Source organism: Peribacillus sp. FSL P2-0133, assembly GCF_037975445.1.
In the GTDB taxonomy this organism is placed as follows: domain Bacteria; phylum Bacillota; class Bacilli; order Bacillales; family DSM-1321; genus Peribacillus; species Peribacillus simplex_E.
The window spans coordinates 3,108,744-3,166,414 of sequence record NZ_CP150254.1 but is presented as its reverse complement, the minus strand read 5'-3'; the positions used below and the strand labels follow the sequence as shown (position 1 = coordinate 3,166,414).

Below are 57,671 nucleotides of genomic sequence, written 5' to 3'. Positions count from 1 at the left end.
TATTTATCTACTTTGTTGAGGCAAGCATTAACCCGATATCATTTCTGAAATGAGATACGCATGAACGCCGGTTGACAGGGTAATGCATTCACTCCGGCGCTCCATGTCTGGATCCATTTTACATCGCTTATATCATTTTTTCTGGAATTATTCGTAAGTTTCGATATTATTTCAAAGGGGAAAGCGATTGCTTAACATCTTGCTATAATACTAGTAATAAATGGAATGGGGTGTAATCATGAACGTGAAAGACATATATGGACAGCTGCCTACTATGGAATCAAAACGCTTGGTTATGAGGAAAGTCACCATGAATGATGCCGAAGACATGTTCGCTTATGCATCCAACAGTGAAGTTTCCCGTTACGTCACATGGGAAGCTCATCGTTCCCTATGTGATACAAAAGATTTCATCCGATTTATCCTACAAAATTATGAGGATAAGAAAATTGCTCCATGGGGCATAGAACACAAGGAAAGTGGTAAGTTGATTGGTACGATTGATTTTGTTACATGGCAGGTTGATCATCATGGTGCAGAAATCGGGTATGTGCTTGCACCCGAATATTGGGGGAGTGGCTTGATGACGGAGGCAGCTCAAAAGATAATCGCCTTTGGCTTCGAAAATATGAACCTAGTTCGAATACAAGCACGGTGCTTCGTTGAAAATTTGGGTTCAGAGCGAGTCATGCAAAAGGCTGGCATGTCTTTTGAGGGAATCATAAGAAAAGGAATGTTTGTTAAGGGAAAGCATCAAGACCTAAAGCTATATTCCATTATAAAATGATGGCTGTGAAGCCTGCTGATCAAAGAGAAAATAAAAGGAAATATACATCGGCTTTGAAAGCCTGAATTTCTGTTCATGATTATTATGAATATGGGAAAATCAAAAACAAACAATATGTGCAAATATTGAATCAAAAACTATACAAAACGTCTAATGTAAAAAGTCGATTTGAAAAATATAATGAAACTATGAAATCGTGTTGAAATGGAGGGTATATTAATGGCAGTAATCAATGATGTAGAAACGTTGAAAAATTATATCGGTGGAAAATGGGTGGATTCCACAACTTCGAAACATGAACAAGTGCCTAATCCGGCAACAGGAGAAGCATTGGCAATCGTTCCCCTTTCAACAAAGGAAGATGTAAACCAAGCGGTGCAGGTTGCTAAAAAGGCTTATAAAGAATGGAAAAAGGTGGCCGTTCCAAAAAGAGCTCGCTTCCTATTCCGTTACCAACAATTATTGATAGAACATTGGGATGAGCTTGCAAAGCTGGTCACTATCGAAAACGGAAAAAGCTATACAGAAGCATATGGTGAGGTTCAGCGTGGGATTGAATGCGTGGAGTTCGCAGCAGGTGCGCCTACCTTGATGATGGGAAGTCAGCTACCTGATATTTCCCCAGGCATTGAATCTGGCATGTACCGGTATCCAATGGGTGTCGTTGCCGGAATTACGCCGTTTAATTTCCCGATGATGGTGCCATGTTGGATGTTCCCGCTGGCAATTGCTTGTGGAAATACGTTTATCTTAAAACCTTCAGAACGGACACCGCTCTTAGCCAACCGTCTTGTGGAATTATTGACAGAAGCCGGAGTTCCGGATGGCGTTGTCAATATTGTCCATGGTGCCCACGATGTCGTGAATGGGATTTTGGAACATGAAGACATTAAAGCGGTATCATTTGTTGGATCCCAGCCTGTCGCAGAGTATGTATATAAAACGGCAGCTGCCAATAAAAAACGTGTCCAGGCTTTATCAGGAGCGAAAAATCATTCAATCGTCATGCCTGATGCGGATTTGGATAATGCGGTAACGAACATAACGAATGCCGCTTTCGGATCTGCAGGCGAGCGCTGCATGGCTGCATCAGTGGTTGTTGCGGTGGGGGAAGTTGGAGATTCGCTTGTTGAGAGATTAAAGGCTGCAGCGGATAATATCAAGATTGGAAATGGAATGGATAAGGACGTTTTCCTGGGACCTGTGATCCGTGATACTCATAAAAAGAGAACAGAACAATATATTGAAATCGGGGAAAAAGAAGGAGCTGTCCTCCTTCGTGATGGCAGGAATGAAGGCGATCAGGAAAATGGCTATTTCGTTGGACCGACATTATTTGATCATGTGAAAACAAATATGAAAATATGGAAGGATGAAATTTTTGCCCCTGTCTTATCCATAGTTCGGGTTAATACCCTGGAAGAGGCAATTGAATTGACCAATCAATCTGAATTTGCCAATGGTGCCTGCCTCTATACGGATAGTGCAAAAGCCATCCGGGAATTTCGCGAAGAAATTGATGCAGGGATGCTTGGTATTAACCTCGGGGTACCCGCACCAATGGCATTCTTTCCATTTTCCGGATATAAAAGTTCATTTTATGGAGACCTTCATGCCAATGGGAAAGACGGCGTTGAATTTTACACTAGAAAGAAAATGTTGACGGCAAGATACTGATAGGAAAGTGGGGGTCGACACAAAGTGTGGTCGGCCTTCATTTATACATTATTTTAGGAGGAGTGCAGCTTATGCAGGTTGAAAAACAGGGTCAGGATCTTAAAGCGATGGATGGTAAATATGTATGGCATCATATGAAAGGGGCTGAATCCAGCCCTGAAGCAATGGTGATTAAAAACGGGCAAGGAGCATGGATAACGGATGTTGATGGGAATCGTTACCTGGATGGGATGTCAGGTTTATGGTGTGTCAACGTTGGTTATGGCCGCACGGAACTGGCTGAAGCAGCTTACGAGCAGCTGAAGGAACTTCCTTATGCCCCTTTAACGAATAGCCACATACCGGCCATTAAGCTAGCAGAGAAATTAAATGAATGGCTTGGTGGGGATTATGTGATTTTCTTCTCTAACAGCGGTTCAGAAGCGAATGAGACTGCTTTTAAAATTGCGCGGCAGTATCATCAGCAAAAAGGTGAACATGGACGTTATAAATTCATTTCCCGTTATCGCGGCTATCATGGGAATTCAATGGGCGCCCTGTCAGCTACCGGGCAGGCGCAGCGAAAATATAAATATGAACCACTCGCCCCAGGATTTCTTCATGTATCACCGCCAGATTCTTACCGGAATCCAGAGGATGAAAGCGGTGAAAAAAGTGCAGCGGAAATTGAACGTACCATTACATGGGAGTTGAGCGAAACGGTGGCTGCGGTCATCATGGAACCAATCATCACTGGGGGCGGAATTTTGATGCCGCCTGATGGTTATATGAAACGTGTCAAGGAAATTTGTGAGAAAAATGGTGTCCTTCTCATTTCGGATGAGGTCATTTGCGGGTTTGGTCGTACTGGTAAGAAATTCGGATTTATGAACTATGATGTAAAACCAGACATCGTAACAATGGCTAAAGGAATCACGAGCGCTTATCTGCCATTATCCGCTACAGCAGTCAAACGTGAAATTTATGAAGCGTATATTGGCTCAGACGTTTATGACCGCTTTCGACATGTAAATACATTTGGAGGCAATCCGGCTGCCTGTGCCCTTGCTTTAAAGAATATTGAAATATATGAAAATGAAAAACTTATAGAACGGTCTAAGGAGTTAGGTCTACGCTTTCTGCAAGAGTTTGAAGAAATCAAATCTCATCCCTATGTTGGGGATGTACGTGGGAAAGGTTTATTGGTAGGCATTGAACTAGTGGAAGATAAACTTACAAAACAACCAATCGAACTTTCCAAAATCAATAAAGTGATTGCATCATGCAAAGAAAAGGGGCTGATCATAGGTAAAAATGGTGATACAGTAGCAGGTTTCAATAATGTCCTGACTCTTGCTCCCCCACTTAGTATAACTGAAGAGGATTTTTCATTCATCATAACGACGGTAAAGCGAACGTTAGCTGAACTATGAAAATAAGGTGATGGTAAAAAACTGAAAATTCAGCATTTAATCAAGTTTCTGTATATACCTGCTGATACTCACTATTTATTTAAGAAAGATCGCATCCATACTTTGCTTTTTAAACGAGACTGCTGCGTTTAATTTTAGCACCGTTCAGAAATTTGAACGGTGCTTTTGGCAATGATCTAGGAAGAATAAGCGGAAAAGGATTCTATTGCGAACTTAGGGGACATTTTGGAATCGTTTTCCTTGCTTAGTTATAGCGGATGTTCGAAAATGGAATGATAAGGAGTAGCAGAAAATCAATACTATCAGGCAGAAGAGGTGAGGGACATGAATAATGAGGATATAACAAAAAAACTGACATTACATATCCCTGAAATTTTAGGGAGTGGAAATTTTTCTAAGTATGCTGTATTGGTACCGCTTATTGAGAAAGAAGATGGAGTTCATGTTCTTTTCGAAGAGCGTTCACACAAACTGAGAAGGCAGCCGGGGGATATATGTTTTCCGGGCGGGAAAATAGACAAATTGGACCATGATGAACAGGCGGCTGCGCTAAGGGAAACATATGAGGAACTTAATTTGAGAAAAGAAGATATCGATAATGTCTTTCCAATCGATTATTTGGTATCTCCATTTGGGATGATTGTCTATCCATATGCAGGATTTGTTCGTAACCATCAACGGATAATACCTAATCCAGCTGAGGTAGAAACCGTTTTTACGGTCCCGCTATCCTTTTTCATGGAAAAACCGCCAGAGATTTATCATGTCAAATATAAGGTGGAACCGCATGACAACTTCCCCCATGATTTAGTCGTTGGCGGGGAGAATTATAAATGGCAGCCAAAACAGATGGAAGAATATTTTTACTTATTTAATGAACGGGTAATCTGGGGAATGACGGCGAAAATCCTTACCCATTTTATTGAAATTCTTCGTTAGACCCTTCTAAAGGACCTTTTTTTCTCGATGGATTTCTATTAAACTAAAATTATGGTAAAAGTTAGGTTTTAATAGAAGCGGGGGGATGAGTGGATGAAGTATAGTTTTGAAGTACTTGAAAAAGAACGGGAAATGGCAATGGCTGCACTTGTGAACTTCAATGAAAACCGCGAATACTATGATGAAAACAAAGATCAGGAACTTAAGCTAGCATACTATAAAGATGGTTCCTTGGACCGGGAAGGATTGAAGGACCTACTTGTGGCAACCCATAAAAACCAGCTGAACTACTCACCACATCGTCATGTTTACCCTTGGGTGGACTTACAGGAAAATGGCCAGTTGAAAAGTCTGTATTCCGGTAAAGGTATGGATCCTGTACGAGTAATAGAGGAAGATATCCGTATACTAGAATTGGTGTCAAGAGGCATAGAGTCAACAAATACGGAGAACATTCTCGTTAATTGTGAACATGTCGTACCTCAATCATGGTTCGCTAAAAAAGAACCGATGAGGGGGGATTTGCATCATCTATTCGCCTGTGAACCAACTTGTAACAGTAGCCGGAGTAACTATCCATACCATGATTTTAAGGATTATATCCCTGAGAAATCGGCTGCCGGTATAAAAGCGGGTTGCGGGAAATCAGAGGAGGGTAAATTCGAGCCTGAATACGGAAAAGGCATCGTGGCGAGGGCTACTTTATACTTTTTACTCAGATATGAGGGCATCATCGATAGCGGTAGTATTGACCTGGCGCTGCTTATGGAATGGCATCGGCTTTTTCCGGTCAGCACTTATGAAAAACATAGAAACCAGGCTATACATGAAATGCAGGGTAATCGTAACCCATATATAGATTTTCCCGAAATGGCGGAGAAATGGAATTAAAGAAGGATAATAAAAAAGGATTGAAGCTGTGGTACAAGCTTCAATCCTTTTTTATTATCGATTATAAGAATTTTACGCAAACAGGGAAGGGAACTTGAACATCTTTTTGCAATAAAGTTAACTTACCGTCATGTTCATTCCGGGAATATAGTGTCAGGTTTCCTGATTGTTCATTTGAAGCGATTAGGAATTTTCCGCTAGGATCCAATGAAAAATCACGTGGCCAATGTCCTTCGGTAGAAACCAGTTCAACGAATGCCAGTTTGCCAGTTTCTTGATTGATTTGGTAAACGGCAATACTATCATGTCCGCGATTTGCGGCATATATGAATTGCCCGTCATCAGAAATATGGATGGCGCTTCCTTGGTTATTTTCCTTGAAATCTTCCGGAACGGACCGAACTGTTTGTACTTCAGAAAAGCTTCCGGTTTGACTATCGAAGCTCAAAACAATGACTTCAGGTACAAGCTCTGCCATAACATACGCAAATTTTCCGTTTGGGTGGAAGGTCAAATGCCGTGGTCCGCTGCCGGGAGCAACAGATAAGCTGTTTACTTCTTCCAAAACCCCATTATCTATTTTATAGGTTTTTACTTTATCTATTCCTAGGTCGACTACAGCAATGAACCTTTCATCCGGTGTGAACCCGGCGAAGTGAGTGTGCGCTTTTTCCTGACGTTCTTCATTCGGTCCTTGACCCTTATGCTGAACAGTGGATGACACGGGCAAAGGGGTCGCATCGTCAAGAAGCGGATATGATTCAATCACGCCTTCTCCATAACTGGAAGTGACCAAGACCTGTTTCTTGCTGTCGACACTTATATGGCAGGAAGAGCCATTTGGTGTCAGTTGTTTGCCCAAGAAGGTAAGCTCACCTGATTCTTCATTGATCGAATAGGCTGAAACTCCACCGCTGCCCGCTTCTTTTAAAATGGCGTAGAGATTCTTCTTGTCCTGGCTGATGGCGATATAAGTTGGATCGGTTAATTCTGCTGCAAGAACCGGTGTACTGAGTTTTCCTTCTGCTGTATCTAAAGTGAAGCGGTAAATACCTTTGCTGTTTCCTTTTGTGTAAGTGCCTATGTATCCAATTATGGTTTGTTGATCATGTTTTGCCATATTTATCTCCTCCAAGAAAGATTTGTGTTTAATTTTATTTTAACATAGATGATACCCATAATATCCTTTTCCCGGTTTAAGTCGAGTTGGAACCTGATTCATTTAGAAATTACTGGGGTGAGAAGAAAAAAACCCCGACTAGGGGGTTAAATTTTATCGACTGGCTTTGATGCTTCGATAGGAATATGCCTAAACTCAGAAACTGAAAATAAACCCTGATCCGTCAGTTTAATTTCAGGGATGACAGGCAACGCCAAGAATGCAAGTGTAAGGAAAGGGTTGAAATGCCTGTTGGCACCCAGTTTCAATAGGGCTCCATCGATTTTTTTCAATGAACGGACTACATCCATATAATTCCATTCACTCATCAATCCAGCTATCGGAAGGGGAAGTGAAGCGAGTATTTCCCCATTTTGGATTACGGTCAATCCGCCCTGCATTTTTTTGATTTCATTTGCTGCCATAAGCATATCTTGATCATTCGTCCCGGCAATGATCAAATTATGTGAATCATGGGCTACTGTCGTGGCAATTGCACCTGAATTCAAACCGAGCCCTTTGACGATTCCTAGACCTACTTGTTTGGTCATATGATGCCGTTCAATTACAGCAAGTTTTATATGATCAACATGTTTGGAGAACCGGAATAGCCCATCCTGATTAAGTGTAACCGGTTCAATCGAATGCTTTGTAATCAAGCTGTTTGGAGTTATCTCAATAATATTAGCGAACTTATTTTTAAAAGGTATCGCCAAATCACCTTCCGTTATTTCATGAAATTGAACGGAGTGCTTCAACCCGTCGTCAATGACCTGTTCCTTTTCAGGTGGAAAGTTAAGTAAACGATTATTTTGAACGATAAGCTTTCCCTCTTTAAAGACCGAGTGGATGATGACTGAATCAAGATCATCCAATATAAGAAAGTCTGCCTTGTATCCAGGTGCTATGGCACCAGTTTCCTTTAAGCCAAAACATTCAGCTGCATTAATGGTCGCCATTTGAATGGCGGTTATTGGCGGGACACCTGTTTTTATGGAAAGTCGAACGTTGTGATCGATACTACCCTCAGATACAATATCGTCAAGGTGCCGGTCATCGGTGACGAATAAACAACGGCGGGAGTTCTTCTCATTAATAACTGGAATCAGGTTTTTTAAGTCTTTGGCAACGGTGCCTTCCCTGATCATAAGATACATTCCTTTACGCAGTCTTTCTTTTGCCTCTTCCGCTGTAGTGCATTCATGATCCGTTTTAATGCCTGCACACATATAAACATCGAGCTGTTGTTCGGATAATCCTGCCGCATGGCCATCGATGCTTTTGCCTAGTCTATTAGCATCGTATATTTTTTGCAGCATATCCTCCTCCGTATGTGAAACGGCCGGGAAATTCATGACTTCGGCTAAACCGAGCACTCTCGGGTTCTGATAAAACGGCATTAAATCTTCACTTCTTAAGACAGCACCAGAATGTTCAAACTCAGTAGCAGGTACACAAGAAGGCATCATGAAGTAAAAGTCAAAAGGAAGTTGATCGGATTGATCAATCATATATTCCATGCCCATTTTGCCAGAAACATTGGCAATTTCATGAGGGTCTGCAATAATGCTGGTCACACCATGTAAAAGGAGGATTTTTGCGAGTTCCGATGGCCTTACCATCGAAGATTCAATATGGACATGGCCATCAATGAATGTAGGGCATACGAATTTTCCTGTTGCATCTATTTCTGAAATACCCTCATAACGCCCAATTCCAGCAAAAAAACCATCGACGATAGCAATGTCGCCTGTATAGATATCACCATTGAAAACATCTATGATTTGTCCGTTCTTAATGACGCAATCCGCAGGCGTTCTCCCTGCAGCAACGTCTATTCTCCTTTTAAGCAAGTTTTTATTCATATGCGTAACCCCTTTGGCAAAAATATAACCGGTTAATATTTCACTTTTTCAGTATTGGTTTCCCATGTTCGGAATGGTAATTCGTGGTCATTAAAAGTCAGTTGTTCCATTTTTATCGTGCGCTTTTCCATTGGCAGGGCAAGTTCTTGGTATATAAAGTGATCATCAAAGCCAATAAGTGCAGCGTCTTCTTTAGTACATGCGTAATAAATGGCTTTTGGACGTGCCCAATAAATAGCACCGATGCACATGGGGCAAGGTTCGCAGCTAGTGTAAATTTCACAATCTGTAAGCTGGAAGCTGTCGAGATTCCTGCATGCATCACGGATCGCCTGCACTTCGGCGTGAGCTGTAGGATCGTTGGCCGTTGTCACATTATTACATCCTCTGCCTACGACTTTGCCATCTTTAACGATTATAGCACCAAAAGGTCCCCCGTTCTTTGCCACAACATTTTCATATGCAAGCCGAACAGCCATCTCCATGAATTTTACATCCACTAAAAAACACCCCTTCATATATTAATAACCAAAAAGTGTTGATGTTACGTTTATTAACGTAAATATAATAAACAATATACCATATGCATTGGGAAATGGAGCATTGTTTTCTGAAAATAAAGAAAATTCATTTTACGTTAGAATATGACGTGCAATCAAAAGTGGGTTAAAAGAATTTTTACAAATAATTATAAAACTGATATTGTTAGAAGAAAATCATTAGAATTATGAAGGTGATATGCATGGGGTTTTTGGGAGTTCTTTTACCGATATTCGGTATATTTGTTTTAGGTTTCATCGGTCAGAAAAAGTTTAAACTTGATACAAAATCGATTTCCACGATGGCATTATATTTAATGTCACCTTTTCTTGTATTCCGAACTTTTTATTCCGCAGAATTTACGATTAATTATTTTTATCTATTCTTATTCACGATAGTACTTTGTCTTTCTCTCATTCTGGTAGTCTACATCATATCTTTTTTCCGCAATTATACAGTCACTGAAACAAGCGGCATGATATTGGCATCGGCATTCATGAATAACGGGAATTACGGAACACCCGTAATTTTCCTGTTATTTGGAGCCGCAGGACTCGATTATGCAATCATCCTTATGGTGGGACAGCAGTTAGTGATGTGCACGATAGGCATTTATTTCGCAGCAAAGGGCAGCCCGGAAGGTAACGGAGTTCAAACAGCGATTAAAGCAGTATGCCGGATGCCAATTGTTTATGGAGCCATTGCGGGTACAGTATTTCAGTTCGTGAACATACCTTTAAGCAATTCGGTTATGGAAGCTATTAACCTTGTTGCAAATGCAGCGATCCCAACAATCATGATTACACTGGGAATGCAGCTGGCCAACATTTCCCTGAAAAAGATTGCCTATCGAAAGCTATCAGTTTCTCTGCTTCTTAAACTTGCCGTTTCACCAGCCATTGCCTTCCTGTTATCACTTGCCTTACCAGTGGGTGACATGGTCAGGCATATTATGGTCATCGTAGCTGCCATGCCAACGGCGGCCAACACTACGATGTATGCGCTCCAATTCAATACGGAGCCTGAATTCGTATCAAGTGCTACTTTCATAAGTACATCATTAAGCCTGATTACGCTTCCGATCATCTTTTTCATTGTATTATAGAAGATTATGATTCTAATTATATGGGCAAACTTATTATATGCACGAAGCAGAGGATTCCTAGCTGATTAAAAAACGGGATTCGGACAGATTGCATGTATTGCCCTTGATGACCAAAACTTGGGCTAGGTTTCCATAGTTGTTAGTAAACGAACTTAGGGACTTGGATTTATATGTTGATTGGGAAAAGATCTTCAACAATTCATTTATATTAAAGGGTGAGCTTGTTTAACTGGCGTTTACTTTTTTAAATGCTGTATTTGATTGGAGGGATTTTGTGTTCCAGACTAAAATTAAACTGATTAATACTGGAAAGATTGATGCCATTTTAAAGGAAATCGTTCTGAAAACCTATGAAGAAGCCCTAGAAGAAAAACTCTTGCTATGCATGGAGTGCGGGGATGTCGATTTTTATATCGCGTATTCAAATAACGAGGAACTTCAAGATGCGATCAATGAAAACTTTGAAATTGATGAATGTGGGGAAATCATGAAAATAGATGAACATCAGGAGCTTATGGATGATTTATTCGATTATTTCTTGATCATACATAAGGCAAGTGAAATGTTTGATTATTTTCCAGCAGGTCCATATACTCTCGGTGGGGAAATCCGTGAATCGGATACGGATATGCTGGCGCCAAGAGGTTTATATTCAGCGCCATTTGAAGATGCGTTAAAGGAATGATGAAAAAGACAGCAAATGCTGTCTTTTTTTTCGTGCTGATTTACAAAAGCTTGTTGTGCTTACGGGAAATAAATGATTTTTTACAAAAAGAGGGAATGGGTTGGGGGTAAACAGTTTTTACTTATCAGTTTTATGAAATATAGCAATAATATCATGGAATATGATATCATTTTTAACAAATTAAAGTTTATATGGTAATTTTAAGAAAAATTTTATATAATAAAAAGTGTGAATATTGAATATATTATTTAAATTACTAGTTTAAAATAACAATAAAAATGGTCGTTTTACTATAACTCTCGAAATATTGGGAAATAATATTGGAAGAAAGGATTATACATAAAATTTGATTGAGTTAGGAGAATGCTATATTACGCTTTTATAATTCTGATTATTATAAATTTTCAGCTTTGGAAGATTGATTATGGGCGGGGGGCTAATTATGATAGTTTTTGACCGAGTGAATAAGTTTTATGGCGATTTCCATGTATTGAAAGAGATTAATCTTACAATTAAGAAGGGGGAAGTGGTAGTGGTCATCGGACCGTCCGGATCAGGGAAAAGTACATTGCTTCGATGCATTAATCGTCTAGAGACCATTTCGGAAGGTTCCCTTTCCATAAATGGTTCAAATGTAGCGGATAAAAAAACGGACATAAACAAACTCCGTCGGAATATCGGTATGGTTTTCCAGCATTTTCACTTGTATCCTCATAAAACCGTGATCGAGAATATCATGCTTGCACCCAGGAAGGTTTTAGGACAATCCGAAGAGGAAGCGAAAAAGATTGCACTAAAGTATTTGGACAAAGTGGGGATTGGAGATAAAGCGAATTCATTTCCTTCCCAGCTTTCAGGTGGACAGCAACAACGGGTAGCGATTGCCAGAGGTTTGGCAATGGGGCCCGAAATCATGCTATTTGATGAACCTACCTCAGCCTTGGATCCAGAAATGATCGGCGAGGTACTGGATGTGATGAAAGCCCTTGCCCATGAAGGAATGACGATGGTGGTGGTTACGCACGAAATGGGATTTGCCCGTGAAGTAGCGGATCGAATCGTATTCATGGACGAAGGCAGGGTATTGGAAGAGGCATCACCGGCTGAGTTTTACGCCAATCCTCGTGAAGAGAGGGCTCGTTTATTCCTTAGCCGTATATTAAATCATTAAATAAAAAACAGGGGTGAATTGAATGTTGAAGAAAAAGAAATGGTTAAAATTATCTTTGCTATCATTACTGGCTGTCATCTTATTAGCTGGATGCGGCGGGGGGAATGATTCAGACAAGGCTGAAGAGGGTGGAGGAAAAGACAAAGAAAAAGATGTTCTCGCACAAGTGAAGGAAAAGGATAAGATCGTTTTTGGGGTGAAAAATGATACAAGGCTATTCGGACTGAAAAATCCTAAAACTGGAGATGTAGAAGGCTTTGATATTGATATCGCCAAAGCTCTTGCAGCAGAAATCCTTGGTGATGAGAATAAAGTTGAATTTAAAGAAGTGACTTCTAAGACAAGGATGGCCTTATTGAATAATGGTGATATCGATGCGATTGTAGCGACCATGACGATCACGGAAGATCGTAAAAAAGAAGTTGACTTCACTGATGTTTACTTCGACGCCGGACAATCTTTGTTAGTCAAAAAAGGCAGCGATATTAAGGGGATTGATAGCTTAAAAGGGAAAAAGGTATTGGCCGTCAAGGGCTCTACTTCTTCCATAAATATCCGTGAAAAAGCTCCTGAAGCACAAGTTCTTGAATTTGAAAACTATTCCGAAGCGTTCGCTGCACTTAAATCCGGACAAGGGGATGCCTTGACCACAGATGATTCCATCCTTTATGGAATGGCGGATGAAGATCCAAGTTATGAACTTGTTGGCGGTACATTTACGGAAGAGCCTTATGGGATTGCCGTGAAAAAAGGAAATGCTGACTTTGTTGACGAGTTGAATAAAGCCCTTAAGTCACTTAAAGATTCAGGCAAGTACGATGAAATCCATGATAAATGGATTAAACATTAAACAATTTAGCAAATGTATAAGGGAAGCTGACCTTAAATAACATTTGAACATTTGTCTATGAGGATGAGCGTTTTGCTCATCCTTACTAGTTAAAGGAGTGTACGCCGTGCTTGATTTCTCCATTTTAACAGAGAACCTAGATATGTATTTATTAGGCTTTAGAAATACGATCATGTCGAGTTTGATCGCGTTGGTAGCGAGTTTGATTCTTGGTGTGCTAATTGCTATCATGCGGATTGCGCCGATAAAGCCACTAAACTGGCTGGGTACCGCCTATGTCGAGTTCATTCGGAATATACCGTTATTGATCATTACCTTTTTCTTCTTTCTCGGTCTTAAACTAAGCGGTCTATACGCAGGGACATTGGCCTTGACCATTTACACTTCATCTTTCATAGCTGAGGCAATTCGAGCGGGCATACTTTCCGTGCCAAAGGGTCAAATGGAAGCTGCCCGTTCATCAGGTCTGACATATGGGCAGGCAATGAGGCTCGTCATATTGCCACAGGCCGTTAAAATAGTCATACCTCCTTTAGGGAACCAATTTATCAATCTAGTTAAAAATTCTTCCATTTTAGCCGTCGTTGCAGGACTTGATCTTATGTACCACGGGGATTTGATTTCTTCAAGGACATTTGTCGTGTTTGATGTGTACATTTTCGTTGCAGCGTTTTACTTAATACTTACCATTCCTTTAAGTTTTGGCGTTGGTTATTTGGAAAAACGTCTGGCTAGGAGTAATTGAGGGAGGTATATGATATGGATTTTGCAGGTGCCTATACACCAGATAATCTAAAGTTTTTATTAGAAGGATTTTGGGTAACGCTCCAGGTAGCTTTTATATCCATTATTCTAAGTTTCATTATTGGCGGGCTTGTAGGTATAATCCGTTACGCAAAGGTGCCGGTGTTATCACAAATATTAGCTCTGATTGTAGAAACGGTACGTAATTTACCGCTGTTATTAATTATATTTTTTACGTATTTTGCTTTGCCGGAGGTGCGAATTAAACTGGAAATCATTCCGGCAGCCATTGTTGCCTTGACAATTTTCGAGTCTGCCATGCTTTCTGAAGTCATTCGAAGTGGGCTTAAATCGATTGATAAAGGCCAAATGGAAGCTGCCCGTTCATCAGGCTTGAGCTATACACAGGCATTGATACATATTATTCTGCCCCAAGCGCTGCGCCGCATGGTTCCTCCTATTGTCAGCCAATTCATTTCATTATTAAAGGATACCTCTTTAGCTGTTGTTATCTCTTTACCGGAACTGACTCATCATGGCCAAATCATATATGGACAAAGTCAAAAGTACTTAATACCTATTTTGATCCTGGTGGCTCTCATGTATTTCATTGTTAACTATTGTCTTTCTTTGGTAGCCCAGAGACTTGAATTGAAACGAACCTAAGAAAACGACTCAGAAATGAGTCGTTTTCTACTTGTCTACAAAAGGTGGTTGATTGATCTCACCTCGGACCATGGTTATAAAATAAGGCTTGGATATCCTCATGTATTTTTACAATGGTTTGTATAATTTGAACGTAGGGAACTCGCTTTCCGCCCTTGACGCACTTTGCGGGTCTCCCTTGGGCGCGCTTTGCCTTCAGGAGTCTCGTAGCTGCCGTTCCAATCAACTGGAATGTTTTAATAAAAAACTGTAGGATGGTCTCATCCTGATTTCCTGTCACGATTTTCCATAGGAATGATTACCATGATTTTTTCTCATTTATATGGGATGAAACCTCAAAAGATTGAAGAAGTTTGCGACACTCCTGCCGAATTGCTGGCTAGCCAAGACCCTGCTAGAGGCTTGGCAGACAGTCGGCGGAAAGGGAGCGGATATTTGAAATCAACTGGAACGTTTTTTAGAAAAACTAAAGGCAAACAGGCATTCTTCGAATTTGTCTATAGTCTCAAACGATTCAGATAGAGGGTTTTTTACATGTATGAATCCGACCAGGTGCATGATGAATTAACCGGCAGGATAGCTTGGAATATTAGAGATGAATGAGTACACAAAAAAATGAATCTTTTGCTTTTATTAACCGTATATATAAAGGAAGAAAGAAGGTGGAATATATGTCGGAAATCAAACAAAGCAATAGCAAAGCGATTGTAGCATTGATCATGGGGGTATTATCGCTGTTAATTCCATTCATAGGAATCATATTAGGTATTCTAGGTTTAATATTTGCATCGAAGAGTAAACAAGAAATTAAGCTTACTGGTGAATCTGGAAATGGATTAGTGACAGCTGGAAAAGTGTGCAGCATTATTGGAATAATCTTGAATGTTGTCGTGATCCTGATCTTCCTGGTGTTTTTTTATTTCGCAGTTAGTACGGACATAACAACCTATTGAATGTAACTTGACAAACAAAGAAAAGTAAATTAAACCTATAAAAAATGGAAATTCATGTTATAATTAATTTAAAAACCTGAATATTGTATGAAGGGATGATATTTTGACCATTCAAATCTTTGAGTATCCAGCCGTATTCTATTATGAAAAGCACCCGTTGATTATCGATTCTTTTTCCGTTCAAGTTTGTTTCCCGGATTTTAGGCGAGAAGGTATTATTTCTTCCGTTAGCGGTAGGAATCGGGTAGATGCCTTAGCTTGTGCTCAAGAACTGTTGGAAGCCATGGTCGAACATTTTATTCACGATAAAAAAACAATCCCGGATGCAAGTGAAATGGAAAAGGTGAATCTGGATAGGGGAATTAATATTTGTGAGGCTGCACCCTTCAGGATTGAAATAGAAAATATCACATATGAAAAATAAAAAAACCTTGCCGATTAGGGGACAAGGTTTTTATTTTGTATTTTTTTACATTCAATGAACATTTTATAACCCGGAATGTCAAACCAAAATGAGTATATGGTTTACTATTTTTTGAGTTAGCTGAAGTCGAAGGTGAAAATGATTCCACTGCATACTTGAAAAACCATCATTACCTGTAAAAGGAATGATGGTTTTTTGTTTCGCTTGAATCCTTTTAATTATTTTTTATTTTTGGGTAAAGGATATTGCGTTCTTTATAACGAATATGTATAGTATAGGTAACATAGGTAAAAAGTATCAATAGTTATATATTTTGGAGGTGTATGTGTGAAATATTATATAGCATCAGACGAAAAAAATATGAAGCAAGTAAGGTCATTGATCAAGAAATTGACTTCAAAAGGGTTTACTTGTGTGAATGACTTGAATTTAATTACGAATGATGAGAAAAACCAAATAACGGACGACATTGGAGAATATGAAAAAAAGGGGATTGAGGAAGCCGACTTCATGCTGATCTTCCTAACAGCAGGAAAAGGCAATCTATATGAGCTTGGATATGCTTTATCTTTAAATAAGAAAATTATTGTGTATTCACCAGAGAAAGACAATTATCATATTAATAAAAAATCAATATTTCATAATCTGCCCGAGGTTACAATCTGTAGCGGGACCTTTTATAAGCTGGTTAAATTGATACATACGCTTTCTCCGGAAGGATCTGAAAAAGACTCACTGCATCTAAAATGAATGTCAAATGTAAAATTTAAAGGAAACCCTCAAATAAAATTTCTTTTGAACGAAGTGTTTAATGTATTAAAAATGAGGGTAAAGACCATTAAAAAAGGGAGAGGACTGTTTTGGCCATTATTGATATCGACCAATTATTGTCAGCCACTGAAGCGATTGCAGAAGAGTCAGTTCCATTCCATCTTGATACATTTGACATCGATCAACTTTTAGATAAAACGGATTATTGGAATTGGTAAGGAAAAGCATGCCCAGAGAGGATATGCTTTTTTTCTGAGTGAAAAATAACCTGATTACCGGTATGAAAATAATACATGTAATCAGGCAAGTGAGAATATTTTAGATAAAGTTAAAAACGGCGTCCTTTTACGAATCCTAAAATCACAAACATCGCGATGGTACCAATTACAAAAATTGCTTTAATGGATGTTAAGAGAATTTCATCGTACATTTGTATTACCTCCTTGTATGTAATGACAATGCGATTATGATTAGCTGTTGATGTATAAATTATAACATAAAGTCAATAACGGATGGTGGGAAATTAAAGACGATATGGTTAATAATGTATAGTTTGTACATATAAAACATAAAAAAAGATATCCTCTAAACAGTGGATATCGGTAATGAAAATTATTTAAGTCCAAGCGCTTTTTTCGTTTTGGGTCCGACGACCCCATCGGAAGTGAGTTTTTTGGCTTTTTGAAATTTCTTTACAGCAGCTTCAGTATTTTTTCCAAATGACCCATCTACTCCTTTAGTGCTGTATCCAAGTTTAGTTAATCTTTTTTGCAGTTCAATTACTTGGGGGCCACTGCTTCCTTTCTTCAGAGAAACGTTGGTATTTACGGGTAGGCTCACAGATCCGCTCACTTTATATCCATTCGTGGCAGCTATGGTGGCAAATGATTTATTCGAACTGGCAATCAACACTACAGTGTTCATTTTTACCCTATCGTACAGCCATTGAACATCATTGTTATACATACGAATACAACCGGCACTTATATATTTCCCAATGGTGTTAGGATCATTATTGCCGTGTATTGCGTACGTATTTCCTGGTGTATTCCTTGCATTGATCCCCAGCCATCTTTTACCTAGAGGGTTTTTTGGGTCTCCGCCTCTAATGTTGCCTTTATAATAAGGCCGATTCACAATTTTTGTCACTACCTTGAACTTTCCTTCAGGAGTGTAGGATGCTTTCTTTCCTGTCGCCACGCTGAATACCCTCACCAAATTATCATTTTCGTAATAGGCAAGCTGATTATTGGCTTTATTGATGATAATCAGTTGTCTTGATGCCGCATCTGAAGTATTACTGAACCCAACAAAACTAAAAGCGAATATTAATATAAATACAATTAATTTTTTCATTTTTTTCCCCGTCCCTCATTTAAGCAACCTACATTTACACATATACTATCCTATGCATGAAGTGAAGCTAGAGTGACAATTTTTTAAAGTGGGGGTAGACTAAAAATGTGTAATATTAAACCCAGAGCACTTTCTGCTTTTTTGCATACCCAGAAAATGATGGGCACTATTTTTGGCCATATTACATACATTATTGAAGTGAAAGCGGAGGTGGGTAAGAATTGTCACGCCTAAAGGTGGAGGACTATCTAGAACAAGGCATCCATGGTCCAAAAGAAATCAAGCCTGGTGAACGTAGGGAATTTCTGGGCACATTACGTGAGCGCGTCGTCATCGCCCTAAAAAAAAGGCAAGTCTTTGAAACGAATGTATATCCGGAGATAGAGCAAATGATGAAGAAGCATCCCCGTTCAAATTTGTTTTTAAATGGTCAGATGGACTATCAATATTTAGGGAAATATATAAAATTGGCAATGAGTCATAATATTCCTTACAAAATTGTCCTAAACAAAGATCATAACTCCGATTTGGGTTTGGTATTAGCAGAAATTAATGCCATAAACAAAGAAGAAATTTATATCGAGAAGCAATATGATGTCCAGCAAGTTATTAAAAAGAAAAGCTTCAAAGCATTTTTCAAACGCTGTGTTAAAAAATTATTAAACAAACGTTGATAGAATTATCAACGTTTTTAGCTTGTCTACAAAAGGAGGCACGGAATGGTCTCACTCCGAACCATGATTTTAAAACAAAAATAGGTTATCCTTCTTGTTACGGTTTTAAGAAATCAACTGGAACTTTTTTGAGGGTTTGTAAAATTTGAACTTTCATTTCCACTCCAGGCCCTCGCTTTCCGCGGGCGGTCCGGAAGCCTCCTCGGCCGCTCCTTGAACCTGCGGGGTCTCCCTTAGACGCGTTTTTCCCGCAGGAGTCTCGCACCTTCCGTTCCAATCAACTGAATTAGACAATTCTTGATGGTTTTTAACTTTTTAAACCCTCACTAGATTGAAGAAATATGCGGCACTCCTCCCGATTAACTGGCTAGCCAAGACTTCAAAGACGCTTGGCAGACAGTCGGCGAAAAGGGAGCGGATTTCGGAAATCAATTGGAACTTTTTTGAAATAAAAACTGCAGGAAAACCCGCTTCTCATAGAGGTTGACTACAATCTAAAACGTTGAGGGGAGGTCCTTTTTTAAAAAAATACTTCTAATAGGATTACTAAGATATAGCTCCATAATTAAGGTGCGTAGACAACCATACTTGTTTATGTAACCCTTTTCCGTAATCTATAAAACCTCCTGAAATTCCCTATAATTGTTTTTACTACGGAATAAGCGGGGATAGCGATTAAAATGCCAACGAAACCGTATATTGATCCTGCAGCAAGAAGCAATAAGATAATGGTAAGTGGGTGAATGTTAAGCCGTTTTCCCATAATATTCGGTGTAACCAAATGCCCTTCGACCTGTTGAACAACGGTAAGGACAATGAGTACTTTCACTGCCAACCCAATGTCTTGCTGTAAGGCAATGAAAAGGGCAGGGATGATGCTTATTAATGGACCAAGGAATGGTACAACGGTAAAAATCATGGCGAATATGGCTAATACTAGTGCATAATCGAGACCGATAATCAGGTAGCCAATATACATCAAAGTCCCAATGACGATTGATATGATAAATTGACCGATAATATAAGTTGAAAGGGCTTTATCGACGTCTTTTAAAATCGTGTTCCCCTCTGATTCAACATCGTTCGGTATATATTTTAATAGAAATGGTCTTAATTTATCTCCATCCTTCAAGAAATAGAATAAAATGAATGGTGTAATGACCAATACTGTTAATACACTAGTGATCGTGGAAAAAATGGTATTGACATTCACTAATAGTTTTTCCGAGTAATCTTTTAAATGCGTGACCGCTTTTTCTTTTAGAACTTCCATATTAACCATGCCAAAATCATTTTTTTCAATCATAACTTCAGATTCTTTAGAGAATTCCTTGACTTTGCTAGGGAGGTTTTCAGATAATTTTTGAAATTGGTCCACGATTACTGGACTTCCAAAGTAACTTACCATCCCAATTATGCTAAATATAATCAAAAACACGGTGAAGATGCTAGCTGACCTCGGGATAAATTCAGTTAATAAGTTAACGACCGGCCGTAATATATAGTATAAAAGCCCAGCCACAATAATTGGGAAAAACATGGCAGCAATGATTTTTTGTAGCGGCAGTAGAACGTAATCAATCTTACCTAGTAAAAAAATAATTAAAATGATCAAAATGGTCGCGCATGCATATTTGAAAAATGGTTTATTGATCCACAAGACTATCCCCCCTAATTCCATCTCTTACTTGATTCCCTGATTTAGCTTAATGTTAAACTAAATAACTTGTTCAAATGTTTGGTGCAAAACATGTTATAATGATGAATGTTTATCATTCAACTTTAATTCGATTGTAATGTTTCAATTTAGAAATGGTCACAACTGCACGAGCAAAGGTTCCGGAGGGGATGACATAATCCATAAAATCTCCAGATGTGCTTCAGTTCCAAAAGATACACCGTTATGGCCATAAACAAACTAAAAAAAGGCATCATCAAAGGTAAATTCCGTTTAGGGAAGTTTACTAGATAATGCCTTTTGCAAGGTTTTAAATTAGGATATTTTACTAAATGTGTTCGTTACTCCTTGTTTCTGTTTACTTTGCATTTTTTTAATGTCGAGACGCAGCCAGATGGAGATGGCGAATGCTATCGCAATTAATACTGCGAACACGTAGAATACCGGGATGTAGCTGTTCGTACTTTCCCTGATTGCAGTAACCAACATTGGTCCGCAAACCCCGCCTAGAGACCACGTAGTTAAAAGATAACCGTGGATGGCCCCAATTTCCTTAGTTCCAAATAAATCCCCGGCAAACGCAGGGAGATTTGAAAATCCTCCTCCATAACAACTAACGACCAGCAAGATGAGTCCTTGGAACAATAGTGTATTTGTAGTCGTTGGAAGTAAAAGGAACGCTCCGATTTGAATGATGAAGAAAATGACGAAAACATTTGGACGGCCAATATAATCAGATGCTGCTGCCCAGCCAAGTCTTCCTCCTCCATTAAAGATTCCCATAATGCCGACTAATGTTGCTGCACCTGCTACAGACAGACCAACAACGTCTTGAGCCATAGGTGAAGCTACAGAAATCATCATGATCCCTGCACTTGTATTTATCAATTTCATGGACCATAACATCCAGAAGTGTTTAGTTTTAACCGCTTCTTTTGCAGTTAATTGCCTTAGGTCTTTCTTTAGTTCTTTCTTACCGGACTCAATATCTTTCTTCATTCCTTCAGGTAGCCAGTTGGCCTTTGGAGGTGCAATATAGGATGCACCTAAGAACATCAGTATGAAATAGCCTGCTCCTAAAATATAATATGTAGTATAAATGCCAACGGATTCCATAAGGCTTGCAGCTACTGGGGCTGTAATGAGAGCTCCGGCACCGAATCCTAATACTGCCATTCCTGTTGCCAATCCCCGGCGATCTGGGAACCATTTGACTAAAGTGGATACTGGTGAAATGTACCCGATCCCCATGCCAAGTCCACTTAAAACCCCATATGTCAATAGGTAAAGCGGAAGTGAATCGACCATTACTGCTAAACCAGAACCGGCTTGTCCTAAGCCGAATAATACAGCTGCGACCATAGCAGACTTTCTTGGACCATTTTTTTCCACGAATTTACCAAAGAAGGCTGCAGAAGTTCCTGCAAGCGCCATCATTATTGTGAATGCTAACGTTACTTCAGTTTCTGACCACCCCATAGTCTCAACTAAAGGTTTTTTGTATACGCTATAGGCGTATGCACCACCAATGGAAAGGTGAATGGCGATAGCTGATAAAGCGATTAACCATCTGTTTTTTGTCATGTTGTTACCCCTTTTCGTCAAAAATAAGAAAGTTGCATGCGTTTTATCTATAATATATCGTTTTGCATGCGTTTTATCTATCTTGTGGAATAAGTATATAAGATTATTATTTAGTAGTAAACTACTAAATAGAATTTCATGAAAATTTTTCCTCTTTATTCCATTGGATTAAAATTGGGAATGGCACGAAAAAACCACTTTATGAATCAGAATAAAAAATGATATATTTTCTTAGGTTTTATAATATACATATAAGTTTGTAGGTATCAGCTTTACTTGTTTTTAGAGCACCTGTAATCACGAACTTGCTGCACATCTATTTATTTATCGATTTTCCTGTTTACAAAAAGGGACGATTAAATTTACTTAAGGTGGCATGATGAAATAATTAGAATTATTCTCATTGGCTTTATTATAATTATTTTGTTAAAATAAACTAATATTTACGAGTTCAAGTTACCTTTGTGAACAATCGGAATGGATATTTTTTGAGAGGTTTCAGGAATAATTCATTCTTTTTTCAGGAATCATAGTCTGGAAATCAAAAAAATTCCATTTATTTTAAAAAAATTCCGAAAATTTCGTCTTAAAGGCTTGAACTATGATTCCTTATAGGAGTAAACTAATTAAAGATAGATTTTATGGAAGTGAAATCTTGTAAATTTAATCAACAAGGGGTTTTGGTAATGAAGGAACATGACATGCAAATCACGCTTAGTACAACAAAGAAAGAAAAACCACAGGCGGACCAGCTTGAGTTCGGTAAGCAGTTTACCGATCATATGTTTATAATGGATTACACACAAGGGCAAGGGTGGCATGATCCAAGAATTGTTCCTTATCAACCGCTCTCATTAGAGCCTTCAGCTATGATTTTTCACTATGGCCAATCCGTTTTTGAAGGATTGAAAGCATATGCAACACCTGAGGATGAGATTATCTTATTCCGTCCGGAAAAGAATTTCCAACGCTTAAATAGTTCAAATAGCCGATTATGCATACCGGATATCGATGTTGATTTTGCGTTGAAGGCCTTAAAGACTTTAATTAGCGTTGATAAGGATTGGGTTCCCCAGGCAGAAGGGACATCTTTATATATCAGGCCATTTATTATAGCTACTGAGCCATATCTAGGAGTTTCTCCATCGGATAAATATCAGTTCATCATCATCATGTCACCAGTGGGCTCGTATTATAAAGAAGGTATTCATCCAGTTAAAATTGCAGTGGAGTCAGCTTTTACACGTGCAGTTAATGGAGGTACGGGTGAAGCCAAAACGGGCGGTAATTATGCATCGAGCCTGAAAGCCCAAGAAGTATCCGAAAAGATGGGTTATGCCCAAGTTCTTTGGTTAGACGGAGTAGAGAAAAAGTATATCGAAGAAGTTGGAAGCATGAATGTTTTCTTCAAAATTAATGGTGAAATCATCACTCCTGCTTTAAATGGAAGTATCCTTCCGGGTATTACTCGTGATTCCATTATCGAATTGCTGAAACATTGGGGTCTTCCCGTGTCGGAAAGACGCATTTCGATGGAGGAAGTCCATGAAGCCTATAAATTAGGTCAATTGGAAGAGGCCTTTGGAACGGGTACAGCCGCGGTCATATCACCAATTGGTGAATTTTTGTGGAATGGTGAAGAAATGATTGTTCAAAGCGGGGAAACTGGAGAACTTTCTAGAAAGCTTTATGATACACTGACAGGTGTGCAAACAGGTAAAGTCGTAGACGAGTTGAACTGGACTGCGAAAGTTGAAGAAAAAGTGACTCAATGATACTTAAACAAAAAAAACCTTCTTAGAAGGTTTTTTTTGTTTTCACATAATCATTTTGTGTCTTATGGCAACCGCGACGGCCTCTGTCCGATGATTCACTCCCAATTTCCTGATAGCAGAAGAAATATGATCTCTGACGGTAAATTCACTAACGCTCATTTTTGGTGCCATTTGCTTTAATCCCATTCCATTGGCTAAATATTGAAGGACCTCCACTTCACGTTTGCTTAGAAGGTAAGTGGGAGGGGCGGAATCCATTGTTGAACCGAAAGCCAGTTTTAAATAATGGGAAAGCTTCATTAAATCATTCTTGGTAATTGGCTCGTTGGCGTGAATGGGGTCGACCAAAACTAAACCGATGGCCAAGTCATTCACAATTATCGGAATGATTGCCAATGATGAGATGGAAAATCTTTTAACGTATTTTGCAGGGATGGAGGATTTTGCATGCTGGATGGTTAAGAATATGGGTTCGTTATGGATGACTGCTTGGTGGATGGGGTATATATCATGAATATTTTCTCTAACATTATGTAATGAAAAGGTATCTTCACTTGTACATGCACATATTCCTTCACCCATTCCCGTTAAACATGAGTAACTGAACAAAGATGCTCGTTGAAATGAAAAAAAATCCACACAGCCCTTTACGATCATTTGTGATTTATTTGCCATATCTTTTTGTTGGGAAATCTTTTTTACATGATTCAACAGAGTTTCCTCAAGCATTCGACTTTATTCCTCCCTACATTTTCAGTGCTAGGATAAATTCTACTAATATCTTACAATATAATGAAAACTCTTACAAATTAAAAAAATCCAGAGATTCAAAAGTTCATAATTTCAAGGAGGCATTACCATGAAAAGAATGAATTTAACGACCACCAGCAGGAGTTTTAGAGAAGGTTCCCTACCATTTAAACTTTATCAAAAGGCTAAGAAATTCGGAATATGGAATCCTCGTGACATTGATTTTAGCCAGGATAAAGAAGATTGGAAGTCATTTACTGATATTGAAAGGCAAGTGTTATTAAGGATCATTTCCCTTTTTCAGGGCGGAGAAGAAGCGGTGACTTTGGATTTGCTGCCGCTCATTATGACGATAGCCAAGGAAGGCAGGATCGAAGAAGAAATGTACTTAACGACATTCCTTTTTGAGGAAGCGAAGCATATGGAGTTCTTTCGTTATACGTTAGATCAAATAGGTGAAACGGGTGATTTGACGGTTTATCACTCAGACACTTATAAATCGATTTTTTATGAAATATTGCCTGAAGCGATGGAGAGACTTTTATCCGATCAATCCCCTGAAGCATTGGCGGAAGCAGCCACTGTTTATAATATGTTTACCGAGGGTGTACTTGCAGAAACTGGATATTTCGGGTTTTATCAGACTCTCGAAGCTAATAAAATGATGCCAGGTTTATTAAAAGGCGTGGGTCTGTTGAAGAAGGATGAATCACGCCATATTGCTTATGGGACCTTCCTGCTGCAGAGAATCATCAGTGAACATCCACATATCTTTAAACAGGTTGAAAAGAGAATGGAGGAACTTTCACCACTGGCCATCGCGTTAAATACGGAGGGATATGATCGGTTCGGAAATCCATTTGATAATGACCAACAAGCTATATTGAATTTTACCATGAAACAATTATCAGTGCGGATGGAGATTTTAGCCAGGGCAAAAGGAAAGGGGATTGAAGAGATCTATCAAACTAACGAAAAGGAATATGGGGTTTTGTAAAGCCAATAAAAGAGACAAGCTTAGTGTCCATTTTACATTTGCTAATGACTGGCCATCAGAAACTTGGTAGCAGGGCATGAACAATTCTTAATTGCGAATATAGACTAATATATCTGAGGTGAAATTTTATGATGGTAAATGCTCATTCGAATTTTTGGTTAAGGTCTTCAGTTTACAGTGGCACTAACACTCGTTCACTCATTCCGGACCTATTCAATGGTCTCGGGGCCAAAAGGATTCTACTCGTGAGTGATGCCGGGTTGGAAAATGCAGGTGTCGTTAAAAAGGTTGCCGAAACTTTTGAGCAACAGAAATTAGGTGCCAGAGTTGAAATAGTTGGACAGTTTCTGGATGTTACACAAGACGCTGCTAGTGAATGTGTAAACGCAGCATTGAAATATGCACGCGAAGTGAATGCCGATGCCATACTTGCCATTGGTGGAGGGAGTGTCATTGATACAGCAAAAGCATTGAAATTCGGATTATATAAAGGAATTACGGATATAAATGATTCGATACCAAGCGGTAATCTGTATGAGGGTTTTCCAAAAGCCCAATCCATGAATATCCCGCATATTTCCGTAGCCACAACAGCAGGGACCGGTTCTGAAGTATCCCCGATCGCGGTCATATACAATGAACATAAAAAAGTCAAAATGAATATATACAATGTTTTTTTAAGTTCGGATGTTGCCATTCTAGATCCCGAATTAACAGTAGGACTGCCATCTGACATTACGGCGTTTACTGGTGCAGATGCATTGACACATGCAATTGAAGCGATCGTTTCACCTGCAGCGACATCAATAACCGATGCATATGCATATCAGGCCATTCGAGTTATTGAAAGAAACTTACCGAGGGCAGTAAAGGACGGAACGAACATTGAGGCCAGAATGGAAATGCTGCATGGAAGCATGATGGGAATCACTGCATTTTGTAGTGCACTGAATGCGATTCCGGTTCATAACTTTGCCCATGCATATGGGGCGTTATTCCGTATTCCGCACGGATTGGCCAATGCCGTGTTATTACCGGTCGTCATGGAATCAACCTCGGATTTATATCTTCCAAAGGCCCATTTGATAGCCGAAGCCTTTAGTGTGAAAATACATGATGAAGATTCAAAAGGGATCTTAGCGAAAGTGATAGAAAAGCTCCGCATTTTTCTATCTGAACTTGGGCTGCCCTCCGATTTCAGCGCATATGGAATTAACCAGTCAGATATGGGAAGAATTCTTAAAGCAGTAATGACGGATCCAGCTGCCACTAATTACCCGATGTCAGAGGAATTAATAATGTCAGTAGTTTCAAGAGTTTCAAGAGTTTCAAGAGTTTCACCCGTGAGAATTAATTAATATTAAAAAAAGCCAGCCCATAAAGGTTGGCTTTTTTGCGTTGTGTAATAATTGCCATATGTTAAGTCCCAAAATTTTTCGTTCAGTCAGTTCGTTTCGATATATGATCTTTTAAAGGAGCAACCCCAACCGGAATCGACTCTTGTTAATGTTTTTTTCCTAAGTTCTCCTGTGCCATCTTTACAAGTTCCTTGACCATTCCTCCGCCTAACTTTCCGCCTATTTTTCCATTTTGCTTGGATGTCAGTTCACCGTTATAATCTTTTTTCAGGGGTACGCCCATTTCTTTTGCTACTTCAAACTTTGCTTCTTCGGGATTGTTTGTACCAGCAACTTTGGCTTTTAAATCATCGAGTCCTTTTCGCGCTTCAGATACTAAAATTTTCCTTCTCCTTGCCAATTTGCATCACTCCTATTTTTTTCTTAGGTTATCCTAATGTAAAGAAAATGATTAATATGCAGATCGAAAGTTTTTTAATTGGAATCCCGAAGAATCGGGAGGCAGTCATATACTCTTAAATAAAGAAGTAAATATATAGGATGCGATTTATTGAGTTTATTTGCAGTCCGAAGAAGTTTTAGTTTATTTAAAGCGGGTAACATATAATAAAATGATTTAAGGAGAAAAATAATGCTGACTGCTAATTCAAGTTTGTTAACAAAAGAAGATATAACAAACCCCGATCGAGTGCCGCAATGGTTAATTAAGGAATATCAAACATTCCATAATACAGTGACCGATAAAACCTTTCCTTGTTATTTTGGTATGAAAGCTGAAAATAAAGGGGAACTTCGTTATGCTTATATCACACAGGAAGATTGGTCCAATCTCCCAAAAGCAGTGGAAAGCTTTCTTGATTTATTTCAGGAACCACCATATATCAGGCATGGCCTTTTTGTCTTTATGGAGCCTGAATCGATAGAGGGTGATATAGAAATTTACCGTAAAAGGTTTTGGGATATCCTGCAATACCTGCATAAAGCGGATAAAAAACCTTGGCCAATCGAAAAGCCGAAAGATCCCGAGCATTATTTATGGGACTATCATTTTGCAGGGCAACCAATCTTTGTCTTTGGTAATGCACCTGCTTATAAACAGCGTAAAACCCGAGATTTAGGAAATAGCCTTGTACTTGGATTCCAACCCCGGATGATCTTTGAAGGCCTGGAAGGAACGGAAAAAGGCGGAATCATGTCGCGTGAAAAGGTTCGGGAACGAGTGGAGAAATGGGATAACCTTCCTAAACATCCTGATATCAGTCACTTTGGAGATGTAAATCATAATGAATGGAAACAATTTTTCATAGGGGATGATATAGAACCGATAAAAGGTAAGTGTCCCTTCCATCATAAAGAGTTAACTTAACCGAGAGCAAATTGCTTTCGGTTTTTTCGCATCTTAATTAGAAGGCATCAGGGATAAAAACTCAAGGAGTGGAAATTACGTAAAATGTACATTTGAAAATAAAAAACATATCTCTTGCCTTATTGGATTTTCAGTTTTATAATGTGAAAGTAGCAATTGCAGTTAATTCGAGATATATGGATTAAATGCTATTTTTTAAAAAACATACAAAATTAACAATTGGGGGAACTAAAATGTCTAAAGTATTATTTGTTAAATCAAATGACCGCCCAGCGGATCAAGCTATTAGTGTCAAAATGTATGAAACGTTTTTGAACACATATAAGGAAGCAAATAGTAACGATGAAATAACTGAATTGGATTTATTTAAACTGAACTTACCTTACTACGGAAATACAGCAATTACTGCCCTATATAAACGCAGCCAAGGTATGGAATTGACTGAAGAGGAAGTGAAGATTGCCGATATCGTGCAACAATACTTGAATCAATTCCTTGCTGCCGATAAAGTAGTATTTGCCTTCCCACTATGGAATGCAACGGTTCCGGCACCATTGGTCACTTATATTTCTTATCTTGCTCAAGCGGGAACAACATTCAAATATACAGCTGAAGGCCCAGTCGGCTTAGCTGGAGGTAAAAAAGTGGCATTACTTAATGCACGCGGATCCGATTATGCATTGCCTGGAATGGATGCTGGCGAAATGGCAGAGAAATACGTAACGATGAATTTAAACTTATGGGGCATAACAAACCCAGAAACAGTTGTAATCGAGGGACATAATCAATACCCAGATCGCTCACAGGATATCGTTGCAGAAGGATTGGCGAAAGTTGCTGAAACTGCAGCAAAATTCTAATTACAAAAGCGGAAACCAGTATGTATTTTTAGCATACTGGTTTTTCTATGCAGATTTTTCTGAAAGTCGATTATAATAAAGAGTAAGACTATAAGCATGAAAGGAAGTGCAGACAATATGCAAACGTTTAAATCACGTGACGAAATAAAAATAGAAGAAACATGGAACTTAAAGGATATTTACGATGATCAGTCTAATTGGGAAAAAGATTATCAAGAAGTCCTAAAGATGACAGAAAAATTAAAAACTTACGATGGACATATTCAGTCGGCTCAAGATTTGTTCGAGTATTTACGATTAAGTGAGGAACTTGGGTACATTTATAACAAGCTATATGTTTTTGCCATGCTGCAAGCGGATTTGGATACACGGGTAACCACATCACAAGCATTACTGGATCGGGCTGGTAAGTTAGGGCAGAAAATAAGTAATGCTTCTGCATTTTTCATGCCGTTTCTTTTGAGCCTGGAAGAACAAACATTAAAAGGGTACATAAAAGAAATCGAGGGTTTGAAATATTTTGAGGAGGATCTTCTGGATTCCTTCCGCTATAAAGCCCATGTGTTAACGAAAGAACAAGAAGAGGTGCTTTCCCAAATAGGCGAAGCCTTTTCAGCACCTCAAAAAACGTTCGGGATGATAAACAATACTGATATTAAATTTGGGGAAGTTACGAATGAAGACGGCGAGAGGGTAGAGCTGACGCGAGGATTGTATTCCAAATTGATTGAAGACGATGATCGCGATAAAAGAAAAGAGGCCTATTTCGCCTATTATCAGCCATATGTACAATTGAAGAATACAATCGCTTCCACACTTTCCACAGCAATCAAGAATAATGTGAATCTGTCAAAACTAAGAAATTATCCATCTGCCTTGGAAAAATCATTATTTGGAGATCAAGTTCCAAAAGAGGTTTATGATAATTTAATTATGTCTACTAAGCAAAATATCGGACCCATGCATAAATATATTCATTTAAGAAAAAAATTGCTGGGTGTAGAAGAATTGCGTGCCTATGATTTAAGTGTACCATTAGTCGAAGGCGCTAAAGAGGAGATTTCTTACGATGATGGTTTTTCTTTGATGGTGGAAGCGCTGAAACCTCTTGGCGAAGAGTATATCACAATTCTGAAAACCTTTAAGGAAAAAAGATATATCGATGTCAGGGAAACACCTGGAAAACGTTCAGGTGCTTACAATATAGGACTTTATGGTGTTCACCCATTCATCTTATTAAATCACCGTGATGACTTAGACAGTGTATTTACACTTGCACATGAATCTGGACATGGCATGCATTCATACTATAGCTCAAAATACCAACCGCAAATAAGTGCTGGGTATTCCATTTTTGTCGCTGAAGTTGCTTCCACTGTGAATGAAATCCTTTTAATTCGCCATTTAATTAAGACTACAAAAGATGTACAGAAGAAAAAACACTTACTTAACCATTTCATAGATAGTTTTAAAGGAACATTCTTCACACAGGTGATGTTTGCGGAGTTCGAAAAGATCGTACATGAAAAAGCTGAAAATGATGAACCCCTAAATGCCGAGGTTTTTAATACAGCCTATGAATCGATATTTCGTGCTTATAATGGAGATGAAATAATTTTCGATGAAGAAGTGAAGTATGGCTGGTCACGCATCCCGCACTTTTATCGTCCGTTTTATGTCTACAAATATGCTACTGGTTACGTTTCAGCCATTACTATCGCTGATAAGATCCTTTCTGGGGACAAAAAAACACTTGAAAGTTATTTGACTTTCTTGAAAAGCGGGAGTTCTGATTTCCCATTGGAGCTGCTTAAGAAAACAGGCGTAGATTTAACTAAACCTGATCCAATCGAAAATGCAATGAAGATTTTCAGTGATCTGGTCGACCAATTCACTGATTTGACAGAAGGCTAATCTAAACCATTTCTTCCAAAAGAGCCCATGGTATGATGTTATAAAAAATGCTATAGTTAAAACATTGGCGTAGGAAAGGCCCAATCAATAGATTGGGCCTTATTTTATATGCTGAAGAAACAGGTAATTCGCGAAAAAAGTCATGGTGACAGCGTTTTTTAAACATCGGAGCCTAGCCAATGGGCCAGTTTCTTTGTACTTCAATGGCATATTTTGTGAGGAAAGTGAAAAATGAATTCGACAGTAAATTATATAAAAGAATGGCAGCAGGCACTTCAACTTGAGATCCTGCATTTGAAAAAGTATGGCAGCACAAAATACCTGGTTTCAAACGGCCATCTGCTTACAAGTGACGGTTCTTTCAATTATTATTTTGAAACAGGTTCATCGATAAAAATCCCTGTCGGTTCCCTCGTTCGACTGGAATGGGGAGGGATTAAACAGGATGGAAGAATCCTTTCATCAGAGGGGAAAAGTATAATCATTGTTTTTGATCGTTCGTTAGGCGATATGATCGGTGAAGCCTTTTTATATCATGATCCTTGGGAATTGCTGGAACAATTGATTGTCCGCTTGGATGAAATCAAGAGAAGCAAAAGGAAAAGGCTTCGGATCAAGCGACTGATGGATCCGTCCATGCCGCAAAAACATCCTTTAAATGAAATACAAAGCAGTGTGAAAGAATTATATGCGCGCTCGAAGTTCAATCCTGTTACTTTTGTTTGGGGACCCCCTGGTACAGGAAAAACCTATACATTGGCTCGTACAGTAGCCAATCATTATTTACAAGATAAAAAAGTTCTGGTTTTGTCACATAGCAACCAGGCTGTCGATGTTTTGATGGCTGAAATTTCATCATTCATTAAAAAGAAAGATCGTTTCAAAGAAGGCGATGTGCTTCGCTATGGATCTCAAATCGGTGAATCACTAGCCATCCATGATGATATTGTTACAGGGCAATTATTAGGTAAACATGAACCGACATTAGTTAAAGAAAAAGAAGAGCTTGGCGAAGAGAAACGTCTATTAAAGTATGACTTGGCAGGGTCATTCAGTAAAAGGGATACAGATCAATTAATTGAGATAGAGAAAAAGCTGGCCAAGGTCTTGGAGAAAATCCGCCAAAAAGAGATTCAATTCGTAAAAGAAGCAAAAGTTATCGGGACGACCTTAGCTAAAGCCGCAAATGATGAAACGGTTTATCAAAAAGAGTATGATCTGGTTATTTTGGACGAAGCGAGTATGGCTTACGTACCTCAGGTAGCTTTTGCTGCAGCGTTAGCCAAACATATTATCGTTTGTGGTGATTTCAAACAATTGCCACCTATAGCTTCGGCTCGTGATTCCCTCGTGAAACTTTGGCTGAAGGAAGACATATTTCATCGGGCCGACGTCGCCCAGTCTGTTGAAGAAGGAGAACTCCATCCTCATTTATTCCTATTAAAGGAACAGCGCCGCATGCATCCGGATATTTCAGCATTCACTAATCGTGTCGTCTATAACAATTTTGTTGGCGATCATAAAAGTGTTGCGACTAGCAGGGAGGGCATAATGCTGTCGGAACCGTTTGCCAATAAGGCAGCAGTACTTCTTGATACTAGCTTAGCAGGGGAATATTGCATCACTGAACGGACATCCCACTCTAGAATGAATTTATGGCAATTGCTTTTATCTTTTCAACTGATTCATGAAGCTTATATGGGCGGATCAAGGTCAATTGGTTATGTTGCCCCTTACCGTGCTCAGGCAGACTTGATGGAAAAACTATTGGATGATTTATATGAGAAAGAACGGCAAACGGCGGATATCATCGCTGCAACTGTACATCGTTTCCAAGGAAGTGAACGTGAGATGATGATCTTTGACACTGTTGATAGTTATCCGCAAAACAGGGCTGGAATGTTATTGACAGGGAGAGAAAGTGAAAGGCTCATTAATGTAGCCATAACAAGGACTAAGGGTAAGTTCGTACATGTATGTGACACTTCATTTGTTAACAAACACGTTTATCGCAGCAAAACACTTCGTCAGCTTGTTGATCATCAAATTCAAAATGATCAGATTGTATCAAAGAAAGACATTGGAAAATGGGTTAAACACCAGCACCCGAGATTGAAATGGATGCATGCCCGTAAATTGGGGGACTTTCAGGAAGATGTTGAATCAACAAAACAAGAGATGGTTATCGCTGTTCCGGATTTGAACAGTTTGTCAGAAGAATGGCAGCAATATTTAATGAAACGAAACCCTGCAGTGAAATTGACGATCATTTCAGCAAAAAGAAACCCTGATATCAGCGCTGATCATTTTATTTGTTCACCTGTTTCTTTTTCCTTTATCATCTTTGATAAAAGAGTTGTCTGGCTAGGTTTGCCCGTAGAGTCCAATAATCGGGTCCAGCCCCCGTTTATAGCGGCTCGTTTGGATTCGCAAATAATGGCGGATGAATTACTATCTCAATTCAAAAAAAGTGAATAGCTTCGGAAAGGCCCTTAAAAAGGGCTTTTCTTCATTTGTGTTTATTCAAAAAAAAACCTCGATAGAATAAGTGATGAAATGACTCCTTAAGCACCTGCGCAATTAATGTATTATATCAAACACCTCGCTAGAATATATTATTCACTTCTACTCCCCAATTTAGTTTCAACTCCTTATAATTTCCGTTAAAGGCTGCAAACTAAAAAAACAAAGCAAGCTTTTCAAGCGACTTTCGACTAGTTATGATTTACCATTAAGTTACGAAAGGCAAGAAAGGCGGTAATAAAATGAAACTGAGCATTTTGGATCAATCCCCAATTGCATCCGGACAGTCAGCACAAGAAGCATTGCAGGCATCATTACAACTAGCGCAAGAAGGGGATAGACTTGGTTATAGCAGAATCTGGTTAACTGAACATCATGATCTGCCGGGATTGGCCTGTTCCGTTCCAGAGGTTTTGATAAGCTACATTGGTGCACAAACAAAAAAAATCCGGATTGGATCAGGGGCAGTGCTGCTTCCACATTATAAGCCATATAGGATAGCAGAGACTTATAATATGCTTGCAACACTTTTCCCAGGACGGATTGATATAGGACTGGGGCGTGCTCCTGGTGGATCTGCCGAAGCAACGATGGCATTATCCGATAATTTTCTTCAGAATGTTTACAAAATGCCAGAACTTGTTCAAGAACTGTTGTATTTTCTAAGAGATGAATTTCCGAAAGAACATCCTTTTTCAAATGTCTCAGCTGCTCCTATCCCAGTGGTACCGCCTGAACCATGGATATTGGGAACAAGCGGGAAAAGTGCAAAACTAGCCGCTGAGAATGGCACTGCATATGCGTTTGGTGAATTCATGAGTGAAAGTGATGGCGTGCAGAGTTTTCACCAGTACCGTGAGGACTTTCAAACAAAAGGGTTACTTAAAGCACCTAAAACGATCGTTACGGTTTCGGCCATATGCGCAGAAACGGAGGAACGTGCGAAAGAAATCGCTCTTAGTAACATTCTATGGAAAATTCAAAGTGGACAAGGGGAAAGAAAGCAGGTTCCAAGTATAGAAGAAGTAAGGAACCATGATTGGACTGAAAAAGAAAAAGCATTGATGGAAACCATGGATAAAAAACTGATTTTTGGTACTCCTTCACAAGTGAAGTATCATCTTTTGGAGATTCAGGAGAAATATCAAGCAGATGAAATCATGCTGATAACCATCACTCATAAGTTGGAGGATCGGCTTAATTCGTTTCGTTTGATTGCCAGGGAAATTCTTAACAGTTAATCCGTTCGAGCATTTTATGTGCATTTTGTGTACATTTTCTATATGATGGCTTTGCGTCCAATTAATCATAATTGAAAGAAAGAAGATGAAGATATGAATGCTGATCAACATGCAAAAAAACTTAGCGACATTTCTTTTTCCGTTCTGGATCTGGCTTCTATCGTTGAGGGTGGTACAGTTTCGGGAGCTTTTAAAAATACAGTAGAATTAGCTAAACATGCGGAGCAATGGAATTATAACCGTTTCTGGGTTGCAGAACACCATAGCATGCCTGGGATTGCAAGCTCTGCAACGTCAGTGCTTATAGGCTATGTTGCAGGTAGGACGGAAAGGATTCGTGTGGGATCTGGAGGCATAATGCTACCGAATCATGCACCGCTGGTTATCGCAGAACAATTTGGAACATTGGAAGCAATGTATCCTGGTAGAATAGATTTAGGACTGGGGCGTGCTCCGGGAAGCGACCAATTTACAGCCATGGCACTCCGGGGTGATGTACGTAATAACGGACAGGATTTTCCTGAACAATTGGCACAGCTCCGTAGCTATTTAGATGCGGATTCTAAACATAATCGTGTTCGCGCCATACCTGGCGAAGGACAGGATATCCCGATTTGGCTGCTTGGTTCAAGCGGCTTCAGTGCAGCATTATCAGCACAGCTGGGATTGCCATTTTCATTTGCAAGCCATTTTTCCCCTGAAAATACTCAACCAGCTTTAGCTCGTTACCGCAATAATTTCCAACCATCCGACGTTCTCAATAAACCTTATGTCATGGTTGGTATCAATGTATTTGCAGCTGATACTACGGAAGAAGCGCAAAGGATTGCTACATCTTATCAACAGCAGTTCTTGAATTTGATACGGAACACGCCTGGTCAACTTGCTCCTCCAGTTGATACGATGGAAGGCCTTTGGACAGAATATGAAAAGGCCATTGTCATGAAGCAGCTGAACGCTTCCATTATAGGAAATCCAAAAGAGGTTAAAGAGCAGTTGCAGTCATTTTTAAATGAAACACAGGCGGATGAAATGATTATAAACTCTGCCATTTATGATCAGGATGCACGCCTTCGTTCTTATGAAATCATTGCAGAAGTTACTGGAATGAAATAAGTGTCAAAGAATGAGCTTGCAGATTACGTGTCTGCAAGCTTTTTTATAAAATACATACCGATTGTCTTCATAAACAAAGTTAGGAGAGAAGAATGAAAAGAGAAGATCCTTTATCCTTAATATTTCACTTCACAGATAAACAAGGTGACAGCCGGCCTCTTTATTTTACGAACCCGAAAAAAGTGTTCACCGCCCATTCAATTGGGGATGTCCTTCCCCAATTCCAAAAAGTCCAGGAAGCGATTCAACAGGGGCATTATGCAGCGGGATATGTTTCCTATGAAGCGGCACCTGCTTTTGAAAAATCTTTTAAAGTAAAAGATGGAGCCAAGATGCCGTTATTATGGTTCGGGATTTTTGATAAACCGGAAGAAGAATTACCTGAAAAAATGACCGGGGCTTTTAATTTAGCTGAATGGCAATCAGAAACGGATTCAAATACCTATCATTCCGGGTTTCAAAGAATAAAATCCGAAATCGAGAAAGGCAATACTTATCAAGTCAATTATACGATGCGTTTGCAATCCCAGTTCAAAGGAGATGACTTCGCTTTCTTTAATCGCTTGAAGAGAGCCCAACGCTCGAACTATAGTGCATATTTGAATGTGGGGACACATCGAATCCTATCGGCTTCACCCGAGTTGTTTTTCCGTTGGGAAGATGGTCAGCTGATTACTCGTCCAATGAAAGGAACGGTAAAACGGGGAACGACACTGAAAATGGATCAGCTCAATGCAAACTGGTTAGCAGCCTCGGAAAAGAATCAGGCTGAAAATTACATGATTGTGGACTTGCTCAGAAATGATTTGGGAGTGATTGCAGAACCTGGAAGCGTCAAGGTTCCACAGCTTAAGGCAATTGAAAAATATCCGACCGTTTGGCAAATGACATCCACGGTTACAGCCGATACGAATCCCGAAACAACAATCATTGATATATTCAAGGCACTTTTTCCATGTGGATCGATAACAGGTGCACCTAAAATAAAAACGATGGAGATCATCGCTGATATCGAGAATTCACCACGTGAAGTTTATTGCGGTGCAATCGGGTTTATCACCCCTGAATCCGAAGCCGTTTTTAATGTACCGATTCGTACAGTCGTGATCGATGAGGCAACAGGGAAAGCTGAGTATGGGGTAGGCGGGGGAATCACTTGGGATTCCGAGTTATTGGAAGAATATGACGAAGCTTTTTTAAAAGCCAAATTATTGACGGTGGAAAGGCCTGCTTACAAACTATTGGAATCGATGAAACTCAAGGATGGCGAATATTATTTGTTGAATGATCATATCGATCGGATGAAACAATCCGCTGATTACTTCAATTACCGATTCTCTGAATTGTATGTAAGAGATCGACTCCAAAAGTATGCGGAATTAAACCATGGGACGTTGCAAAAGGTAAGGGTACTACTTAATGAAAATGGTGAAATTGAAGTCTCCGGACAAGCAATCAAGCCCCTTGACTCAGAATTTACGGCCATCTTGGCTGAAACTCCAATATCAAGTGCAAATCCATTTCTATTTCATAAGACCACCAATCGTGATGTATATGAAGGCTTTCAAATGAATAATCCCGACTTCCAGGATGTTCTGCTTTGGAATGAAGAAGGATTCATCACCGAATTCACGAACGGAAATGTAGTGGTGAAGTTAAATGGTGACCTCTATACCCCTCCTGTGGACACAGGTCTCCTTGCTGGAACATTTCGTCAAGACTTGATCAGGAAGAAGGAAATCAAAGAAAAACCCATTTCAAAGGATGACCTAAATAACGCTGAGGAAATTTGGTTTATTAATAGCGTGCGAGGGAAATTAAAAGTGAATTTAACTTTCTAAGCTGATTATTTGTAAAAAGTGAAAATTGAAATCTTTATTGCAGTTTATAGAATGCTTGCGAGTGATGAATACAAGGAGCTTTTTTAAAAAAATATTCGAATGCTGACGATTCAAACGGAAATTAGGAATGAGTATTGGAATACATTCGGCAGGAGTCTCGCAAATTTCTTCAACCTATTGTGGTTTCATCACAAATAAAAGTCTTGTATTAAAATCATGAAAGGGACCTCATTTTGTTCGACAAACTTAAAGAAGTTCACGACAGTGAACTTCTTTTTTCTTTATAAACCCCATGAGATCAATAAAAGGTGAATGGCCTTTTCCAATTCGGATTCAGGGATCCCTGCAAAGCCCAATATGATTTTTGGAGGGTTTTCGTCAATTTTTTCAATAGAATATGTCGATAGTCCATAAATTTTAATATGATTTTCATTTGCCTTTTGAATAAGTGTCTCTTCATCCATGCCGTTCTTAACGATGAGGACGATATGCAATCCTGACCGTTCACCAATGATATTTATTTGCTTATGTGGTTTAAACAGATCAATCACTTTATCCAATTTGCGACGGTAAACTTTCCTCATTCGATTCAAATGCTTTTCGAAATCCCCTTCCTTCATGAACTGTGTCAACACATGCTGATCAATCCGAGAAACGGTGGAATGGTAAAAAGATAATTCCTGTTGATGGATTTGTAACAATGGAGCGGGAAGAACCATATAACTGATCCGAATCGATGGCATCAATGATTTGGAAAACGACCCTAAATAAATCACCTTATCACCAGCATCCATACTTTGTAAGGAAGGAATTGTTTTTCCACTATAACGAAATTCACTATCATAATCGTCTTCGATAATATAGCGGTTTGTTGCCCCTTGGGACCAGTTCAACAATCGCGTCCGTCTGTTAACGGATAGGATCGTCCCATTGGGGAAGTGATGTGAGGGAGTGACATACACGACGTCGATCTTTGAATCTTCAATTTGGTTAACCTTTACGCCTTCTTCATCAATTTGAAGGGGGTGGACTTCATTTGGGTAGCTGCGTAAAATCCGGTGAATCAAGTGATACCCAGGATCTTCAACACCATAGATGGCATTTTTATCGAATAGAAGGACAAGCTGCTGCAATAAAATCTCCATTCCTGCACCAATGATGATCTGTTCGGGAACACATTGTACGCCACGTGCATGATACAAATAATGGGCAATTTCACATCGTAGTTCATATTCCCCTTGAGAATCCCCCAGTAAAAGAAGATCTTGATGTGATTCATCGATTTTGCTTTTCGTGTATTTTCTCCATTTTTCAAATGGGAAGTGTTCCGTGTCAATTTGGCTGGGATGAAAATGATACAGCAATTCCCCTTCTTTATGATTGTTTTTTTCCAAGGATACTTGGTTAGCTTGTGTATACTCTAAATCCTCGAATGTTTGAATATAGTACCCTTTTCTTGGGATGACTTCAACGTAACCTTCAGCAGTCAATTGTTCATAGGCAGTCTCGACAGTATTTTGACTTATTTGAAGGAACTCTGCCAATTTCCGTTTGGAAGGTAACTTTGTACCGTAAAGAAGACGGCCATCAATGATTTCTTTTTTAATATGTGAATATAATTGTTCGTACAAAGGTATTTCACTTAACCGATTTAAATCACAAGAAAGCATATTCATTTTGTTTCCACCTTTTATAAAAATTTAATACTGACCCCATTAAATTTATTAAAACTGACACTTTCAATGCGGTCAACTATTTTTTATACTAAATCTAACAAATCTAAAAAATGCAAATATTAGGGGGAAGAGAAATGGAAAAATTATTAGGAACTGACACAGTAAAAAGAGGAATGGCACAAATGCAAAAGGGTGGCGTAATAATGGACGTCATTAACGCTGAACAAGCAAAAATCGCAGAAGCATCAGGTGCTGTCGCTGTCATGGCATTGGAAAGGGTTCCTTCCGACATCCGTGCGGCTGGCGGGGTAGCTAGAATGGCAGATCCGCGAATTGTCGAGGAAGTAATGAATGCAGTGTCCATCCCGGTCATGGCTAAAGCAAGGATTGGCCATATTGTTGAATCAAGGGTACTTGAATCCATGGGAGTCGATTATATCGATGAAAGTGAAGTGCTGACTCCTGCTGATGAAGAATACCATATTCTAAAAAGTGATTTCACCGTACCTTTCGTTTGTGGATGCCGTGATTTAGGAGAAGCTGCACGCCGTATTGGTGAAGGAGCATCAATGCTTCGTACAAAAGGAGAACCAGGTACTGGTAATATTGTGGAAGCTGTGCGTCATATGAGAAAGGTACAGTCACAAATTCGTAAAGTGAGCATCATGAGTGATGATGAATTAATGACAGAGGCAAAAAATATTGGGGCACCTTATGAAATTTTAAGAGAAATCAAACGCACAGGTAAATTGCCTGTAGTTAACTTTGCAGCTGGCGGAATTGCCACTCCAGCAGATGCAGCACTGATGATGGAATTGGGAGCAGATGGCGTTTTCGTGGGTTCTGGTATTTTTAAATCTGAAAATCCAGAAAAATTCGCATCGGCAATCGTTCAAGCTACTACATATTTCACCAATTATGAATTGATTGGCCGCCTATCCAAAGAGTTGGGCAGTGCAATGAAAGGAATTGATATTTCCAAACTAGCTCCAGCAGAACGGATGCAGGAACGTGGATGGTAATATGATAACTATCGGTGTTTTGGGATTACAGGGAGCAGTTGAAGAACACTTGAACCAAATCAAAGCTGCCGGCGAACAAGCAATTATAGTAAAAAAACCGGAACAGTTGCTGGAAATCGATGGCTTGATCATTCCAGGCGGAGAAAGCACCACGATGAGGAAGCTAATGGATCGTTATGGATTTATGGAGCCGATCAAAACTTTCTTCGAAGGTAAAAAACCTATTTTCGGTACATGTGCAGGGATGGTATTGGCGGCCAATGAATTGACTGGCGATGAGAAGGCCTATCTTGGACTAATGGACATTTCCGTGAAACGGAACGGATTTGGACGTCAACGGGATAGTTTCGAGGCTGAACTATCAATCAAAGGAATGGAAGACCCTTATAAGGCTGTATTCATCCGGGCGCCATTTGCGGATGGAATTGGAGAAGGTGTAGAAATATTGGCTGTTTATGAAGAGAATGTAGTGGCTGCAAGACAAGACCATGTCCTTGTCAGTGCGTTTCATCCAGAATTAACAGGTGATGATCGTTTTCTGCAACTTTTCATTGAAATGGTGAAGACCTCTGTAAGTAAGGTCGAATTGAAAACCTGCTAAACAAATGAAGCTGTCCTATTAATAGGACAGCTTCAATTTTTGAATGCTCATAACACTATAAAAATTCATATTGCTTGAATTCAATATTCTTTACTTTTATAATGAAAAAAATAAGTGATCACTTACGTACTTTTTAGTGGTGAGAGGGAAATGGAATTGACTGCAAGAGTTGCAGTTATTACAGGAGGAGCAAGCGGAATTGGCCGAGCAACATGCTTGAAATTCGCAGCAAAGGAGGACAAGGTCGTCGTTGCGGATTTTAATGAAGAAATGGGACAGGAAACTGTTGAACAGATAAAAGCGGATGGTGGAGAGGCCATTTTTGTTAAAACGGATGTATCTAAGCAGGAAGATGTTGAATCGTTAATCAATAAAGCAGTGCAAACATATGGAAGGATCGATATCATGTTTAATAATGCCTGCATTGGTGCAGGCGGTATGATCCTCGATCAAGATATGGAGGGTTACTTCAAAACGATTGAAGTGAACCAGCACGGAGTTGCCTTTGGAATCATGGCAGCAGGACGGAAAATGAAGGAGCTAGATAACAAGGGAGTCATTATAAATACCGCTTCCGTGTTTGGCTACTTAGCTTCCCATGAGACTTTTGCCTATCAGGCAACTAAAGGCGCTGTAAGAATGATGACACAGCCAGCAGCTTTGGAATTGGGTGCTTATGGCATACGCGTAGTGGGCATTGCGCCAGGCGGGGTTGACACTCCTATCATACAAGGCTATAAAGATATGGGAATCATCGATAAATTGAATGCAAGTCAAATGCGCGGTAAATTAATTAAGCCAGAAGCCATTGCAAATGCCGTCTATCTATTATCGTTAGAGGAAGCGGATGCGATCAATGGAAGTGTAGTCATGGTCGATGATGGCTATGCATCTTTTAAGTGATTTTCTATTTATGATATATGGGAATATTGAATTCTAATAGATCAAAGGTAATATGTTGACCGATTGATACCATCGAGATATCATGGAAAATAGATTGGTAAAACCGGTCTTATCTTTATAAAAGAAGGTTGATATTTTTGAAAAAAGGGCAGCAAACCAAAGAACGAATCATAAATGTAGCCCGGACTCTTTTTGCCACTAAAGGTTTTGACATGACAAGAACGAATGAAATTGCCTCTGCTTGCAATGTTTCCGAAGCTACTATTTATAAATACTTTGACAGCAAAAAAGATTTGCTTTTGGCTACAATTACCCCTATTGAAAAAGAGGAATCCGAAGATGGGACTAGCCATCTATCTACGGATGAACTAGTTGAGAATCATGTTTGCACCATGATAAAAAAAATTCTTGAAAATAAAGAACAGTTTTCGATATTATTTAGGGAAACACAATTCGATCAAGATATTTCAAAGCAATATGTAGATCAGATTTTCAAGCCAAATGCCAAGCATATTGAAATACAGAAGAGAATAGATAGCGGAGAGATACAATATATCTCTGATATTATCCTATTTAATGTGGGGATCATTTCTTTTACATTGGCATTATCCACACATTATGAGATCCATCAACAAAAAAAGGAGCCATATTTTACTTCTGAACGAATTAAGAGCATTGCTCAACTTTTGGTATATGGTATTCATGGTAAACAAAATCATACATAATGAAACGGTCATATTGAAGGGCATGAGCATCAAGCCGCAAATATGACCATTTTATTTTCATTCAGAGTCGATGAAGTCAACTAGTGAATTCATTAAACCCGAGTGTAAGATTTGACTTATATTTTTCAGACTATTACGATAAAATCATGCTGCACGAAATGCTTTACGAAGATTTTATCTTTAAAACATGTAACATAGGAGGGGTTTTAAATGAGCGATATCGTAATTTTATCAGGAAGTCCTGCTATACCATCAAGAACGGACATTTCACTAAAACATATTCAATCATTAGTCGAAAACGAAGGATTTACCACAGCTTATTTCTCAATTACGGATTTCTCAGCAGATGATTTATTTCAAGGGAAATATAATAGCGAAGATATCTTAAAGCTTTCAGAGAGAATTCAAGCAGCTAGAGGAATTATTATTGGTTCACCGGTTTATAAGGCTTCTTATACAGGTGTATTGAAAGCCTTGATTGATTTGCTGCCAGAAGGTGCTTTTAAGGGTAAGCCAGTTCTGCCAATCATGATTGGTGGAAGTAACAGGCATCTATTGGCGATTGACTATGCGCTTAAACCATTAATTTCAATATTAAAAGGCGAGCCGCTGCAGGGCATTTATTTTGTAGATAAGGAAATAGATAAACAGAATTCAGAAAAACCGATTATTGATTCGCATTTAATTGATCGCGTCCAGAGTCAAGTTCAAGAATTTGTAGAAGCGATACAGTTAAGAAATTAATGACTTCAAGTAATCCCCTCTTCAAAAGGACTGAAATTCGAGAATTTTTTTAAAGTAAGGATATACGACAATAATAGGCTTTTTATGAAAATAGACTTATTTTTTTGGAGACCTTATCTAAAAAGACAAGTCTATTTTCTTATTTATATGAACATAAAATCATAAATTGAATAGTGTGTATAAAAATAACAGTTCATCCATAATATTAAACCAAGTTATTTTATAAGAAAACTCCATTGACAAGGATTAAATATATGTTAATATTTAAAATAATAAAACTTATCCAGAGCGACGGAGGGAATTGGCCCTTTGAAGTCCAGCAACCTGCATGATGGATGCAAGGTGCTACCTCCAACAAAATGTTGATCATTTTGGAAGATAAGGTAAAGATATTTACCTTGGGATCTTTCCATCATGGAAAGATTTTTGTTTTTTTTGAGGCAAACCATAACAATGTAAGGTTGTATGGAATTATATAAATCTAAGAAATTTTTTTAATCAGCGTTGAAAATAAAATATTCGCGGATTTTCTTAAAGGAGGAACTGGTTTGGAAAAAGAGAATCAGCTTGAAGAAATATTTGAACGACTTCAAGAAATGCTTAAATCAATGAAATATGGATCCATTACACTTATTGTCCAGGATGGTAAAATCATTCAAATGGAAAGAAATGAAAAATTAAGAATTAAATAAGGTATCTGCTGACTAGAAAAACTAGAGGCGGGTTTAACTGATATAAAGAGAGTATTGGTTAGATTCGTCTCTTTTTCCTAGAATCAAATAAACTGGGGAAGTTTAAACGGGTATTGATCAACAGTTACTCTAACCTGATACAGCAAGTTTTTAGAGGGGGCTACAAAGTTGGCTGGATTAATAAACTATGAAAATTTCAATACAGGGGAATTCCCCGTATTTCCTGAAGACAGTGAAACAAAAGGTGCTTTGGAAGTTCTGCAATGGGCGAATGACCATTATGGAAGCAAACTGATTTATGCTTGCAGTTTTGGTATTGAAGGCATCGTGCTTACGGATTTATTGGCGAAGGTCAACCCTTCGGCAAAAATTGTTTTCCTTGATACAGATGTTCATTTTGAGGAGACTTACCAATTGATCGAGCAAGTGAAAAAGCGCTATCCAAAGCTTTTGATCGAAATGAAGAAACCCGCCTTGACGCTTGAGGAGCAAGCAGCGGAATATGGGGATGAATTATGGCTTAGTGATTCCAATAAGTGTTGTAACATCCGTAAAATCATACCGCTTACCGATGTGCTTTCAACGGCAACAGCCTGGCTTTCGGGACTGCGGAGGGAGCAATCCGAAACAAGGGCTTTAACCGAGTATATCAATAAGGATAATAAGTTCAAGTCAGTTAAAGTATGTCCACTCATACATTGGACATGGAAAGATGTTTGGCGCTACGCCCACAAAAACGGACTTCCATATAATATCCTGCATGATAATGGATATCCGAGCATTGGATGTAAAACGTGTACAGCACCTGCATTCAATGCAGATGATTTACGCTCAGGCCGTTGGCAAGGAGCCCAAAAAACGGAATGCGGATTGCATTTATCATAAATAAATAGAAACCATAGGGGGAATTTAGCATGACAATCAGTTTACCGCACGGAGGAACATTAATTGATCTTTGGGAACCAAAATATGATTTTAGTAAATTAACAAAATCAATCGAAATCGATGAAATTGCTTTAAGTGATCTTGAATTGATAGGCACTGGTGCCTACAGTCCGATTAAAGGATTCTTTACAAAAAGTGACTATGAGGCAGTGGTCAAGGATATGAGGCTTAGCAGCGGGCATGTATGGAGCATCCCGATTACGCTGCCTTTGACCGAAGAAACTGCAGAAACCCTTACTATAGGTGAAGAAGTAAAGTTGACTCATGAAGGTGAAACATACGGGGTTCTCACCGTTTCCGATATTTACACTCCGGATAAGCAATTGGAAGCGACATTAGTATATCAAACGGATGATGAGAAGCATCCCGGAGTGAAAAATTTATATAACCGCGGTGATGTATATGTCGGCGGGGAAATAAAGTTGATTAAGAGAATAGAGCGTCCGCTATTTCAAGCTAATTATCTGGACCCGGTCGAGACAAGGAAAGCTTTTGCTGAAAAAGGATGGGAAACGGTTGTTGGTTTCCAAACGAGGAACCCTGTTCACCGTGCACATGAATACATTCAAAAGACAGCATTGGAGATTGTCGACGGCTTATTCTTAAATCCTCTCGTAGGTGCCACTAAATCCGATGACATTCCGGCAGATGTAAGAATGGAAAGTTATAAAGTGCTGCTTGAAAAATATTATCCTAAGGATCGCGTCTCTCTTGCAGTTTTCCCTGCTGCCATGCGTTATGCAGGACCTAGAGAAGCCATTTTCCATGCGATGGTCCGTAAAAATTATGGTTGCACCCATTTTATCGTCGGACGTGATCATGCGGGTGTGGGCGATTATTATGGCACATATGATGCTCAAAAAATCTTTGGGAATTTTAACGCCGATGAGTTAGGGATCACGTTATTATTCTTTGAACATAGTTTTTACTGTAAAGCATGTGGCAATATGGCTTCCGCTAAAACTTGTCCGCACGGGAAGGAAGACCATGTCATCCTGTCTGGAACGAAGGTTAGGGAAATGTTGCGTAATGGAGAAATTCCTCCAGCTACCTTTAGCCGTAAAGAGGTCATCGAGGTGTTGATCGAAGGTCTAAAAAAGAATGAAGTTTTTAACTGATTGGACATAAATTGAAGGATCACATGAAGAGGGGGATTATTATATGAGTAAAAGTACGAATGTCACTTGGCATGAAACGTCATTGACCAAGGAGCTCCGCCGGAAGCAAAACGGGCATGAAAGCACAGTTCTATGGTTTACAGGGCTCTCGGGATCCGGAAAATCAACGATTGCTAACGCGGTCGCTAAAGAGTTATATAATCGGAATATTCGAAGTTATGTTTTGGATGGTGATAATATCCGCCACGGTTTAAACAAAGATTTAGGTTTTTCTGAAGAGGATCGAACCGAGAATATTAGGCGGATCGGTGAGGTTTCTAAGTTATTCGTGGATAGTGGGCAGTTCGTATTGACCGCCTTCATATCCCCATTCAGGGCAGATCGGCAGATTGTACGTGATTTACTCGAAGAAGGGGAGTTTATTGAAGTATACATAAAGTGTCCGATCGAAGAGTGCGAAGTGCGTGATCCAAAAGGTCTTTATGACAAGGCGCGTAAAGGAATCATTAAAGATTTTACCGGAATCGACTCTCCTTACGAAGAACCAGAACAACCGGAAATCATTTTAGAATCCGACCAATATAGCATTGAAGAGTGCGTTGAACAGGTAATCGGCTATTTGACAGCAAAGAAAGCGATCTAATCAAGGAGGAAATGTAATGGTTTACGAGAAATTTTGGTCGGAAAATCCACTAATCGCTAAAAATAAAACGGAAATCTGGAAATTGGAAAAAGACGGATTGAAGATATTCGATGATATTCCACATTACGCTGCAAATGGTTTTGATTCCATCCCTAAAGAGAATTGGGATATGTTCAAGTGGGCAGGTCTATACCTGCAACGGCCAAAAGAAGCTGGTTACTGGATGATGCGTGTCGTTATTCCCGGAGGTATCCTGACTTATGATCAACAGATAACTCTAGCTAACATCGCTAAAGATTATGGGAGGGATGTATATGATATTACAACCCGTCAAGCCATTCAATTCCACTGGTTGACCATCGAACAAGTCCCGGATATCTTAAACCGTTTGGAAAAGGTTGGACTGACTACGGCCGGTGCATGTGGTGATATCACACGTAATATCATCGGTAATGCATTGGCAGGCATCGATCCTGACGAACTTTTTGATACACGCGAAGTACTTTATGATGTATTTGAGTATTTCCGCCTTAACGAAGACTATTCGAACCTTCCTAGGAAATATAAAATGTCCATTAGTGCTAATATCCATAATGCTTCAAATGCTGAAATCAACTGTGTTTCATTCAATCCAGCCACTAAAGTAATTGATGGAGTAACGGAAGTTGGTTTTCACGTGAAAGTAGGCGGTGGGCTATCCTCCGTTCCGATGCTGGCAGAAGAACTTGACTTATTCATTTTACCTGAAAAAACAGTCGAAGTAGCGGCCGCCATCACGACGATATTCCGTGACTTTGGGTACCGTGAAAAACGTCATCGCTCGCGTTTGAAATTCCTTGTCGCTGATTGGGGTCCTGAACAATTCAAGGAAAAATTGCTGGAGTACACCGGTCCGCTTCCTGAAAAGGGTGAAAGTGCGGTGAAGGGATGGAATGCAGGCTATTTCTACGGCATCCATAAACAAAAGCAAGATGGTCTGAATTATGTTGGAGTCAATATACCAGTTGGTCGTCTAAATCCAGACGAAGTGATTGAGTTTGCCGAACTTGCGAAGAGATATGGAAATGGTGAAATCCGAAACTGTAATTCTCAAAATCTAATCATTCCAAATGTGCCGGATGCAAAACTTGAGGAATTAAAACAGGAATCCATCTTTGAAAGATTTCCATATCAACCAAAAAAATTCATTGGTTATTCCGTTTCTTGTACAGGCATCGAGTATTGTAACCTGGCACTCGTTGAAACAAAAAAACGAATGAGGACCATATCTGAATCATTGGACAAGGAAATAGATCTCGATGTACCTGTAAGGATGCATATGGTCGGTTGTCCGAATAATTGCGGTCAAAGAGCCATCGCTGAAATAGGGCTTCAAGGCATAAAAATGAAAAACCAGGACAAAAAGATGGTCGAAGCTTTTGAGATATACGTCGGAGGAACGCTGAATGAAGGCGGTAAGTTCAATGAAAAACTTAAAGGAAAAGTGGAAGCTGAACAGCTCTATCATGTTCTGAAAGAACTGATCCTATTTTTCAAAGAAACAAAACTTCTATCAGAAACCTTTCTTGATTTTGTGGAAAGGGTAGGGATATCGCAGTTACAAAGTAAGCTTGATGATATATTAACGGAAGTGGCCGTTTAATAGGGGAAGGTAAGCAATCCATGAATCTATACCGTTTCGAAGTCACTATCAAGGAAAAACCAATCCATGTCATCATTGTTGCCGATTCGGATGAAAAGGCGTTTGAACTTGTTGATATCGAGCTGGAAAAACATTTTTTGAAAATGCCTGAAGTGGATGACATCTCATTATATGAAAAAAAGAAAATTAAAAATGGAGCAGGTTTCGTTTTATCGGAATTCGAAACGATTCTCTAAGGGAAGGCAGGTTGCATAAATGGGGAAAGTATATCTAGTAGGAGCCGGTCCCGGAGATCCAGATTTAATTACATTAAAAGGATTAAAATGCATTCAAGAAGCTGATGTCATTTTATATGATCGACTTGTCAATAAAGAACTTTTGAATCATGCAAAAGACGGTGTAGAGCTGATTAATTGCGGTAAACTGCCGGATTATCATTTATTGCAGCAGGATACCATCAATCGGTTCCTGGTCAAATATGCAAAAAAGGGAAAAATAGTCACCCGTTTGAAAGGCGGCGATCCATTCGTCTTTGGGAGAGGCGGGGAGGAAGCGGAAGCCCTTGCCAAAAGTGGCGTGAGCTTTGAAATCGTTCCAGGAATTACGGCTGGTATCGCCGCTACAGCTTATGCGGGAATTCCAGTTACACATAGGGACCATGCTTCATCTTTTGCAATTATTACCGGTCATCGGAAAAAGGATGAAGAGGACAATATCAAGTGGGAATCCCTTGCAAAAGGAATCGATACATTAGCCATTTACATGGGTGTTAAAAACCTGCCATATATTCAAGGAAAACTTTTGGAGCATGGAAAAAGTCCAGAGACTCCTGTAGCCCTTATTCATTGGGGGACATTAAAAACGCAAAAAACAGCTGTCAGTACTTTGGCTAATGTAGTGGAAACGGCCAATAACGAACAGATTGCGAATCCTTGTATGATAGTCGTGGGCGATGTCGTTAATTTACGAGAAAAAATCAAATGGTTTGAAGGAAAACAAACCGAAAATTTGTTGGCGAATGAGGCATTTTAATGGAAGCCATTTTATATATTTGCCATGGCAGCCGTGTTAAAGAAGCTTCAGCCCAAGCCATTGATTTTATTAAAGTTTGTATGCAAGCACAGCCAAATTCCATTCAGGAGTATTGCTTCTTGGAATTGGAAACTCCTACGATTGAAGAGGCGTACGAACGATGTGTACAAAAAGGTGCGACGAGAATCATTGCCATTCCAGTTCTATTGCTAACAGCTGTACATGCAAAACATGATATTCCAGTCATATTGAACAAAATGAAAGAACGGTACCCAGCCATTGACTTGAAATACGGAAGGCCAATTGGTGTCAGTGATAAAATGGTTGACATTTTAGTGGAACGGTTGGAGGAAACAAATGTAAGGGTTACGGAGGATTCCTTAGTTTTATTGGTTGGAAGGGGCAGCAGTGATCCCGACGTGAAAAGGGATTTGTCTCGATTGGCCGATTTGCTAAGGAACAGGTTTCCAAAAATCCGTGTGCAAGAGTGTTATTTGACAGCTGCTACACCAAGCTTTGGAGAAGCATTGGAATTCGCAGAGGAATCTCGACCAAACTTAGTATTTATCATTCCTTACCTATTGTTTACCGGTCTCTTAATGCAGTCCATCGAAAATGGAATAAAAAAGATTCAAAAAAAGGGTAAGCAGAAATTCATACTTTGCCGATATCTAGGTTATCACCCAAAGATTGAACAAGCCATATCGGAACGAATTCATGAAGTGAGTGGGGGGGGAGCTTATGTATCCAATTACGCTTAATATTGAGAACAGAAAGTGTATCATCATCGGCGGTGGTAAAATAGGTTACTTTAAAGCGGGCCCATTATTGGAAGCTGGTGCTGAAGTGACCGTCGTAAGCCCCGAGATTTGCACAGGTTTTCAACTGTTGGAGAAAGAAGGTAAAATTCAAGTTTTACTTAAAGAAGTGGAAGAAACTGACTATAAAGATGCGTTTTTAATCATCGTTGCAACAAATTCGACTGAAGTTAATGAACGAGTGTACGAGAATGCATCCAAAAGTCAGTTGGTGAACGTAATCAGTAATCATGAGCTGGGTAATTTTCATATACCGGCGACATTGAATAGAGGCATGCTTTCCATAAGTGTTTCTACCAATGGAGCAAGCCCAACACTCGCAAAAAAAATTCGGAATGATCTAGGTAAAGTATATGATGAATCATATGAAGAATATCTTGAATTCCTTTTTGAAGCAAGGATGATTATAAAAAATGGTTCATTTTCAAAAGAGGAAAAATCTAAGTTACTGAAAGATTCAATAGAGGATATTTATAAATATTCCCTGAAAGAAAGATATCGTTTTTTAGCTAGGCTTTTACCAGTAGAAACCGAAGAAAATATATCATTGGGCTGATCAGAAAAACTGAAGGCACCTAACCAACATGTCATTTCATTTTGGTTAGGTGCCTCTTTGTGTCTTAATGGAAATCTAAATGATTTTTAAAGGCAAACGGTTCCATCGGGTGATGTTATATAGGTTCTATTTTAATGAAAAAAGGGGAATGTCATGAAAAAGTTAATCGTTTTGGCCTTTATCGGGTTTTTAGCCCAATTAATCGATGGTTCGCTTGGAATGGGGTATGGAGTGAGTTCCACGTCCTTATTGCTGACATTCGGGATCGCCCCTGCAGTAGCATCAGCATCCGTTCATTTATCGGAAGTAGTGACCACAGCAGTATCCGGAGCTTCACATATAAAGTTTGGGAACGTGGATAAAAATATGGTCTATCGCTTGATCATTCCAGGTTCAGTTGGTGCATTTGTAGGTGCATGTTTCCTGAGCAACCTGCCAGCCGAATTAGCTAAACCGTATATTGCCATATTTTTATTTGGCCTAGGTGTATACGTTTTATTCCGCTTTTTATTTATTTTTAAACCGTCGAAGGAAAATGAAATCGTAAAGCCATTGACCGCAAAACAATCCATTCCGTTAGGCCTTTTTGCAGGCTTTTGTGATGCAACAGGAGGAGGCGGTTGGGGACCGATTGCAACGCCCGTTTTATTGTCAAAAAAAGGCATGACGGCGAGAAAAGCCGTAGGGACTGTAGATACGAGTGAATTTGCCATTGCTTTCTTCGGAAGTCTTGGTTTTATCATTTCGCTCGGATGGGAAGCTGTCAATTGGCTTTGGGTCGTAGCGTTGATAATTGGTGGAGTGGTTGCCGCACCAATTGCAGCCTGGCTCGTCAGGATGCTTCCTGCTCAATTAATGGGTGTTTTAGTGGGTGGTTTCATTATCTTAATCAATGTAAGAACATTATTAGCTACATGGATTCCGGTTGAAGCCCATATATATATCTATACAGGCATCGTGATTATATGGCTTTCTGGAATTCTTCTTACCATCAATAAGATGTCCAATGCGAGAAAACATGATCATATCGAACAACGGCAGAATGTTTCCTGATTCCCGAGCTTGAAAGAAGCGAATATACACAAAAGCATATTCAGAAACGCAACTTAAAAACTCGTAGGTACATAAATACCTACGAGTAAAGTCATTTGCCAAATTGGATTCCCCCTTTAAAGTTGTTGCTGTTTTAATAAAGGTTCTTGATCCTATTTAATAGTTTCATTTATTTTCTGGCCCCATTTTTTTAACTGTCTTTATTATCGTGAGATTTAAGCCCCCAGTCTATTCTCCTAACAAAGAATCAATTGTATCCCCATTAATAAATTCAGCCATCGTGAGTGTTTTGAATAATTATAGAACAGCAGCAGAACCATTAATTTATGGCCTGCTTTAAGTTCAAATGATTGAATTGTACTTTCATATAATATAATAAGCGGTATTATATTTTTTTTACTATCGAATTTAAATCCCTGCCTTTTTGAACACCGGCACTTGGTTGATGGAGGCTTATTCACCGTCCAAAATATCAGAGATTTCCACAAGAAATAACGGGTCTTTCGCATGCCATTGCTTCCAAAGTAACCCTCCCCGTAGCACTTTCACTTTCTCTAGGTTCCCCAGTGAAATGAATGAACTCTTTCTTACATGAAAATTGGATGCTAACAGCTACATGCTTTAATGTCCATTAGCTGGCTGCCGTTTCCGACGGTGATTACATGAAGATTGAGATATCTTTTAATTTTGAATCCCTGCAAGCTTTGATTAAAGGCATGCAGGTTTTTGCTTTATGCCGGGTTGTCCTGGTAAGTATAGATTTTGGCATTCAGAGGATATTCATTTTTCTTAATAATTCCATTGAAGGGGAATGGGGAGAGATCGGTTATCAATTCCATTGCATTTAAGAAATATTCTTTGATATTTTTGTATATGTTTTTTTACCGGTTCACTAACTGCAACCGCGGCATTTGTAAACTGTAAAAAACCTTTTATAAATAATTTCTGGAAGTGTGTCCCGTGAAGAGTTATGAACGGCATTTTTTAGGAGCAATAGGTTTTTTAATATTCAATTTGTCATGTTTTCACCCATATTATTTAGCTATCATCGTTCATTCTTTTCAAAACGTTTTAAGTTTTTGAATAAAAGTTGTGAAAATGACGGAAAAGGTAGTTAAATATATTTCAGTTTTGTACAATGATTAAATAGCAAATTTTAAAAGGAGTTTTAATATGGAAGGCATCTCTGATCATTTAAAAGAAAATTTGGATATTTTGTTCGTAGGTTTCAACCCAAGCATTCGTTCAGGCGAGACTGGCCATCATTATGCGAATCCAAACAATCGCTTTTGGAAAATCCTCTTCGAGTCCGGGTTGACACCAAGGAAATATGAACCAACTGAAGACTCGTCTTTATTGGATTTAGGTTATGGTTTTACCAATATTGTTTCCAGGCCTACAAAGGGTGCGGACGAAATCACTAAAGAAGAGTACATAAAAGGAAGGAAGCAATTAAAAAGGAAAATAGAAAAGTATAAACCTAAACTCGTCTGTTTTGTAGGCAAGGGTGTCTATCAGGAATATCGTCAATTACGAAAAATCTCTTGGGGTCTGCAAGAAGAGCCTTCATTGAATGAGACCATTGAATTCGTTGCCCCTTCTTCCAGCGGTTTAGTTAGAATGCCGATAGAAGAGATCATCGAAATATATAGTGAGTTGCCAATTCTGCTTGGCAAGCTGAAAAGTAATTGAAGGAACTAATTAAAACAAGGGTGGAATTATATGAGTCAGGATAGTGCTGAATGGAAAAGCGGTGGATTTTCCGAGGTCAATGATGGGGAAGGCTTTTGGCAAGGAGTAAGAGATTGCATTCCGACATTATTGGGATACCTAAGTATCGGTTTTGCTGCAGGGGTCGTCGAAAAAACGTCAGGATTAAGTATGATTGAAGTGGCACTTATGTCGCTTTTACTCTATGCAGGGTCTGGTCAATTCATAGCTGCGGGGATGATAGCTGCAAGTCATCCAGTATCGGCCATAATTTTCACGATTTTTTTTGTTAACAGCCGTCATCTATTACTTAGTGCTGCATTGGCTCCATATTTCAGGCAGCAAAGTTTGAAACAAAACCTGGTAACCGGAGCTTTATTAACTGATGAAACGTTTGGAGTGGCCGTCACAACGGCACAGAAGAGGAAACAACTTGATTTTCAATGGATGTTAGGCCTGAATCTTGCAGCCTATTTAAATTGGTTCATTGCAAATATGGCCGGCGGTTTCTTTGGCCAATGGATTCCAAATCCCGAAAAATATGGGATGGACTTCGCCCTGCCAGCGATGTTTATCGGCCTTTTAGTTTTGCAAATATTAAGTAAAAAGGACTTTTTTATTGATATTGCAGTCGCTTTTAGCAGCATATTAATCGTTGTTGCAGTAAGTTTCTTCTTTCCTGGCAGTACTGGCGTCATAGTGGCAACTGTTGTTGCTTCAACGATAGGGATGGTGATTGGCAGGTGGAAATAAGCGGATATATCCTTGCTGTCATTGTAGGGATTTCGATTGTAACTTTCATACCTAGAGTCGTTCCTTTGATACTGCTTAGTAAAATGGAGATTCCAAAGTGGGGCATCGATTGGCTAAAGCATGTCCCAGTGGCAGTACTGGCGGCGTTGTTGGCTCAAGAACTTCTATTATCGGAACAGGTCTTTTCAATTAAGGATAATGCGTTGAATTTGGTCGCAGCTTTACCAGCTTTCCTGGTTGCCATTTTTACGAGAAGTCTATTGGGTACGGTTATGATTGGCGTGCTTTCCTTGATGATATTACGATTTTTCTTTTAATAAATACTAAACATTTAAATGATAGGCCGATATAACCAGTAATGGATTGCCATTACTGGGTTTTTATTTTCCAAAGAACATATGTCATGACCGGTAGCTTTTTGAGTTGGTTTCAGTTAGGCAAATGACGCTTTTTAATGAACATTGGAAGCTTGATTATCAAAAAGGGCAGTGATTACATAAACTAAGGTGAATGTACTTCTGAAAAATTGTGTTGGTTAGCTGAATTGAAAGCGCTTCTAATTGAAAATGAAACAACAAACGTTTAGAAAATGAGAGTCTGTCAACAATGGGAATAAGCAAATTATTATGGAGGTGCTTAATTAATGAATGTAAATGGTGCACTAGAGGTTATTGATCGCATGCGGCTTCCTAATGGCGCATATACTGCAAGCGTTTCCGATGATTATAATTTTGTCTGGATAAGGGATGTCGTTTATACAGTATTGCCTTTTTTAAATGATCCATCCAATCGTTACGAGAAAGCATATCATGCTTTATTCGACTTATTTCAATCCTATGAGTGGAAGATAGATATTCATACGGAACAGAAACCCCAGTTTCTATTTGAACATATCCATGCAAGGTATTCCACTGAGCTTAAAGAACTGCCCGATGAGTGGGGCCATGCCCAAAATGATGCGATAGGTGCCTTTTTATGGGGTGTTGGTGAAGGATATAGGCAGGGTAAAAAGGTGATGAGAAATCAACGTGATTTACAAATTGTTCAAAAGTTGGTCAATTACTTGGAATGCCTGCAATATTGGCAGTCGGAAGATAACGGGATGTGGGAAGAAAATATAGAAATCCACGCTTCAAGCATAGGTGCATGTGTTGCTGGTTTGAATTCAGTAAAAATGCTGGTCAACGTCAAGGAAGAACTGATTAAAAAGGGAGAAGAAACTCTACGTTTCTTGCTTCCAAGGGAAAGTTATTCAAAAGAGACGGATTTAGCACTTTTATCCTTAATTTATCCGTATCGGTTGGTAGACCGTGAAATAGCACTTAAAATATTGAAAAATGTCACAGAGCGCCTTGAAAGAACAAATGGTTGTATAAGATATGAAAAGGACCTTTATTATAATGACGGTCAAGAAGCGGAATGGTGTTTCGGGCTTCCGTGGTTGGGCTTATGCTACCTTGAACTTGGAATGATGAACAAAGTTAAGGAATATATAGATAAAACGAAAATGATCATACCGGAAAACTGGGAAGTACCCGAATTATATATAGGAGGCAGTAATATTCCAAACAAGAATACTCCTTTGGCATGGTCAGTCTCATTATCCTATTTATTTTTGACGAAGACTTCCGTGAATCGAACTGAACAAATAACATGAAGCATTCATACATGATACCTTAAAGCTCTTTCCAAAAAATAGGGGGAGCTTTTATTGGTATAATGATTTTTTTACAAAAAATGTCTATTTTCTTTAAAAAAATGTTTTAATTTACAAAAAAACGGCTATTTATAACAATAACTTCACCTCCATTTGAAGGATTAATATCATTTTCATCGAATATATATAATAACTGGGGAAGGATGGGTAAAATACTATCGAGTTAATACTGATGGAGGGGTTTTATTGAGTACAATTATTGACCAGCTGCAAGAGATTTATCCAAGCGAATTTGATTTGTATTTGTTTCATGAAGGCACCCTTTATGAAAGCTATAAAATGCTTGGGGCACACATTGTAACATCATTAGGTAAAGAAGGAGTACGCTTCGCCGTTTGGGCCCCCCATGCCAAGCAAGTTTCAGTAGTCGGTAATTTTAATAATTGGGACGGAAAAGATCATGCGATGAAACGGATCGAGCGATCAGGTATCTGGGTGTTGTTCGTACCAGGACTACAAGAAGGGGAACTCTATAAATACGAAATACATACACCTGGAAATAAACGAATCCTAAAAGCCGATCCATATGCTTTTTATTCGGAAGTCAGACCAAATACAGCCTCGGTCATTAAAAGGCTGGATAATTTTGAATGGCAAGATTCGAAGTGGATAGCCGATAGGAAAAAGGAAAATATTTATCATAAACCCATGTCCATTTATGAAGTGCACCCAGGAACATGGAAACAGAAAGAAGATGGCGAATTTTATTCGTACCGTGAATTGGCTGATAGATTGATTGATTATGTGATTGATAATAGTTTTACACATATTGAAATCATGGCCATAATGGAACACCCATTTGATAAATCGTGGGGATACCAGGTCACGGGCTATTATTCTGTAACCAGTCGTTACGGCTTACCTGAAGATTTTAAATATTTAATAAACCTTTGCCACCAAAAGGGCATTGGTGTAATTCTTGACTGGGTTCCCGCCCATTTTTGTAAAGACGCGCATGGACTTTCCCGTTTCGATGGTACGCCTCTCTATGAACCAATTGATCATACTAGAGCAGATCGCCCGTTATGGGGGACATACAACTTTGATTTTACCAAACCAGAAGTAATCAGTTTCCTCATATCAAATGTAATGTTTTGGATGGATGAATACCATATTGATGGGATCCGTGTCGATGCGGTATCGTCAATGGTTTACTTAAATCATGATAATCCATTGCCGGTCAAGCTGAAAAACCAGTTTGGCGGAGAGGAAAACCTGGAAGCCATACAATTTTTGCAAAAACTTAACGAAGTGGTTTTCAAGAAATATCCCAGTGCATTAATGATGGCTGAAGAAGCAACAGACCGGCCACTTATAACTTCTCCTACCGATATAGGCGGCCTAGGCTTTAATTACAAATGGAATATGGGATGGACTAACGATATCCTTCGTTATATGAAACTTGAAACGGGGGAAAGGCCAAATCATCATAGTCTCTTAACTTTTTCATTTTTCTATGCTTTTTCAGAAAATTTCGTCTTGCCCTTTTCACATGATGAAGTGGTTCATGGCAAGAAGTCTTTATTGAATAAGATGCCAGGCGACTATTGGCAGAAATTCGCTAATTTACGGTTACTCTTTGGGTATTTCATGACTCATCCAGGAAAGAAGCTTCTATTTATGGGCGGTGAATTTGGCCAGTTCATAGA

The 57,671-nt window shown here is 39.1% G+C and carries 55 protein-coding genes and 1 riboswitch (1 of these 56 only partly in view); of the genes, 46 read left to right on the top strand and 9 right to left on the bottom strand.

Going from position 1 to position 57,671, the window contains the following annotated elements:
* Positions 1–238: 238 nt before the first annotated feature.
* The 5 genes from MKY17_RS15100 to MKY17_RS15080 all read left to right on the top strand — a co-directional run bounded on the left by MKY17_RS15100 (position 239) and on the right by MKY17_RS15080 (position 5,706).
* Positions 239–787 carry a GNAT family protein gene (locus tag MKY17_RS15100; protein ID WP_098369511.1) on the top strand — a complete coding sequence of 183 codons (549 nt, stop codon included), beginning with the start codon at positions 239–241 and terminating at the stop codon, positions 785–787.
* Between the two features lie 219 nt (positions 788–1,006).
* The gene (locus tag MKY17_RS15095) at positions 1,007–2,464 is read left to right on the top strand and encodes a CoA-acylating methylmalonate-semialdehyde dehydrogenase (protein ID WP_098369512.1); all 1,458 of its coding nucleotides are present in this window, start codon (positions 1,007–1,009) and stop codon (positions 2,462–2,464) included.
* A gap of 71 nt (positions 2,465–2,535) precedes the next feature.
* Entirely contained in the window at positions 2,536–3,876 is a 1,341-nt protein-coding gene (locus MKY17_RS15090; protein WP_098369513.1) for an aspartate aminotransferase family protein, read from the top strand.
* 324 nt (positions 3,877–4,200) lie between these two features.
* Positions 4,201–4,815 (top strand): CoA pyrophosphatase, encoded by a 615-nt coding sequence (locus MKY17_RS15085; RefSeq protein WP_098369514.1) that lies wholly within the window; start codon positions 4,201–4,203, stop codon positions 4,813–4,815.
* A gap of 93 nt (positions 4,816–4,908) precedes the next feature.
* A complete protein-coding gene (locus MKY17_RS15080) occupies positions 4,909–5,706 on the top strand; it encodes an endonuclease (protein WP_098369515.1) in 798 nt (265 codons plus the stop codon).
* Between the two features lie 61 nt (positions 5,707–5,767).
* Here the strand turns inward: MKY17_RS15080 and MKY17_RS15075 are convergent, their stop codons facing one another.
* The 3 genes from MKY17_RS15075 to MKY17_RS15065 all read right to left on the bottom strand — a co-directional run bounded on the left by MKY17_RS15075 (position 5,768) and on the right by MKY17_RS15065 (position 9,215).
* A complete protein-coding gene (locus MKY17_RS15075; RefSeq protein WP_098369516.1) occupies positions 5,768–6,826 on the bottom strand; it encodes a lactonase family protein in 1,059 nt (352 codons plus the stop codon).
* A 146-nt stretch (positions 6,827–6,972) separates the two neighbouring features.
* Positions 6,973–8,730: an adenine deaminase gene (ade, locus tag MKY17_RS15070; protein WP_098369517.1), complete on the bottom strand. Its 1,758-nt coding sequence runs from the start codon at positions 8,728–8,730 to the stop codon at positions 6,973–6,975.
* 32 nt (positions 8,731–8,762) lie between these two features.
* A complete protein-coding gene (locus tag MKY17_RS15065; RefSeq protein ID WP_286176869.1) occupies positions 8,763–9,215 on the bottom strand; it encodes a nucleoside deaminase in 453 nt (150 codons plus the stop codon).
* Positions 9,216–9,472: 257 nt separating this feature from the next.
* On the opposite strand from MKY17_RS15065, the gene MKY17_RS15060 reads away from it, so the two are divergent.
* From MKY17_RS15060 to MKY17_RS15015, 10 genes are all read left to right on the top strand, one after another.
* Positions 9,473–10,375 (top strand): AEC family transporter, encoded by a 903-nt coding sequence (locus MKY17_RS15060; RefSeq protein ID WP_098369519.1) that lies wholly within the window; start codon positions 9,473–9,475, stop codon positions 10,373–10,375.
* A gap of 274 nt (positions 10,376–10,649) precedes the next feature.
* Positions 10,650–11,060 carry a hypothetical protein gene (locus MKY17_RS15055; protein ID WP_098369520.1) on the top strand — a complete coding sequence of 137 codons (411 nt, stop codon included), beginning with the start codon at positions 10,650–10,652 and terminating at the stop codon, positions 11,058–11,060.
* Between the two features lie 442 nt (positions 11,061–11,502).
* Positions 11,503–12,231, top strand: a complete 729-nt coding sequence (locus tag MKY17_RS15050) for an amino acid ABC transporter ATP-binding protein (protein WP_098369521.1) — start codon at positions 11,503–11,505, stop codon at positions 12,229–12,231.
* 22 nt (positions 12,232–12,253) lie between these two features.
* Positions 12,254–13,081 carry a transporter substrate-binding domain-containing protein gene (locus tag MKY17_RS15045; protein ID WP_098369522.1) on the top strand — a complete coding sequence of 276 codons (828 nt, stop codon included), beginning with the start codon at positions 12,254–12,256 and terminating at the stop codon, positions 13,079–13,081.
* 106 nt (positions 13,082–13,187) lie between these two features.
* Complete coding sequence (locus tag MKY17_RS15040; protein WP_098369523.1) at positions 13,188–13,826, top strand: amino acid ABC transporter permease; 639 nt, start codon at positions 13,188–13,190, stop codon at positions 13,824–13,826.
* 14 nt (positions 13,827–13,840) lie between these two features.
* The gene (locus MKY17_RS15035) at positions 13,841–14,491 is read left to right on the top strand and encodes an amino acid ABC transporter permease (protein WP_098369524.1); all 651 of its coding nucleotides are present in this window, start codon (positions 13,841–13,843) and stop codon (positions 14,489–14,491) included.
* Between the two features lie 671 nt (positions 14,492–15,162).
* Entirely contained in the window at positions 15,163–15,444 is a 282-nt protein-coding gene (locus MKY17_RS15030) for a DUF4190 domain-containing protein (RefSeq protein ID WP_098369527.1), read from the top strand.
* 103 nt (positions 15,445–15,547) lie between these two features.
* Positions 15,548–15,868, top strand: a complete 321-nt coding sequence (locus MKY17_RS15025; RefSeq protein ID WP_076369562.1) for a hypothetical protein — start codon at positions 15,548–15,550, stop codon at positions 15,866–15,868.
* 300 nt (positions 15,869–16,168) lie between these two features.
* Positions 16,169–16,618 (top strand): nucleoside 2-deoxyribosyltransferase, encoded by a 450-nt coding sequence (locus MKY17_RS15020; RefSeq protein ID WP_311624969.1) that lies wholly within the window; start codon positions 16,169–16,171, stop codon positions 16,616–16,618.
* A gap of 110 nt (positions 16,619–16,728) precedes the next feature.
* A complete protein-coding gene (locus MKY17_RS15015; protein ID WP_260398137.1) occupies positions 16,729–16,857 on the top strand; it encodes a hypothetical protein in 129 nt (42 codons plus the stop codon).
* Positions 16,858–17,251: 394 nt separating this feature from the next.
* Here the strand turns inward: MKY17_RS15015 and MKY17_RS15010 are convergent, their stop codons facing one another.
* Positions 17,252–17,995: a L,D-transpeptidase family protein gene (locus tag MKY17_RS15010; RefSeq protein WP_098369529.1), complete on the bottom strand. Its 744-nt coding sequence runs from the start codon at positions 17,993–17,995 to the stop codon at positions 17,252–17,254.
* Between the two features lie 221 nt (positions 17,996–18,216).
* On the opposite strand from MKY17_RS15010, the gene MKY17_RS15005 reads away from it, so the two are divergent.
* Positions 18,217–18,669, top strand: a complete 453-nt coding sequence (locus MKY17_RS15005; protein ID WP_260398138.1) for a YueI family protein — start codon at positions 18,217–18,219, stop codon at positions 18,667–18,669.
* A 592-nt stretch (positions 18,670–19,261) separates the two neighbouring features.
* Here MKY17_RS15005 and MKY17_RS15000 read toward each other — a convergent pair.
* Both MKY17_RS15000 and MKY17_RS14995 read right to left on the bottom strand, forming a co-directional pair.
* Positions 19,262–20,329: an AI-2E family transporter gene (locus MKY17_RS15000; RefSeq protein ID WP_144527739.1), complete on the bottom strand. Its 1,068-nt coding sequence runs from the start codon at positions 20,327–20,329 to the stop codon at positions 19,262–19,264.
* 333 nt (positions 20,330–20,662) lie between these two features.
* The gene (locus MKY17_RS14995) at positions 20,663–21,931 is read right to left on the bottom strand and encodes an OFA family MFS transporter (RefSeq protein WP_098369531.1); all 1,269 of its coding nucleotides are present in this window, start codon (positions 21,929–21,931) and stop codon (positions 20,663–20,665) included.
* 686 nt (positions 21,932–22,617) lie between these two features.
* Between MKY17_RS14995 and MKY17_RS14990 the strand changes: the two genes are divergently transcribed.
* The gene (locus MKY17_RS14990; RefSeq protein ID WP_098369532.1) at positions 22,618–23,706 is read left to right on the top strand and encodes a branched-chain amino acid aminotransferase; all 1,089 of its coding nucleotides are present in this window, start codon (positions 22,618–22,620) and stop codon (positions 23,704–23,706) included.
* A 42-nt stretch (positions 23,707–23,748) separates the two neighbouring features.
* Here MKY17_RS14990 and MKY17_RS14985 read toward each other — a convergent pair whose 3' ends face one another.
* Complete coding sequence (locus MKY17_RS14985; protein WP_098369533.1) at positions 23,749–24,435, bottom strand: LuxR C-terminal-related transcriptional regulator; 687 nt, start codon at positions 24,433–24,435, stop codon at positions 23,749–23,751.
* A gap of 130 nt (positions 24,436–24,565) precedes the next feature.
* Between MKY17_RS14985 and MKY17_RS14980 the strand changes: the two genes are divergently transcribed.
* Both MKY17_RS14980 and MKY17_RS14975 read left to right on the top strand, forming a co-directional pair.
* The gene (locus MKY17_RS14980; RefSeq protein ID WP_098369534.1) at positions 24,566–25,453 is read left to right on the top strand and encodes a R2-like ligand-binding oxidase; all 888 of its coding nucleotides are present in this window, start codon (positions 24,566–24,568) and stop codon (positions 25,451–25,453) included.
* A 128-nt stretch (positions 25,454–25,581) separates the two neighbouring features.
* A complete protein-coding gene (locus tag MKY17_RS14975; RefSeq protein WP_339200149.1) occupies positions 25,582–26,811 on the top strand; it encodes an iron-containing alcohol dehydrogenase in 1,230 nt (409 codons plus the stop codon).
* 145 nt (positions 26,812–26,956) lie between these two features.
* On the opposite strand, the gene MKY17_RS14970 is transcribed toward MKY17_RS14975, so the two are convergent.
* A complete protein-coding gene (locus MKY17_RS14970) occupies positions 26,957–27,211 on the bottom strand; it encodes an alpha/beta-type small acid-soluble spore protein (RefSeq protein ID WP_098369535.1) in 255 nt (84 codons plus the stop codon).
* A 231-nt stretch (positions 27,212–27,442) separates the two neighbouring features.
* Here MKY17_RS14970 and MKY17_RS14965 point away from each other — a divergent pair, with 231 nt between their 5' ends.
* From MKY17_RS14965 to pabB, 7 genes are all read left to right on the top strand, one after another.
* Positions 27,443–28,177, top strand: a complete 735-nt coding sequence (locus MKY17_RS14965; RefSeq protein ID WP_098369536.1) for a YqcI/YcgG family protein — start codon at positions 27,443–27,445, stop codon at positions 28,175–28,177.
* A 185-nt stretch (positions 28,178–28,362) separates the two neighbouring features.
* Entirely contained in the window at positions 28,363–29,037 is a 675-nt protein-coding gene (locus MKY17_RS14960) for an FMN-dependent NADH-azoreductase (RefSeq protein WP_098369537.1), read from the top strand.
* 117 nt (positions 29,038–29,154) lie between these two features.
* Positions 29,155–30,951, top strand: coding sequence for an oligoendopeptidase F (gene pepF / locus MKY17_RS14955; RefSeq protein ID WP_141994435.1), 1,797 nt, complete (start codon positions 29,155–29,157; stop codon positions 30,949–30,951).
* Positions 30,952–31,182: 231 nt separating this feature from the next.
* Positions 31,183–33,429 carry an AAA domain-containing protein gene (locus MKY17_RS14950; protein WP_339200148.1) on the top strand — a complete coding sequence of 749 codons (2,247 nt, stop codon included), beginning with the start codon at positions 31,183–31,185 and terminating at the stop codon, positions 33,427–33,429.
* A gap of 287 nt (positions 33,430–33,716) precedes the next feature.
* Complete coding sequence (locus tag MKY17_RS14945; RefSeq protein WP_339200147.1) at positions 33,717–34,715, top strand: LLM class flavin-dependent oxidoreductase; 999 nt, start codon at positions 33,717–33,719, stop codon at positions 34,713–34,715.
* A 93-nt stretch (positions 34,716–34,808) separates the two neighbouring features.
* Positions 34,809–35,831, top strand: a complete 1,023-nt coding sequence (locus MKY17_RS14940; protein WP_098369541.1) for an LLM class flavin-dependent oxidoreductase — start codon at positions 34,809–34,811, stop codon at positions 35,829–35,831.
* Between the two features lie 92 nt (positions 35,832–35,923).
* Positions 35,924–37,672 (top strand): aminodeoxychorismate synthase component I, encoded by a 1,749-nt coding sequence (gene pabB / locus MKY17_RS14935; RefSeq protein WP_339200146.1) that lies wholly within the window; start codon positions 35,924–35,926, stop codon positions 37,670–37,672.
* 281 nt (positions 37,673–37,953) lie between these two features.
* Here pabB and MKY17_RS14930 read toward each other — a convergent pair whose 3' ends face one another.
* Entirely contained in the window at positions 37,954–39,348 is a 1,395-nt protein-coding gene (locus MKY17_RS14930) for a PLP-dependent aminotransferase family protein (RefSeq protein WP_098369543.1), read from the bottom strand.
* A gap of 134 nt (positions 39,349–39,482) precedes the next feature.
* Between MKY17_RS14930 and pdxS the strand changes: the two genes are divergently transcribed.
* The 20 genes from pdxS to glgB form a co-directional block, all read left to right on the top strand.
* A complete protein-coding gene (pdxS, locus tag MKY17_RS14925; protein ID WP_098369544.1) occupies positions 39,483–40,370 on the top strand; it encodes a pyridoxal 5'-phosphate synthase lyase subunit PdxS in 888 nt (295 codons plus the stop codon).
* A 4-nt stretch (positions 40,371–40,374) separates the two neighbouring features.
* Positions 40,375–40,971 carry a pyridoxal 5'-phosphate synthase glutaminase subunit PdxT gene (gene pdxT / locus MKY17_RS14920; protein ID WP_286178793.1) on the top strand — a complete coding sequence of 199 codons (597 nt, stop codon included), beginning with the start codon at positions 40,375–40,377 and terminating at the stop codon, positions 40,969–40,971.
* A 150-nt stretch (positions 40,972–41,121) separates the two neighbouring features.
* Positions 41,122–41,874, top strand: coding sequence for an SDR family oxidoreductase (locus MKY17_RS14915; protein WP_339200145.1), 753 nt, complete (start codon positions 41,122–41,124; stop codon positions 41,872–41,874).
* Positions 41,875–42,011: 137 nt separating this feature from the next.
* Entirely contained in the window at positions 42,012–42,599 is a 588-nt protein-coding gene (locus MKY17_RS14910) for a TetR/AcrR family transcriptional regulator (RefSeq protein ID WP_098369546.1), read from the top strand.
* Positions 42,600–42,809: 210 nt separating this feature from the next.
* On the top strand, positions 42,810–43,343 hold the full coding sequence (ssuE, locus tag MKY17_RS14905) for an NADPH-dependent FMN reductase (RefSeq protein WP_098369547.1): 534 nt from the start codon (positions 42,810–42,812) through the stop codon (positions 43,341–43,343).
* A 276-nt stretch (positions 43,344–43,619) separates the two neighbouring features.
* Positions 43,620–43,728: riboswitch (SAM riboswitch) on the top strand.
* Positions 43,729–43,891: 163 nt separating this feature from the next.
* Entirely contained in the window at positions 43,892–44,035 is a 144-nt protein-coding gene (locus tag MKY17_RS14900) for a YezD family protein (protein WP_082527691.1), read from the top strand.
* Between the two features lie 168 nt (positions 44,036–44,203).
* Positions 44,204–44,920, top strand: a complete 717-nt coding sequence (locus MKY17_RS14895; RefSeq protein ID WP_098369548.1) for a phosphoadenylyl-sulfate reductase — start codon at positions 44,204–44,206, stop codon at positions 44,918–44,920.
* 29 nt (positions 44,921–44,949) lie between these two features.
* Positions 44,950–46,098: a sulfate adenylyltransferase gene (gene sat / locus MKY17_RS14890; protein WP_141994425.1), complete on the top strand. Its 1,149-nt coding sequence runs from the start codon at positions 44,950–44,952 to the stop codon at positions 46,096–46,098.
* Between the two features lie 43 nt (positions 46,099–46,141).
* Positions 46,142–46,741 carry an adenylyl-sulfate kinase gene (gene cysC, locus MKY17_RS14885; RefSeq protein WP_061463380.1) on the top strand — a complete coding sequence of 200 codons (600 nt, stop codon included), beginning with the start codon at positions 46,142–46,144 and terminating at the stop codon, positions 46,739–46,741.
* 16 nt (positions 46,742–46,757) lie between these two features.
* Positions 46,758–48,383, top strand: a complete 1,626-nt coding sequence (locus MKY17_RS14880) for a ferredoxin--nitrite reductase (protein ID WP_098369550.1) — start codon at positions 46,758–46,760, stop codon at positions 48,381–48,383.
* 20 nt (positions 48,384–48,403) lie between these two features.
* On the top strand, positions 48,404–48,619 hold the full coding sequence (locus MKY17_RS14875) for a DUF3906 family protein (RefSeq protein WP_076369513.1): 216 nt from the start codon (positions 48,404–48,406) through the stop codon (positions 48,617–48,619).
* Positions 48,620–48,638: 19 nt separating this feature from the next.
* Positions 48,639–49,415: a uroporphyrinogen-III C-methyltransferase gene (gene cobA / locus MKY17_RS14870; protein WP_098369551.1), complete on the top strand. Its 777-nt coding sequence runs from the start codon at positions 48,639–48,641 to the stop codon at positions 49,413–49,415.
* Positions 49,415–50,176 carry a sirohydrochlorin chelatase gene (locus MKY17_RS14865; RefSeq protein ID WP_098369552.1) on the top strand — a complete coding sequence of 254 codons (762 nt, stop codon included), beginning with the start codon at positions 49,415–49,417 and terminating at the stop codon, positions 50,174–50,176. Before cobA ends, MKY17_RS14865 begins: the two co-directional genes overlap by 1 nt.
* On the top strand, positions 50,157–50,789 hold the full coding sequence (locus MKY17_RS14860) for an NAD(P)-binding protein (protein WP_098369553.1): 633 nt from the start codon (positions 50,157–50,159) through the stop codon (positions 50,787–50,789). Before MKY17_RS14865 ends, MKY17_RS14860 begins: the two co-directional genes overlap by 20 nt.
* Positions 50,790–50,942: 153 nt before the next feature.
* Entirely contained in the window at positions 50,943–51,842 is a 900-nt protein-coding gene (locus tag MKY17_RS14855) for a sulfite exporter TauE/SafE family protein (RefSeq protein ID WP_098369554.1), read from the top strand.
* Between the two features lie 1,173 nt (positions 51,843–53,015).
* On the top strand, positions 53,016–53,534 hold the full coding sequence (locus MKY17_RS14850; protein ID WP_339200144.1) for a mismatch-specific DNA-glycosylase: 519 nt from the start codon (positions 53,016–53,018) through the stop codon (positions 53,532–53,534).
* Between the two features lie 30 nt (positions 53,535–53,564).
* Positions 53,565–54,305: an AzlC family ABC transporter permease gene (locus MKY17_RS14845; RefSeq protein ID WP_339200143.1), complete on the top strand. Its 741-nt coding sequence runs from the start codon at positions 53,565–53,567 to the stop codon at positions 54,303–54,305.
* The gene (locus MKY17_RS14840) at positions 54,296–54,622 is read left to right on the top strand and encodes an AzlD domain-containing protein (protein WP_339200142.1); all 327 of its coding nucleotides are present in this window, start codon (positions 54,296–54,298) and stop codon (positions 54,620–54,622) included. Before MKY17_RS14845 ends, MKY17_RS14840 begins: the two co-directional genes overlap by 10 nt.
* Positions 54,623–54,948: 326 nt before the next feature.
* Positions 54,949–55,962, top strand: a complete 1,014-nt coding sequence (locus MKY17_RS14835; RefSeq protein ID WP_339200141.1) for a glycoside hydrolase family 15 protein — start codon at positions 54,949–54,951, stop codon at positions 55,960–55,962.
* A gap of 246 nt (positions 55,963–56,208) precedes the next feature.
* Positions 56,209–57,671 carry the 5' portion of a 1,4-alpha-glucan branching protein GlgB gene (gene glgB, locus MKY17_RS14830; RefSeq protein ID WP_339200140.1) on the top strand. The gene runs 478 nt beyond the window's last position, so 1,463 of the gene's 1,941 nt are visible here — the first part of the coding sequence; it begins with the start codon at positions 56,209–56,211; its stop codon lies off the right edge, out of view.

Excerpts from the sequence above, each read along its gene's own strand:
- MKY17_RS15100 (WP_098369511.1), top strand. The coding sequence starts at position 239 with ATGAACGTGAAAGACATATATGGACAGCTGCCTACTATGGAATCAAAA.
- MKY17_RS15095 (WP_098369512.1), top strand. The coding sequence starts at position 1,007 with ATGGCAGTAATCAATGATGTAGAAACGTTGAAAAATTATATCGGTGGA.
- MKY17_RS15090 (WP_098369513.1), top strand. The coding sequence starts at position 2,536 with ATGCAGGTTGAAAAACAGGGTCAGGATCTTAAAGCGATGGATGGTAAA.
- MKY17_RS15085 (WP_098369514.1), top strand. The coding sequence starts at position 4,201 with ATGAATAATGAGGATATAACAAAAAAACTGACATTACATATCCCTGAA.
- MKY17_RS15080 (WP_098369515.1), top strand. The coding sequence starts at position 4,909 with ATGAAGTATAGTTTTGAAGTACTTGAAAAAGAACGGGAAATGGCAATG.
- MKY17_RS15075 (WP_098369516.1), bottom strand. The coding sequence starts at position 6,826 with ATGGCAAAACATGATCAACAAACCATAATTGGATACATAGGCACTTAC.
- ade (WP_098369517.1), bottom strand. The coding sequence starts at position 8,730 with ATGAATAAAAACTTGCTTAAAAGGAGAATAGACGTTGCTGCAGGGAGA.
- MKY17_RS15065 (WP_286176869.1), bottom strand. The coding sequence starts at position 9,215 with ATGGAGATGGCTGTTCGGCTTGCATATGAAAATGTTGTGGCAAAGAAC.
- MKY17_RS15060 (WP_098369519.1), top strand. The coding sequence starts at position 9,473 with ATGGGGTTTTTGGGAGTTCTTTTACCGATATTCGGTATATTTGTTTTA.
- MKY17_RS15050 (WP_098369521.1), top strand. The coding sequence starts at position 11,503 with ATGATAGTTTTTGACCGAGTGAATAAGTTTTATGGCGATTTCCATGTA.
- MKY17_RS15045 (WP_098369522.1), top strand. The coding sequence starts at position 12,254 with ATGTTGAAGAAAAAGAAATGGTTAAAATTATCTTTGCTATCATTACTG.
- MKY17_RS15035 (WP_098369524.1), top strand. The coding sequence starts at position 13,841 with ATGGATTTTGCAGGTGCCTATACACCAGATAATCTAAAGTTTTTATTA.
- MKY17_RS15030 (WP_098369527.1), top strand. The coding sequence starts at position 15,163 with ATGTCGGAAATCAAACAAAGCAATAGCAAAGCGATTGTAGCATTGATC.
- MKY17_RS15010 (WP_098369529.1), bottom strand. The coding sequence starts at position 17,995 with ATGAAAAAATTAATTGTATTTATATTAATATTCGCTTTTAGTTTTGTT.
- MKY17_RS14995 (WP_098369531.1), bottom strand. The coding sequence starts at position 21,931 with ATGACAAAAAACAGATGGTTAATCGCTTTATCAGCTATCGCCATTCAC.
- MKY17_RS14990 (WP_098369532.1), top strand. The coding sequence starts at position 22,618 with ATGAAGGAACATGACATGCAAATCACGCTTAGTACAACAAAGAAAGAA.
- MKY17_RS14985 (WP_098369533.1), bottom strand. The coding sequence starts at position 24,435 with ATGCTTGAGGAAACTCTGTTGAATCATGTAAAAAAGATTTCCCAACAA.
- MKY17_RS14980 (WP_098369534.1), top strand. The coding sequence starts at position 24,566 with ATGAAAAGAATGAATTTAACGACCACCAGCAGGAGTTTTAGAGAAGGT.
- MKY17_RS14975 (WP_339200149.1), top strand. The coding sequence starts at position 25,582 with ATGATGGTAAATGCTCATTCGAATTTTTGGTTAAGGTCTTCAGTTTAC.
- MKY17_RS14965 (WP_098369536.1), top strand. The coding sequence starts at position 27,443 with ATGCTGACTGCTAATTCAAGTTTGTTAACAAAAGAAGATATAACAAAC.
- MKY17_RS14960 (WP_098369537.1), top strand. The coding sequence starts at position 28,363 with ATGCTATTTTTTAAAAAACATACAAAATTAACAATTGGGGGAACTAAA.
- pepF (WP_141994435.1), top strand. The coding sequence starts at position 29,155 with ATGCAAACGTTTAAATCACGTGACGAAATAAAAATAGAAGAAACATGG.
- MKY17_RS14950 (WP_339200148.1), top strand. The coding sequence starts at position 31,183 with ATGAATTCGACAGTAAATTATATAAAAGAATGGCAGCAGGCACTTCAA.
- MKY17_RS14945 (WP_339200147.1), top strand. The coding sequence starts at position 33,717 with ATGAAACTGAGCATTTTGGATCAATCCCCAATTGCATCCGGACAGTCA.
- MKY17_RS14940 (WP_098369541.1), top strand. The coding sequence starts at position 34,809 with ATGAATGCTGATCAACATGCAAAAAAACTTAGCGACATTTCTTTTTCC.
- pabB (WP_339200146.1), top strand. The coding sequence starts at position 35,924 with ATGAAAAGAGAAGATCCTTTATCCTTAATATTTCACTTCACAGATAAA.
- MKY17_RS14930 (WP_098369543.1), bottom strand. The coding sequence starts at position 39,348 with ATGAATATGCTTTCTTGTGATTTAAATCGGTTAAGTGAAATACCTTTG.
- pdxS (WP_098369544.1), top strand. The coding sequence starts at position 39,483 with ATGGAAAAATTATTAGGAACTGACACAGTAAAAAGAGGAATGGCACAA.
- MKY17_RS14915 (WP_339200145.1), top strand. The coding sequence starts at position 41,122 with ATGGAATTGACTGCAAGAGTTGCAGTTATTACAGGAGGAGCAAGCGGA.
- ssuE (WP_098369547.1), top strand. The coding sequence starts at position 42,810 with ATGAGCGATATCGTAATTTTATCAGGAAGTCCTGCTATACCATCAAGA.
- sat (WP_141994425.1), top strand. The coding sequence starts at position 44,950 with ATGACAATCAGTTTACCGCACGGAGGAACATTAATTGATCTTTGGGAA.
- cysC (WP_061463380.1), top strand. The coding sequence starts at position 46,142 with ATGAGTAAAAGTACGAATGTCACTTGGCATGAAACGTCATTGACCAAG.
- MKY17_RS14880 (WP_098369550.1), top strand. The coding sequence starts at position 46,758 with ATGGTTTACGAGAAATTTTGGTCGGAAAATCCACTAATCGCTAAAAAT.
- MKY17_RS14875 (WP_076369513.1), top strand. The coding sequence starts at position 48,404 with ATGAATCTATACCGTTTCGAAGTCACTATCAAGGAAAAACCAATCCAT.
- cobA (WP_098369551.1), top strand. The coding sequence starts at position 48,639 with ATGGGGAAAGTATATCTAGTAGGAGCCGGTCCCGGAGATCCAGATTTA.
- MKY17_RS14865 (WP_098369552.1), top strand. The coding sequence starts at position 49,415 with ATGGAAGCCATTTTATATATTTGCCATGGCAGCCGTGTTAAAGAAGCT.
- MKY17_RS14860 (WP_098369553.1), top strand. The coding sequence starts at position 50,157 with ATGTATCCAATTACGCTTAATATTGAGAACAGAAAGTGTATCATCATC.
- MKY17_RS14855 (WP_098369554.1), top strand. The coding sequence starts at position 50,943 with ATGAAAAAGTTAATCGTTTTGGCCTTTATCGGGTTTTTAGCCCAATTA.
- MKY17_RS14850 (WP_339200144.1), top strand. The coding sequence starts at position 53,016 with ATGGAAGGCATCTCTGATCATTTAAAAGAAAATTTGGATATTTTGTTC.
- MKY17_RS14845 (WP_339200143.1), top strand. The coding sequence starts at position 53,565 with ATGAGTCAGGATAGTGCTGAATGGAAAAGCGGTGGATTTTCCGAGGTC.
- MKY17_RS14835 (WP_339200141.1), top strand. The coding sequence starts at position 54,949 with ATGAATGTAAATGGTGCACTAGAGGTTATTGATCGCATGCGGCTTCCT.